Annotated in this window: 61 protein-coding genes and 1 tRNA gene (2 of these 62 cut by a window edge); 33 read left to right on the forward strand and 29 right to left on the reverse strand. The window is 67.1% G+C overall.

Features of this window, described 5'->3' with window-relative positions; all coding sequences use genetic code 11:
* The 6 genes in view from AC0CH3_RS13415 to AC0CH3_RS13440 are tightly spaced (at most 54 nt apart) and all read right to left on the reverse strand, a layout consistent with a single transcriptional unit that may run on beyond the window.
* Positions 1-546 carry the 5' portion of a ParB/RepB/Spo0J family partition protein gene (locus AC0CH3_RS13415; protein ID WP_056018278.1) on the reverse strand. It extends 366 nt beyond the left edge of the window, so only the first 546 of its 912 coding nucleotides appear in the window; the start codon lies at positions 544-546; the stop codon falls past the left edge of the window.
* A gap of 10 nt (positions 547-556) precedes the next feature.
* A complete protein-coding gene (locus tag AC0CH3_RS13420; RefSeq protein ID WP_056018280.1) occupies positions 557-1,339 on the reverse strand; it encodes a ParA family protein in 783 nt (260 codons plus the stop codon).
* Complete coding sequence (locus tag AC0CH3_RS13425; protein ID WP_354300628.1) at positions 1,336-1,956, reverse strand: 16S rRNA (guanine(527)-N(7))-methyltransferase RsmG; 621 nt, start codon at positions 1,954-1,956, stop codon at positions 1,336-1,338. Before AC0CH3_RS13425 ends, AC0CH3_RS13420 begins: the two co-directional genes overlap by 4 nt.
* Entirely contained in the window at positions 1,953-3,788 is a 1,836-nt protein-coding gene (gene mnmG / locus AC0CH3_RS13430; RefSeq protein WP_354300626.1) for a tRNA uridine-5-carboxymethylaminomethyl(34) synthesis enzyme MnmG, read from the reverse strand. Before mnmG ends, AC0CH3_RS13425 begins: the two co-directional genes overlap by 4 nt.
* Positions 3,789-3,842: 54 nt before the next feature.
* Positions 3,843-5,120 (reverse strand): tRNA uridine-5-carboxymethylaminomethyl(34) synthesis GTPase MnmE, encoded by a 1,278-nt coding sequence (gene mnmE / locus AC0CH3_RS13435; protein WP_354300625.1) that lies wholly within the window; start codon positions 5,118-5,120, stop codon positions 3,843-3,845.
* An 8-nt stretch (positions 5,121-5,128) separates the two neighbouring features.
* On the reverse strand, positions 5,129-5,374 hold the full coding sequence (locus tag AC0CH3_RS13440; protein WP_354300624.1) for a DUF6489 family protein: 246 nt from the start codon (positions 5,372-5,374) through the stop codon (positions 5,129-5,131).
* On the opposite strand from AC0CH3_RS13440, the gene AC0CH3_RS13445 reads away from it, so the two are divergent.
* Both AC0CH3_RS13445 and AC0CH3_RS13450 read left to right on the forward strand, forming a co-directional pair.
* Complete coding sequence (locus AC0CH3_RS13445; RefSeq protein WP_354300622.1) at positions 5,375-5,908, forward strand: methylated-DNA--[protein]-cysteine S-methyltransferase; 534 nt, start codon at positions 5,375-5,377, stop codon at positions 5,906-5,908.
* Positions 5,905-6,606, forward strand: coding sequence for a dienelactone hydrolase family protein (locus tag AC0CH3_RS13450; RefSeq protein ID WP_354300621.1), 702 nt, complete (start codon positions 5,905-5,907; stop codon positions 6,604-6,606). Before AC0CH3_RS13445 ends, AC0CH3_RS13450 begins: the two co-directional genes overlap by 4 nt.
* A gap of 237 nt (positions 6,607-6,843) precedes the next feature.
* On the opposite strand, the gene AC0CH3_RS13455 is transcribed toward AC0CH3_RS13450, so the two are convergent.
* The 4 genes from AC0CH3_RS13455 to hemE form a co-directional block, all read right to left on the reverse strand.
* The gene (locus AC0CH3_RS13455) at positions 6,844-7,563 is read right to left on the reverse strand and encodes a TerC family protein (RefSeq protein ID WP_354301280.1); all 720 of its coding nucleotides are present in this window, start codon (positions 7,561-7,563) and stop codon (positions 6,844-6,846) included.
* A 230-nt stretch (positions 7,564-7,793) separates the two neighbouring features.
* A complete protein-coding gene (gene rho, locus AC0CH3_RS13460) occupies positions 7,794-9,050 on the reverse strand; it encodes a transcription termination factor Rho (protein WP_354300620.1) in 1,257 nt (418 codons plus the stop codon).
* 274 nt (positions 9,051-9,324) lie between these two features.
* Positions 9,325-9,786, reverse strand: coding sequence for a CopD family protein (locus AC0CH3_RS13465; protein ID WP_354300618.1), 462 nt, complete (start codon positions 9,784-9,786; stop codon positions 9,325-9,327).
* Complete coding sequence (gene hemE, locus AC0CH3_RS13470; RefSeq protein WP_354301278.1) at positions 9,783-10,811, reverse strand: uroporphyrinogen decarboxylase; 1,029 nt, start codon at positions 10,809-10,811, stop codon at positions 9,783-9,785. The genes AC0CH3_RS13465 and hemE overlap by 4 nt, the downstream gene beginning before the upstream one ends.
* A gap of 349 nt (positions 10,812-11,160) precedes the next feature.
* On the opposite strand from hemE, the gene AC0CH3_RS13475 reads away from it, so the two are divergent.
* The 13 genes from AC0CH3_RS13475 to AC0CH3_RS13535 all read left to right on the forward strand — a co-directional run bounded on the left by AC0CH3_RS13475 (position 11,161) and on the right by AC0CH3_RS13535 (position 19,992).
* Positions 11,161-11,979 carry a pyruvate, water dikinase regulatory protein gene (locus AC0CH3_RS13475; protein ID WP_056018294.1) on the forward strand — a complete coding sequence of 273 codons (819 nt, stop codon included), beginning with the start codon at positions 11,161-11,163 and terminating at the stop codon, positions 11,977-11,979.
* Positions 11,976-12,566: a Maf family protein gene (locus AC0CH3_RS13480; protein ID WP_465237993.1), complete on the forward strand. Its 591-nt coding sequence runs from the start codon at positions 11,976-11,978 to the stop codon at positions 12,564-12,566. Before AC0CH3_RS13475 ends, AC0CH3_RS13480 begins: the two co-directional genes overlap by 4 nt.
* Before the next feature lie 363 nt (positions 12,567-12,929).
* A complete protein-coding gene (locus AC0CH3_RS13485) occupies positions 12,930-13,742 on the forward strand; it encodes a shikimate dehydrogenase family protein (protein ID WP_354300614.1) in 813 nt (270 codons plus the stop codon).
* Positions 13,739-14,317, forward strand: coding sequence for a dephospho-CoA kinase (gene coaE / locus AC0CH3_RS13490; RefSeq protein ID WP_354300612.1), 579 nt, complete (start codon positions 13,739-13,741; stop codon positions 14,315-14,317). The genes AC0CH3_RS13485 and coaE overlap by 4 nt, the downstream gene beginning before the upstream one ends.
* A gap of 16 nt (positions 14,318-14,333) precedes the next feature.
* On the forward strand, positions 14,334-15,026 hold the full coding sequence (gene dnaQ / locus AC0CH3_RS13495) for a DNA polymerase III subunit epsilon (RefSeq protein ID WP_056019186.1): 693 nt from the start codon (positions 14,334-14,336) through the stop codon (positions 15,024-15,026).
* A gap of 49 nt (positions 15,027-15,075) precedes the next feature.
* Positions 15,076-15,678 (forward strand): ribosome hibernation-promoting factor, HPF/YfiA family, encoded by a 603-nt coding sequence (gene hpf, locus AC0CH3_RS13500; RefSeq protein WP_056018299.1) that lies wholly within the window; start codon positions 15,076-15,078, stop codon positions 15,676-15,678.
* A 68-nt stretch (positions 15,679-15,746) separates the two neighbouring features.
* Positions 15,747-16,229, forward strand: a complete 483-nt coding sequence (locus AC0CH3_RS13505; RefSeq protein ID WP_056018300.1) for a PTS sugar transporter subunit IIA — start codon at positions 15,747-15,749, stop codon at positions 16,227-16,229.
* Entirely contained in the window at positions 16,219-16,707 is a 489-nt protein-coding gene (locus AC0CH3_RS13510) for a PaaI family thioesterase (protein WP_354300609.1), read from the forward strand. Before AC0CH3_RS13505 ends, AC0CH3_RS13510 begins: the two co-directional genes overlap by 11 nt.
* Positions 16,704-17,030 (forward strand): DUF1491 family protein, encoded by a 327-nt coding sequence (locus AC0CH3_RS13515; RefSeq protein ID WP_354300607.1) that lies wholly within the window; start codon positions 16,704-16,706, stop codon positions 17,028-17,030. Before AC0CH3_RS13510 ends, AC0CH3_RS13515 begins: the two co-directional genes overlap by 4 nt.
* Positions 17,031-17,183: 153 nt before the next feature.
* On the forward strand, positions 17,184-17,816 hold the full coding sequence (locus tag AC0CH3_RS13520) for a cell wall hydrolase (protein WP_354300605.1): 633 nt from the start codon (positions 17,184-17,186) through the stop codon (positions 17,814-17,816).
* Between the two features lie 130 nt (positions 17,817-17,946).
* Positions 17,947-18,453 (forward strand): MmcB family DNA repair protein, encoded by a 507-nt coding sequence (locus AC0CH3_RS13525; protein ID WP_056019190.1) that lies wholly within the window; start codon positions 17,947-17,949, stop codon positions 18,451-18,453.
* A 102-nt stretch (positions 18,454-18,555) separates the two neighbouring features.
* A complete protein-coding gene (locus AC0CH3_RS13530) occupies positions 18,556-19,539 on the forward strand; it encodes a cation diffusion facilitator family transporter (protein WP_465237994.1) in 984 nt (327 codons plus the stop codon).
* A 51-nt stretch (positions 19,540-19,590) separates the two neighbouring features.
* Positions 19,591-19,992: a glycine zipper 2TM domain-containing protein gene (locus AC0CH3_RS13535; RefSeq protein ID WP_354300601.1), complete on the forward strand. Its 402-nt coding sequence runs from the start codon at positions 19,591-19,593 to the stop codon at positions 19,990-19,992.
* Positions 19,993-20,085: 93 nt separating this feature from the next.
* Here the strand turns inward: AC0CH3_RS13535 and AC0CH3_RS13540 are convergent, their stop codons facing one another.
* Entirely contained in the window at positions 20,086-21,114 is a 1,029-nt protein-coding gene (locus AC0CH3_RS13540) for a polyprenyl synthetase family protein (RefSeq protein ID WP_354300599.1), read from the reverse strand.
* 102 nt (positions 21,115-21,216) lie between these two features.
* Here AC0CH3_RS13540 and AC0CH3_RS13545 point away from each other — a divergent pair, with 102 nt between their 5' ends.
* The 5 genes from AC0CH3_RS13545 (at position 21,217) to AC0CH3_RS13565 (ending at position 28,316) form a co-directional block, all read left to right on the forward strand.
* A complete protein-coding gene (locus tag AC0CH3_RS13545; protein ID WP_056018312.1) occupies positions 21,217-21,495 on the forward strand; it encodes a chorismate mutase in 279 nt (92 codons plus the stop codon).
* Positions 21,496-21,659: 164 nt separating this feature from the next.
* Positions 21,660-22,313, forward strand: a complete 654-nt coding sequence (gene tmk / locus AC0CH3_RS13550) for a dTMP kinase (protein ID WP_354300597.1) — start codon at positions 21,660-21,662, stop codon at positions 22,311-22,313.
* A 146-nt stretch (positions 22,314-22,459) separates the two neighbouring features.
* Entirely contained in the window at positions 22,460-24,286 is a 1,827-nt protein-coding gene (locus AC0CH3_RS13555) for a methyl-accepting chemotaxis protein (RefSeq protein WP_465237995.1), read from the forward strand.
* Positions 24,287-24,479: 193 nt separating this feature from the next.
* Positions 24,480-25,784, forward strand: coding sequence for a nicotinate phosphoribosyltransferase (pncB, locus tag AC0CH3_RS13560; protein ID WP_354300593.1), 1,305 nt, complete (start codon positions 24,480-24,482; stop codon positions 25,782-25,784).
* Between the two features lie 99 nt (positions 25,785-25,883).
* The gene (locus AC0CH3_RS13565; protein WP_354300591.1) at positions 25,884-28,316 is read left to right on the forward strand and encodes a hypothetical protein; all 2,433 of its coding nucleotides are present in this window, start codon (positions 25,884-25,886) and stop codon (positions 28,314-28,316) included.
* Between the two features lie 18 nt (positions 28,317-28,334).
* Here AC0CH3_RS13565 and AC0CH3_RS13570 read toward each other — a convergent pair whose 3' ends face one another.
* Both AC0CH3_RS13570 and AC0CH3_RS13575 read right to left on the reverse strand, forming a co-directional pair.
* Positions 28,335-29,648, reverse strand: a complete 1,314-nt coding sequence (locus AC0CH3_RS13570; protein WP_354301276.1) for a M20/M25/M40 family metallo-hydrolase — start codon at positions 29,646-29,648, stop codon at positions 28,335-28,337.
* 80 nt (positions 29,649-29,728) lie between these two features.
* Positions 29,729-30,355 (reverse strand): ankyrin repeat domain-containing protein, encoded by a 627-nt coding sequence (locus AC0CH3_RS13575; protein ID WP_235532268.1) that lies wholly within the window; start codon positions 30,353-30,355, stop codon positions 29,729-29,731.
* Between the two features lie 75 nt (positions 30,356-30,430).
* On the opposite strand from AC0CH3_RS13575, the gene AC0CH3_RS13580 reads away from it, so the two are divergent.
* From AC0CH3_RS13580 to AC0CH3_RS13590, 3 genes are read left to right on the forward strand one after another with little or no spacing between them, the layout of a single operon-like run.
* Positions 30,431-31,027, forward strand: a complete 597-nt coding sequence (locus AC0CH3_RS13580; protein ID WP_354300589.1) for an SCO family protein — start codon at positions 30,431-30,433, stop codon at positions 31,025-31,027.
* A gap of 7 nt (positions 31,028-31,034) precedes the next feature.
* Positions 31,035-31,469, forward strand: coding sequence for a YcgN family cysteine cluster protein (locus tag AC0CH3_RS13585; RefSeq protein ID WP_056018322.1), 435 nt, complete (start codon positions 31,035-31,037; stop codon positions 31,467-31,469).
* Between the two features lie 4 nt (positions 31,470-31,473).
* The gene (locus AC0CH3_RS13590; protein WP_354300585.1) at positions 31,474-32,148 is read left to right on the forward strand and encodes a M48 family metallopeptidase; all 675 of its coding nucleotides are present in this window, start codon (positions 31,474-31,476) and stop codon (positions 32,146-32,148) included.
* On the opposite strand, the gene AC0CH3_RS13595 is transcribed toward AC0CH3_RS13590, so the two are convergent.
* The 5 genes from AC0CH3_RS13595 to AC0CH3_RS13615 form a co-directional block, all read right to left on the reverse strand.
* Positions 32,124-34,355, reverse strand: coding sequence for a transglycosylase domain-containing protein (locus tag AC0CH3_RS13595; protein WP_354300584.1), 2,232 nt, complete (start codon positions 34,353-34,355; stop codon positions 32,124-32,126). The two genes, AC0CH3_RS13590 and AC0CH3_RS13595, sit on opposite strands and share 25 nt — an antisense overlap.
* Before the next feature lie 73 nt (positions 34,356-34,428).
* Entirely contained in the window at positions 34,429-35,514 is a 1,086-nt protein-coding gene (locus tag AC0CH3_RS13600; protein WP_465237996.1) for an NAD(P)/FAD-dependent oxidoreductase, read from the reverse strand.
* The gene (locus tag AC0CH3_RS13605; protein WP_354300580.1) at positions 35,511-36,212 is read right to left on the reverse strand and encodes a methyltransferase domain-containing protein; all 702 of its coding nucleotides are present in this window, start codon (positions 36,210-36,212) and stop codon (positions 35,511-35,513) included. The genes AC0CH3_RS13600 and AC0CH3_RS13605 overlap by 4 nt, the downstream gene beginning before the upstream one ends.
* Positions 36,209-37,312, reverse strand: coding sequence for a type III polyketide synthase (locus tag AC0CH3_RS13610; protein WP_457324823.1), 1,104 nt, complete (start codon positions 37,310-37,312; stop codon positions 36,209-36,211). Before AC0CH3_RS13610 ends, AC0CH3_RS13605 begins: the two co-directional genes overlap by 4 nt.
* 182 nt (positions 37,313-37,494) lie before the next feature.
* Entirely contained in the window at positions 37,495-37,656 is a 162-nt protein-coding gene (locus tag AC0CH3_RS13615) for a hypothetical protein (protein ID WP_156350173.1), read from the reverse strand.
* Positions 37,657-38,105: 449 nt separating this feature from the next.
* On the opposite strand from AC0CH3_RS13615, the gene AC0CH3_RS13620 reads away from it, so the two are divergent.
* Complete coding sequence (locus AC0CH3_RS13620; RefSeq protein ID WP_354300579.1) at positions 38,106-38,573, forward strand: hypothetical protein; 468 nt, start codon at positions 38,106-38,108, stop codon at positions 38,571-38,573.
* A gap of 62 nt (positions 38,574-38,635) precedes the next feature.
* On the opposite strand, the gene AC0CH3_RS13625 is transcribed toward AC0CH3_RS13620, so the two are convergent.
* The 3 genes from AC0CH3_RS13625 to AC0CH3_RS13635 all read right to left on the reverse strand — a co-directional run bounded on the left by AC0CH3_RS13625 (position 38,636) and on the right by AC0CH3_RS13635 (position 40,078).
* Entirely contained in the window at positions 38,636-38,791 is a 156-nt protein-coding gene (locus tag AC0CH3_RS13625) for a hypothetical protein (protein WP_333995779.1), read from the reverse strand.
* A gap of 68 nt (positions 38,792-38,859) precedes the next feature.
* Positions 38,860-38,946 (reverse strand) — tRNA-Leu (locus tag AC0CH3_RS13630).
* Positions 38,947-39,112: 166 nt separating this feature from the next.
* Positions 39,113-40,078: an MJ0042-type zinc finger domain-containing protein gene (locus AC0CH3_RS13635; RefSeq protein ID WP_354300576.1), complete on the reverse strand. Its 966-nt coding sequence runs from the start codon at positions 40,076-40,078 to the stop codon at positions 39,113-39,115.
* A 217-nt stretch (positions 40,079-40,295) separates the two neighbouring features.
* Here AC0CH3_RS13635 and ftsE point away from each other — a divergent pair, with 217 nt between their 5' ends.
* The 4 genes from ftsE to AC0CH3_RS13655 are packed head-to-tail and all read left to right on the forward strand — an operon-like array spanning position 40,296 to position 43,106.
* Positions 40,296-41,018, forward strand: coding sequence for a cell division ATP-binding protein FtsE (ftsE, locus tag AC0CH3_RS13640; protein ID WP_056018334.1), 723 nt, complete (start codon positions 40,296-40,298; stop codon positions 41,016-41,018).
* Complete coding sequence (locus tag AC0CH3_RS13645) at positions 41,015-41,890, forward strand: cell division protein FtsX (RefSeq protein ID WP_354300574.1); 876 nt, start codon at positions 41,015-41,017, stop codon at positions 41,888-41,890. Before ftsE ends, AC0CH3_RS13645 begins: the two co-directional genes overlap by 4 nt.
* Positions 41,887-42,423: a YdcF family protein gene (locus AC0CH3_RS13650; protein WP_056018338.1), complete on the forward strand. Its 537-nt coding sequence runs from the start codon at positions 41,887-41,889 to the stop codon at positions 42,421-42,423. The genes AC0CH3_RS13645 and AC0CH3_RS13650 overlap by 4 nt, the downstream gene beginning before the upstream one ends.
* Positions 42,420-43,106, forward strand: coding sequence for a lysophospholipid acyltransferase family protein (locus AC0CH3_RS13655; protein WP_354300572.1), 687 nt, complete (start codon positions 42,420-42,422; stop codon positions 43,104-43,106). The genes AC0CH3_RS13650 and AC0CH3_RS13655 overlap by 4 nt, the downstream gene beginning before the upstream one ends.
* Positions 43,107-43,122: 16 nt before the next feature.
* Here AC0CH3_RS13655 and AC0CH3_RS13660 read toward each other — a convergent pair whose 3' ends face one another.
* Together AC0CH3_RS13660 and hisC are read right to left on the reverse strand one after the other, a co-directional pair.
* Complete coding sequence (locus AC0CH3_RS13660) at positions 43,123-44,031, reverse strand: prephenate/arogenate dehydrogenase family protein (protein ID WP_354300570.1); 909 nt, start codon at positions 44,029-44,031, stop codon at positions 43,123-43,125.
* Positions 44,031-45,140, reverse strand: coding sequence for a histidinol-phosphate transaminase (hisC, locus tag AC0CH3_RS13665; protein ID WP_056019211.1), 1,110 nt, complete (start codon positions 45,138-45,140; stop codon positions 44,031-44,033). The genes AC0CH3_RS13660 and hisC overlap by 1 nt, the downstream gene beginning before the upstream one ends.
* 259 nt (positions 45,141-45,399) lie before the next feature.
* Between hisC and metX the strand changes: the two genes are divergently transcribed.
* The 4 genes from metX (at position 45,400) to AC0CH3_RS13685 (ending at position 48,082) form a co-directional block, all read left to right on the forward strand.
* Positions 45,400-46,554, forward strand: coding sequence for a homoserine O-acetyltransferase MetX (gene metX, locus AC0CH3_RS13670; RefSeq protein ID WP_465237997.1), 1,155 nt, complete (start codon positions 45,400-45,402; stop codon positions 46,552-46,554).
* Positions 46,551-46,985, forward strand: coding sequence for a GNAT family N-acetyltransferase (locus AC0CH3_RS13675; RefSeq protein ID WP_354300566.1), 435 nt, complete (start codon positions 46,551-46,553; stop codon positions 46,983-46,985). The genes metX and AC0CH3_RS13675 overlap by 4 nt, the downstream gene beginning before the upstream one ends.
* Positions 46,982-47,572, forward strand: a complete 591-nt coding sequence (metW, locus tag AC0CH3_RS13680; protein WP_056018347.1) for a methionine biosynthesis protein MetW — start codon at positions 46,982-46,984, stop codon at positions 47,570-47,572. The genes AC0CH3_RS13675 and metW overlap by 4 nt, the downstream gene beginning before the upstream one ends.
* Positions 47,573-47,689: 117 nt before the next feature.
* Positions 47,690-48,082: a response regulator gene (locus AC0CH3_RS13685; protein WP_354300564.1), complete on the forward strand. Its 393-nt coding sequence runs from the start codon at positions 47,690-47,692 to the stop codon at positions 48,080-48,082.
* Between the two features lie 29 nt (positions 48,083-48,111).
* Here AC0CH3_RS13685 and AC0CH3_RS13690 read toward each other — a convergent pair whose 3' ends face one another.
* The 6 genes from AC0CH3_RS13690 to AC0CH3_RS13715 form a co-directional block, all read right to left on the reverse strand.
* Positions 48,112-49,644: a sensor histidine kinase gene (locus AC0CH3_RS13690; protein WP_354300562.1), complete on the reverse strand. Its 1,533-nt coding sequence runs from the start codon at positions 49,642-49,644 to the stop codon at positions 48,112-48,114.
* A 5-nt stretch (positions 49,645-49,649) separates the two neighbouring features.
* Positions 49,650-50,246, reverse strand: a complete 597-nt coding sequence (gene ssb / locus AC0CH3_RS13695) for a single-stranded DNA-binding protein (RefSeq protein WP_354300558.1) — start codon at positions 50,244-50,246, stop codon at positions 49,650-49,652.
* Between the two features lie 8 nt (positions 50,247-50,254).
* Entirely contained in the window at positions 50,255-52,117 is a 1,863-nt protein-coding gene (gene feoB / locus AC0CH3_RS13700; protein WP_354300557.1) for a ferrous iron transporter B, read from the reverse strand.
* A gap of 27 nt (positions 52,118-52,144) precedes the next feature.
* On the reverse strand, positions 52,145-52,420 hold the full coding sequence (locus AC0CH3_RS13705; protein ID WP_056018357.1) for a FeoA family protein: 276 nt from the start codon (positions 52,418-52,420) through the stop codon (positions 52,145-52,147).
* Between the two features lie 103 nt (positions 52,421-52,523).
* The gene (locus AC0CH3_RS13710) at positions 52,524-53,177 is read right to left on the reverse strand and encodes a COQ9 family protein (RefSeq protein ID WP_333995787.1); all 654 of its coding nucleotides are present in this window, start codon (positions 53,175-53,177) and stop codon (positions 52,524-52,526) included.
* Entirely contained in the window at positions 53,174-54,151 is a 978-nt protein-coding gene (locus AC0CH3_RS13715; protein ID WP_354300555.1) for a DMT family transporter, read from the reverse strand. Before AC0CH3_RS13715 ends, AC0CH3_RS13710 begins: the two co-directional genes overlap by 4 nt.
* 50 nt (positions 54,152-54,201) lie before the next feature.
* Between AC0CH3_RS13715 and AC0CH3_RS13720 the strand changes: the two genes are divergently transcribed.
* On the forward strand, positions 54,202-55,046 hold the 5' portion of the coding sequence (locus tag AC0CH3_RS13720; RefSeq protein WP_354300553.1) for an alkene reductase. 244 nt of this gene lie beyond the right edge of the window; 845 of the gene's 1,089 nt are visible here — the first part of the coding sequence; it begins with the start codon at positions 54,202-54,204; its stop codon lies beyond the right edge, outside the window.

Consider the following 55,046-nt stretch of genomic DNA (forward strand, 5'->3'; position numbering starts at 1 on the left):
CTGCGCCGGCAGTTCGAGCAGTCGGAGGAGGTTCGCGACGTGACTGCGCGACTTGTGGACGATCCGCGCGAGCACTTCCTGCGTATGGCCATATTCGCCGGCGAGCCGCTGATAGGCCTGCGCTTCTTCGATCGCGTTCAGATCCTCGCGCTGGATGTTCTCGATCAGCGCGATCTCGAGCGTTTCCGCATCATCGAAGTCGCGGACGACGACCGGCACCTCATGGAGGCGCGCGCGTTGCGCCGCCCGCCAGCGGCGCTCGCCCGCGACGATCTGGTAATCATGCCCGTGTGGGCGAACGACGATCGGCTGGATCAGACCGCGCGCGGCGATCGATGCGGCGAGTTCGTTGAGCATCGCCTCGTCGAAATGGCGGCGCGGCTGATCCGGATGCGGCGACAGCGAGCTCACCGGCAACATGCGCACGCCCGATTGCGTCGGCGTCTCGCCACCAGCATTGACCGGCGCCTCTCGCGCCATCTCGCCAAGCAGCGCGTTCAGACCGCGTCCCAGACCCGGCCGGCCGCGCTTCGTACCTTCACTCATACCAACACCCTCACGCGGCCGCCTGCGCCGCCACGGGAAGGCGACCGATCATTTCTCGGGCAAGCGCTATATAGGCCTGCGACCCGCTGCACCGGTGGTCGTAGATCAGCGCGGGCAGACCATGGCTGGGCGCTTCGGACAACCGGACGTTGCGCGGGATCACCGTTTCGAACACGACCTTGCCAAGGACCGCACGCACATCCGCCGACACCTGATCGGTCAGCCGGTTTCGACGATCATACATCGTCAGCGCGACCCCCAGGATCGACAGTCCCGGATTGAAGCGCTGGCGGATCCGCTCGACCGTGCTGAGCAGCTGCGACAGCCCCTCGAGCGCGAAGAACTCGCACTGCAGCGGCACGAGCAGCGAGTCCGCCGCAACCATCGCGTTGATCGTCAGCAAGCCCAGCGACGGCGGACAGTCGATCAGCGCGATATCCCAATGCCCCGTCGCAGCCTGCATCGCCCGGTCGAGCCGGTGCGTGCGTGCCTCGAATTCGACGAGCTCGATCTCAGCGCCGGAAAGATCGACGGTTGCCGGGATCACATCGAGGCGCGGCACGCGGCTCTGGACGACCGCCTGATCGATCGTCGCCTCGCCGACCAGCACGTCGTAACTCGACTTGATCCGCTGCGACTGGCCGATGCCGAGCCCCGTCGAGGCATTGCCCTGCGGATCGAGATCCACGAGCAGGACGCGCATACCCGTCGCCGCGAGCGCGGTGGCGAGATTGATCGCACTGGTGGTCTTGCCTACCCCGCCCTTTTGATTGGCTACGGCGATCGTGATCACCGCTTGTTCACCTGTGTCAGAACCACGATCGACGACTCCGCATTCGTGACACTGTGTTCCACGTGGAACATAAACCGCCACTGTTGCCGCAACGCGGTGATCTCGGCCTCATCAAGACGTCCCCGAGGCAAGAGCCACCGCGTCTCGGTTGTGGCGCAGTGTGCCGCGCCGCGCAAAAGGTTTTCCAGTGATGCTACGGCGCGGGCCGATATGATGGACGCCTTCACGCTGACCGATTCCACCTTGGCGGCATGGACGGCGACCTGCCCACCCAGCCCCAGCCGGGCGACGCAGAGGCCGAGGAAATCGGCCCGGCGCCGTCTCGGTTCGACCAGATCGACGGGGCCGTCACGCACCAGCGCGACGACCATGCCGGGGAAGCCGCCGCCCGTGCCGATATCGAGCCAGCGTCCGGCGTCGGGCGCCTCCCCTGCGAGCGCGACCAACTGTAGCGAATCGACCACATGCCGCTCCCAGATCGTCGGGATCGTCGAGGGCGCGATCAGGTTCTGATGCTCCGTTTCCGCCACGACCATCTCGACGAACGCAGACACCCGGTCCGTCGCGTCGGCACCAAAGCGGTCGCTCACCCATGTCTTCGCGTCGTCTTCGGTCATGCGGCTACTCGTTTCGTATGCAACAGCACGGCCGACAGCGCCGCGGGGGTGATCCCGCGGACACGCGCCGCGGCCGCCAGCGACGTCGGTCGCGCGACGCTCAACCGATCGATCATCTCGTTCGACAGTCCGGGTATGCGATCATAGGCAAGGTCTTCGGGCAACCGGATCGCTTCGTCCGCGCGCAGCCGGGCGACTTCCTGCGCCTGGCGTTCGATATACGGCGCGTACCGTGCATCCTCGAGGACCTCGCCGATCACCGCCGGCGGCATCCCGTCCGCGGCATCGGGCGCGACATGCGACAGCATCACGCCATCGAAACGCAGCCAGTCGAACGCGGTGCGACGCGCGCCATCGCGACCGATCGCAACGCCTTGATCCGCGACATAGGTCGCCGTCCGTTCGCAGTTGAGCGCGGAGCGAAAGGCCGAACGCTGTTCCGCCAGCCGGTGCTGATGTGCTCGACGCTCGTCCCCGAGACATCCCGCGGCAAGCGCGATCCCGCCAAGACGCGTTTCGGCATTGTCCGCACGCAACGACAGGCGGAACTCCGCGCGTGCGGTCAACATCCGGTACGGCTCGGTCACGCCCTGCAGCACAAGATCGTCGATCATCACGCCGAGATAGCTCGACGCCCGGTCGAGGATCACCGGCGCAAGGTCACAGGCATGTGCGGCGGCATTGAGACCCGCGACGAGCCCCTGCCCCGCTGCTTCCTCATACCCCGTCGTCCCGTTGATCTGCCCCGCACAAAACACGCCCTCGATCGCGCCGAGCGCGAGACATGTATCGAGCGCGCGCGGGTCGATATGGTCATATTCGACCGCATAGCCGGGCATCGTCATGACGACGCGCTCGAGCCCCGGGATCGTCGCGAGCATCGCCGCCTGTACCTCGGTCGGCAACGACGTCGACAGCCCATTGGGATAGACGGTCGAGTCATCGAGGCCCTCGGGCTCGAGGAAGATCTGATGCCCGTCACGATCGCCGAACCGGTGGACCTTGTCCTCGATCGACGGGCAGTAGCGCGGGCCTGCCGCTTCGATGGCCCCGGTGAACAGTGGCGATCGGTCGAAGGCGGCACGGATGATCGCGTGCGTCTCATCCGTCGTCCGCGTGATCGCGCACGCGATCTGCGGGAGCGGCCGCGTGGCGGTCATCGGCGACATCGTCCACGCTTCGACATCGGTCGGCTGTTCGTCGAGCGATGCCCAGTCGATCGTGCGGCCATCGAGGCGAGGCGGCGTCCCGGTCTTTAATCGCGCCATCGGCAGCGCGCGGTCGCGGAGCTGGTCCGCGAGTGGCTTTGCGGCGCGCTCGCCGATCCGCCCGCCCTCTGCGCGATCGTCGCCGCGAAAGATCCTGCCGCCGAGAAACGTCCCCGTTGCGAGCACGACCGCACGCGCGGCGACGATCGATCCGTCCGCCAGCACGATACCGGCGACACGATCGCCATCGAAACGCAGTGCGACGGCCTCCCCCTCGACCACCGTCAGTCCGGCGGTGGCGGCGAGCATCGTCTGGATTGCGCCGGCATAAAGACGCCGGTCGGCCTGGACACGCGGCCCCTGGACCGCGGCGCCCTTGCTGCGATTGAGCATCCTGTAATGGATCGCGGCGGCATCCGCCGCACGGCCGATCAGCCCGTCAAAGGCATCGACCTCGCGGACCATATGGCCCTTGCCCAAGCCACCGATCGCCGGATTACACGACATCGCACCGATATGACGCGCATCGAATGAGACCAAAGCCGTCCGCGCACCCCGGCGCGCCGCCGCGGCTGCGGCTTCGGTTCCGGCATGGCCTCCGCCAACCACCACTACATCGAACATGCCGCCGTCCTAGGAGCATGCGGCCGGCCGGTCAAAGCTGTTCCACGTGGAACATCATTTGCCGATGCAAAAGCGTCCGAACAGCGCGTCGAGCATTTCCCCGGTCGCATCGAGCCCGAGCACCGCGGCGAGGCTGCTCCGCGCGCGACGCAGATGTTCAGCGACGATCAGAGGGTCAGCAGACGTTTCTTTCAGCGTCGCGATCGCTGCGGCGCACTGGCGTCGTTGATGCGCCTTCAGTGCAACGCCGTCGCTGCGCGGAAGCAGGGCATCCGCGCGGCGGTGCAGCTGGTCCCACAACCGGTCGATCGACGCCGGGTCGGTTTGTGCAATCGCAATCGCGCGCCCCTCCGGCACGACATCACGGCCTGCGAGATCGGCGCGGGCATGCACCCAGATCGCATCGTCCCGCGGTGGCGCGGTGTCGGCAAGCCAGACGAGAATGTCGGCAGTCGTTATCGCCTGCTCCGCGCGCGTAACGCCGATCGCCTCGATCGGATCGAGCGTGTCGATCAGTCCGGCGGTATCGGTCAGCACATAGGCGATGCCACCGCGCATCACCGGGACGTCGATCCGATCGCGCGTGGTCCCCGATATGGACGAGACGATCGCGGCGTCGCGCTCACCCATCAGGTTGAGCAAGGTCGACTTGCCGCTGTTGGGCGGCCCGCCGATCACCACGCGGATGCCATCCTTGAGCCGCTCGACGGGCGGCGCATCGACCACGCCAGCGATCCTGTCCGCCAGCGCGTCGACCGCCAGCCGGATTGCGTCGAACGCCGCGGCGTCGCTCGCCACGTCATCCTCGTCGGAGAAGTCGAGCATGGCCTCGATCCGCGCCGAGAGCATCGCGACGTCGTCCATCCAGCCCCGCACGGCCTGGCTCACTCGCCCCTCGGCCGCGTTGATCGCGGCGATACGCTGGCCCTCGGTCTCTGCCTCGAGCAGATCGGCAAGGCCCTCCGCCTCGGTCAGATCGATCCGTCCGTTGGTCAGCGCACGCCGCGTGAACTCCCCCGGCTCGGCGGGTCGCAGCCCCGGGACCAGCGACAGCGCCCGCTCGACCGCGGCGATCACCGCGCGGCCGCCGTGACAGTGAAACTCGACCAGATCCTCGCCGGTCGCCGTTCGCGGTCCAGGAAAGACGATCACCAGCGCCCGGTCGAGCAGCGCGCCGTCGGCATCGCGCAGTCCCCGCAAGCTGGCATGACGCGGCGCAGGCAGCCGACCCGCGAGCGTTTCCGCAGCGGTGCACGCAGCAGGCCCCGATATGCGAACGACCGCAATCGCAGCGGGCGGCCGTCCGCTCGACACCGCATAGATCGTCGTCATCGGATCGCTCAGCTGCCCGACTTGTTCGCGCCATCGAAGAGACGTTTCCAGAACGTCATCCCCGCCTCGTTCATCGGTTGCCAGCTGCGCATCATCGTCTCGATCATCTCGGGTTTGATCTGCCCCTCGCCAAGGCCGGGCATCGCCTCGATCATCATGCTGACATAGCGGTCGTGGATCGGCGTCAGGTCGGGCAGCCCGACCGCACGGCGCGCTTCTTCGGGGGTGCATTCGATTTCGATGTTCATCTTCATATGCGGCCCCTCACGATGCTGCTTGAGCCGCTCGTTCGCGCGCGGCATAGCGTATCGATGTATGCGCGGGATACAGCCTCGATCGCAACGCCAATCGGGACGGTCACGGTGCTCGGCACCGCGGACTGGATCACGGCGGTCACGATCGGGCCCGTCGATGCCGCGCCGTCGGCCAGCGACAGCCCCGCCGTGGACGAGGCGCTTCGCCAACTCGCCGCCTATTTCAACGGCACGCTGACGCATTTCGACCTGCCGCTGGCCCCCTCCCCGACCGCGCGCGGCGGGACATTGCGCGAGGCGATCGTCGCGATCGGCTATGGCGCGACCGCGACCTATGGCACGCTTGCCCGCGCGATCGGGTCGAGCCCGCGCGCGATCGGCCAGGCCTGCGCACGCAACCCCTTCCCAATTCTCGTCCCCTGCCACCGTGTTCTCGGAGCCGGAGGCGTACTTGGCGCGTATTCCGCCGGCGAAGGCTCGCACACGAAATCCCGGCTGCTCGATCTCGAGCGGCACCAAGGAGTATTGCTATGACGAACACGACGACCATCCCGACGCTTGCCGGCGACGGCGATTTCCACGCCTATCGCGCGCTCCCCGCCGGCACGCCCAAGGCCGCCATCATCGTGATCCAGGAGATCTTCGGCGTGAACGCGGGCATCCGCCGCAAGTGCGATACGCTTGCCGAAGCAGGCTATCTCGCGATCGCGCCCGACCTGTTCTGGCGGCTCGAGCGTGGCATCGAACTCGATCCGGACATCAAGCCCGAATTCGAGCGGGCGCTCGAGCTGATGGGCAAGTTCGATCAGGACAAGGGCATCGCCGATATCGAAGCGACGATCCGCGCTGCGCGCAGCGAACTCGGTGACGGCGCGAAGGTCGGCGCGGTCGGCTATTGCCTCGGCGGACGCCTCGCGTTCATGACCGCGGCGCGTACCGACATCGATGCGAGCGTCGGCTATTACGGCGTCGGGATCGACGGCCTGCTCGGCGAGAAGCACGCGATCGCGCACCCGGTGCTGCTGCACGTTCCCGAGGAGGACCACTTCGTCGACAAGGATGCGCAGGCGGCGATGCACGCCGGGCTCGACGATCACCCCAAGGTCACGATCTACGATTATGCGGGCGAGGACCACGGCTTCGCGACCGAGTTCGGCGAGCGCCGGTCGGATGCGTCGGCAAAGCTGGCGGACGAGCGGACGGCCAAGTTCTTCGCCGAGCATCTGGGCTGAGCGGCACCCCCTTCCCCAACCGCCGTCATTCCCACGAAGGCGGGAATCCATACTAGCTGGCGTCGCTAAGAATCGCCGCCCTTTGAGGATATGGATCCCCGCCTGCGCGGGGATGACGATGGTGGGGTCTGTGTCGGGGCAAGAAACGCCCGGAATGACGAGCCCGCGACGGACATAAAAAAAGGCCTCGCCGGACGATCCCGGCGAGGCCTTTTCCGTATCCAGACGCTGTGGCGATCAGCCGAGCAGCGAGATGATCCCGAGCGTTTCGCCGGTGCCGACCCAGCCTTCGTAGATCATCTTCACCGCGACCACGAGGATCACCAGCAGGCCGATATAGGCGATCCAGCGATAGCGGTTGATGACGCGCGCGATGTAGTTCGCCGCCAGCCCCATCATCGCGACCGACAGCAACAGGCCGATGACGAGGATGCCCGGATGCTCGCGCGCCGCGCCCGCAACCGCGAGCACGTTGTCGAGGCTCATCGACACGTCGGCGACCGCAACCGCCCAGGCGGCGCTGGCAAAGCCCTTCGACGACTTGATCCCCGAGCGCTCGTCGCCCTGGATTTCCTCGGAGCCCGCGTTCTGCGCACCCTCGCGGATTTCACGCCAGAACTTCCAGCTGACCCACAACAGCAGCAGGCCGCCCGCGAAGATCAGCCCGACAATGCCCATCAGCCATGTCACGATCAGCGCGAAGAAAATGCGCAGGACGAGCGCGGCGCCGATACCGATCAGGATGACCTTCTTGCGCTGTTCGGCGGGAAGCCCCGCGGCAAGCGCGCCGACGACGATCGCATTGTCGCCCGCAAGGACGAGGTCGATCATCAGGACCGATCCGAACGCGGCCAGCGCCTTCGGATCGCCGAGGTTGGAGAAGTCGGCGACGATGTGCTGCCATATCTCCAGCGGCGAGCCGGGTCCGGCGACTCCCGATGCGGCGGTGGCCAGCATGGCGATGATACTCAAGATGTCAGCTCCCGGAGACGAGCCACCTTCGGTGCGCGGAGGTGGCGGATTTCATGGTGTTTCATAGCAAAGCGGCACACGAAAGCCATTGCTCTCGCGTGCCGCTTTGGAACTGTTGGTCGGCGCCGCGGCAAAGCCGCGTCGTCGGTCGGGGCGCTGCCCCGCCGGCCGAACCGGTGCGAGTCCTGCTGCAGCTCGCAGCAGGACGCACTCGGTTACTGATTCATCGAATCGAAGAAATTCTCGTTGGTCTTCGAATCCTTCATCTTGTCGAGCAGGAACTCCATAGCGTCGATCGTGCCCATCTGCATCAGGATGCGACGCAGGACCCACATCTTGGAGAGCTTGGCCTTGTCGACCAGCAGTTCTTCCTTGCGGGTGCCCGACTTGCCGACGTCGAGCGCCGGGAAGACGCGCTTGTCCGCGACCTTGCGATCGAGCACGATTTCCGAATTGCCGGTGCCCTTGAACTCCTCGAAGATCACCTCGTCCATGCGGCTGCCCGTGTCGATCAGCGCGGTCGCGATGATCGAGAGCGAACCGCCCTCCTCGATGTTGCGCGCGGCACCGAAGAAGCGCTTCGGACGCTGCAGCGCGTTCGCATCGACACCGCCGGTCAGGACCTTGCCCGACGACGGCACGACGGTGTTGTAGGCACGACCCAGACGCGTGATCGAGTCGAGCAGGATCACCACGTCCTTCTTGTGCTCGACCAGGCGCTTGGCCTTCTCGATCACCATCTCGGCGACCTGCACGTGGCGCTGCGCGGGTTCGTCGAACGTCGAGCTGACGACCTCGCCCTTCACGCTGCGCTGCATGTCGGTGACTTCCTCGGGGCGCTCGTCGATCAGCAGGACGATCAGGAACACCTCGGGGTGATTGTCGGTGATCGCCTTGGCCATGTTCTGCAACATGACCGTCTTGCCGACGCGCGGCGGGGCGACGATCAGCGTGCGCTGGCCCTTGCCCTGCGGCGACACGATGTCGATCACGCGCGCCGACTTGTCCTTGACGGTCGGGTCGGCGGGATCGAGCGTCAGCTTGCTCTCGGGGTAGAGCGGCGTGAGATTGTCGAAATTGACGCGGTGGCGAACGACGTCGGGATCGTCGAAATTGACCGCGGTGAGCTTCACCAGCGAGAAATAGCGCTCGCCATCCTTCGGCCCGCGGATCTCGCCCTCGACCGTGTCACCGGTGCGCAGGCCGAACTTCCGGACCTGGTTCGGCGAGATGTAGATGTCGTCGGGCCCGGCGAGATAGTTGCTCTCGGGCGAGCGCAGGAAGCCGAAACCGTCGGCCAGCACTTCGATCGTGCCGAGCCCCATGATCTGGTCGCCATTGTCCGCCTGCACCTTGAGGATCGCGAACAACAGGTCCTGCTTGCGCAGCGTCGAGGCGCTCTCGACCCCCAGTTCCTCGGCAAGCTGGACCAGCTCGGCAGGCTTCTTTTTCTTCAGGTCTTTGAGATGCATGGGGATTTCCGGATAGCGATCAACGGGAACAGGTTCGGTCTGCGCGTGCGCTGGAAAGCGGAACTGGGCGAGCCGAACAGGCAGGACCACACGACCGGGCAGGACGCCAGGAGGCCGTGCTGGGAATCGGGGTAGAATTGAGGGGGCGGTTAGTCAAGCGAGGACAAGGCGACCGCCATCACCGTCATCCTGGGCTCGACCCAGGATTCAGAGCCACACGCGGTGTCCTCCGCCGCGCTGGATCCTGGATCATGTCCAGGATGACGCAAGGGAGTCAGAACGGCTTCACGATCACCAGCACGACGATCAGCGTCACCGCGAGCGCGGGGATTTCGTTCAGCATCCGCAACTGCTTGCCCGTCAGCGTCGGCTTCCCCGCCGCGAGCTTCTTCGCATAGCCGATCGTCCAGCCGTGATAGCCGGTGAGCAGGAACACCAACAGCAGCTTGAGGTGCAGCCACCCCAGCCCCGGCACGCCATCCGCCAGCCCGAGGTTCAGCGCCAGCGCGAGTCCGAGCACCCAGACGACGATCATCGCGGGCGTCAGGATGATCTTCCGGATCTTGCCCTCGCGCTCGACCCAGCTCGCCGCCTCGGCTGCATTGCCTGCGGCCAGCGCTTCCTGATGATAGACGAGATAGCGCGGCAGCATGAACAGCCCCGCCATCCAAAAAGTCACGAAGATCAGGTGCGCCGCCTTCACCCAGTCATAGGACGCCCCGAGAAAACCGCTCATGTCGTGCTCCTGACGCGGGCGATCAGCTGCTCGACATGCGCGATCGGCGTGTCGGGCAGGATACCGTGGCCCAGATTGAAGACGTGCGGCCGCTCGACGAACGCCGCGAGGATCCGGTCGATCGCCGTATCGAGATCCGCGCCGCCCGCGATCAACGCGAGCGGATCGAGATTGCCCTGCACCGGCATGTCGGCGGGCAGCGACGCATGCGCCCAGACCGGATCGACGGTCTCGTCGAGTCCGATCGCATCGACGCCCGTCTCGCGCGCATAAGCGGGAAGCTTGCCCCCTGCCCCCTTCGGAAAGCCGATCACCGGTACGCCCGGGCAGCGCGCATGGAGGCGCTCGACGATCGACGCGGTCGGCGCGATCACCCAGCGTTCGAACTGTGCAGGCGAGAGCGAGCCCGACCAGCTGTCGAACAGCTGGACCGCATCGACGCCCGCCTCGATCTGCCGGACGAGATATTCGACCGTGTTGTCCGCGATCGCATCGATGATCGCGCCGAACGCCTGCGGGTCGCCATAGGCGAAGCGCCGCGTCTCGCCCTGATCCTTGCTGCCCTTGCCCGCGACCATATAGGTCGCGACCGTCCAGGGAGAGCCCGCAAAGCCGAGGAACGTCGTCGCGGGCGGCAATGCCCCGGCAACCTTCGCGACGGTGCCGTAGACCGGCTCCAGGCGATCGGGAACGGGCTGCAACCGATCGAGCGCATGATCGACCAGCGCAGGTTCGAGCCGTGGCCCTTCGCCGACCCCGAAGCTCAGATCCTGCCCGAGCGCCCAGGGGATCATCAGGATGTCCGAGAACAGGATCGATCCGTCGAACCCGAACCGGCGGATCGGCTGGAGCGTGACCTCGGCTGCGACGTCGGGATCGGTGGCGAGCGCGAGGAAGCCGCCCTTCTCCGCGCGAAGTTCGCGATATTCGGGGAGATACCGCCCCGCCTGCCGCATGAGCCACAAGGGCGGCGTCGCCTGACGCTCGCCACGTAGCGTCGCCAGCAACGGCTTGACGGTCTGCAGATTGGGAATCGGATCGGTCAGCGGAGCACCCTTCTTCTACTATAAGAAGATTCAAGAAATAGGTTGTTGCAGTGGTTGGGCGGTTGATCGTGGGACTTATGCGGTGTCCCCCGAAATGCCAACAGCTTGACCCCCGGACATCGCCACAAACGCGCTGATTCGATTCAGGTGCCCCCGTTACCCACAGCCTGTGGATGAAAGTTGCTCCTGTGCGCAGGGCTGTGGATAGATGGGTGGTTTTCCACAGCCTTCCGGTCGCTTGGCGGCATCACCGAGTTACGCTAGCCCTTCTCCCCATGTTATCCACAGATTCACCCCGCCCCGCGCCGACGACCGGGATCAACGGCCGATGACCAGGCTCCATCTTCACCTCCTTTCGGACTCGACCGGCGAGACGCTCGAGAACATCGCGAAGGCGGCGCTTGCCCAATATGACGACGTCGAAACCGTTCGTCATTTCTGGCCGATGGTCCGCACGGAGGCGCATCTCGAACGCATCCTGCAGGAGATTGCGCAGAACCCCGGGCTGGTGATTTTCACGCTCGTGAACCCCGCGACGCGCCGCATTCTCGAACAGCGCTGTCTTGCGCTCGCGCTTCCCGCGGTGGCCCCGCTCGACCCGGTCAACGATGCGCTGTCGGGGCTGCTCGGGCAGCAGGCCAAGGCGCGTCCGGGGCGACAGCATGTCCTCGACGCCGCCTATTTCGCGCGCGTCGATGCGATCCAGTGGACGATCGCGCATGACGACGGGATCGCATGGGAGGAATGGGAGGAGGCCGATATCGTCCTCGCCGGGGTATCGCGGTCGTCCAAGACGCCGACCTCGATCTATCTCGCCAACCGGGGCTACAAGACTGCGAACATCCCGGTCGTCGTCGAGAGCCCCCCGCCCTCGATCCTCTACACGTTGCGCAATCCGCTGATCGTCGGCCTCACGACGAGCGCCGACCGGCTGATCCAGGTCCGCCGCAACCGGTTGCTGTCGCTGCATCAGGCGCCCGACACCTCCTATGTCGAGGAGGAGGCGGTGATGCGCGAGCTCGCCTTTGCGCGCCGGATGTTCGCCGACAATGGCTGGCCGGTCATCGACGTGACCCGGCGGTCGATCGAGGAGACCGCCGCGGCGATCATCGCCCTGTGCAACCAGCGTCGCGTGGACGCCGCATGAGCCTGGTTCTCGCGTCGCAAAGCGCGTCACGCCGGGCGATGCTGTCCGCGGCCGGCGTCGCGTTCGACGCGACCTTTGCCGGCGTCGACGAGGACGCGGCCAAGGTCGCACTCCGCCATCTGGCGCCACGCGATCTTGCCGATGCGCTGGCGGAGCTGAAGGCGGTCAAGGTCTCGGCCCGGATGCCCGGTCACCTCGTCCTCGGCAGCGATTCGATGGTCGTGCTCGACGATGGGACGATCCTCGACAAGCCCGTCGACCGCGCGGATGCGGCGGCGCATCTGCGGGCGATGTCGGGCAAACGCCACGATCTCTGGAGCGCTGCGGTGATCGCCGAGAACGCGCAACCGATCTGGCGCCATGTCGAACGCGCGAAGATGCACGTGCGGCCGCTGTCCGACGCCTTCATCGAGACGTATCTCGATGCGGAATGGCCGGCGATCGCGGGGTGTGTCGGGTGTTACCGGATCGAAGGGCCCGGGGCGCAATTGTTCACGAGGATCGAGGGGAGCCAGTTCACGGTGCTGGGCATGCCGCTGTTGAACGTTCTCGACTTTCTCCGCGTGCGCGGCGAATTGCCGGCGTAGCCTTTCCCCTCTCCCTCTCCCTCTCCCTCTCCCTCTCCCTCTCCCTCTCCCTCTCCCTCTCCCGCCGCGCCCGCACCCGCACCCGCACCCGCACCTCCCGCCACGTCCACCCGTCACCCCAGCGAAAGCTGGGGTATTTCACGAGGCAGACGACGTTCGCCAACCGGGGAGATCCCAGCTTCCGCTGGGATGACGATTTAGAGCGGTGACGGCGTGGAGGGATGACGGCGTAGAGGGGCGACGGCCTGGACAGCGCAGAGGCAGCCCGTGGCAATTCCAACGCGGTAGACTAAATCGGATCCACCCGCGAAGGCGGGTGCCCAGACTGGATCCCCGCCGTCGTGGGGACACACGGAGCGCAGAATGACCCGACCCTATGCCGAAGTGATCGGCGATCCGATCGCACAGTCGAAATCGCCGCTGATTCACGGCTTCTGGCTGGACGCGCTCGGGATCGACGCAGAATACCGCCACAAGCATGTCACCGCTGAGGCGCTCCCTGCCTATTTTGCCGAGCGCAAGGCAGACCCCGCCTGGCGCGGGTGCAACGTCACGATGCCGCACAAGCTTGCCGCGCTCGATCACGTCGCCGATCCCGGCAATGTCCGCGGCACGATCGGCGCGATCAACACTGTATTCCGCAATCCGGCGGGCGATTGCATCGGCACCAACACCGATGCCGCGGGCTTCTGGGCACCGATCGACGACCTCGATATCGCGGGTCAGCCCGCGACCGTGATCGGCGCAGGCGGTGCGGCACGCGCGGTCCTGTTCGCGCTGTCCCGCATGGGAGTCGGTCCGGTGACGATCCTCAATCGCAGTCCGCTCAAGGGCGCCGCGTTGCTCTCGAGCTTCGGGCTCAAGGGGCAGGCCCTGCCGATCCCCGCGGCCGCACCGCCATCGCGGCTTCTCGTCAACGCGAGCGTTCTCGGCATGGCCGGCCACCCCTCGCTCGACATCGACCTCGGTGCGCTGGAACCGGACTCACTCGTCTACGACATCGTCTATTCGCCGCTCGAGACCACGCTGCTCAAGACGGCGCGCGCGCGCGATCTCGAGACGGTCGACGGGCTCGAGATGCTAATCGGTCAGGCGGCGGTCGCGTTCGAAATATTGTTCCACGTGGAACCTCCACGGGACCGCGACGACGAACTTCGGGCCCGTCTCGCCCAATGATCATCGGGCTGACCGGATCGATCGGCATGGGGAAGTCGACCGTCGCGTCGATGTTCGCGGCCGAGGGCGTACCGGTGTTCGACGCCGACGCAACGGTGCACAGGCTCCAGGCGGCTGGCGGTAGGCTGGTCCCGGCGATCGCGGCCGCCTTTCCCGACGTAGTCGTCGATGGTGCGATCGACCGGGCAAAACTCGGCGCCGCGGTGTTCGGCGACGACGCGGCGATCAAGCGGCTCGAGTCGATCGTCCACCCCGCCGTCGCGGAGGAACGCGCGGCGTTCCTCGCTAATAACACCGATGGGCTTGTCGTCTTCGACGTGCCGTTGCTGTTCGAGACGGGGGGCGATCGGCGCGTCGATTGCATCGTCGTCGTCACGGCCGCACCCGAAGTTCAGCGCGCGCGCGTCCTTGCGCGCCCGGGCATGACGCCGGAGAAGTTCGCGACCATCCTCGCACGACAGACGCCCGATACCGAAAAGCGCGCGCGTGCCGATCACGTCATCTTCACCGATACCGATCTTTCGGAAACGCGCGCGCAGGCCCGTGCGGTCATCGCTTGCGCACGCGCCGCGTAAGGTCGATACCATCGTGATGCGCGAGATCGTCTTCGACACCGAAACCACCGGCCTCAGTTTTGCAGGCGGCGACCGGATGGTCGAAATCGGCTGCGTCGAGATGGTCAACCGGGTCGAGACCGGGCGGACCTTCCACGCTTATTATCATCCGGAACGCGACATGCCGGTCGAGGCGTTCAACGTCCACGGGCTGAGCCAGGCATTCCTTTCGGACAAGCCGCGCTTTGGTGACGCGGTCGAGGCGCTGCTCGACTTCGTTGGCGACGCACCGATGATCGCGCACAACGCCGCGTTCGATTTTTCGTTTCTGAACGGCGAACTGACCAAATGCGGTCGCCAGATCATCCATCTCAAGCGGATGGTCGATACGCTCCAGATCGCGCGTAGCCGCCACCCCGGCGCCAAGCATTCGCTCGATGCGCTGTGCTCACGCTTCGGTATCGACCGCAGTCACCGCGTGCTGCACGGCGCGCTGCTCGATGCGCAGCTGCTGGCGCAGGTCTACGTCGAGCTGATGGGCGGGCGCCAGATCGGCCTCGGCCTTATCAGCGATGCCGTATCGTCCGCCTCGACTCCGATCGTCGCACAGACGCCTCGTGTCGTTCGTCCGCCGCGTGTTTTCGTGGCGAGCGACGGAGACCTTGCGGCGCATGCGGCGTTTATGAAGGGGATCAAGGATCCGATTTGGGGGGCCGTGGCGTCCGGATGACGTCGACCGAGCGGAGCCAACAGGACCGTTCGACTGCATGGAGAAGACAATGGATATCCGGATTTCTGGTCATCAGGTCGCCACGGGCGAAGCACTCAACACCCATGTGCAAGACCGACTCCAGGGTATCGCCGACAAGTATTTCTCGCGCGCCATTTCCGCCGAAGTCACCTTTGGCAAGGGGCCGCACGACGCCGGCTTCAAGTGCGATATCGTCGCGCATGTCATGAAGGGGCTGGTCCTGAAGGGCCATGCCGAGGCCTATGACGCGCACCCCGCATTCGACGGCGCCGCCGCCAAGATCGAGACCCAGTTGCGCCGCTACATGCGACGACTGAAGGATCGCCATGCCGGCGAGGCGGTCGCGATCGCGGAGAGTACCGGATATGACAATGCCGGCTACACGCTGTTCCAGGAAAACATCCAGGAAGAGGACGTAGCCGACGCGCCGCTGATCATCGCCGAAACACGCGTCGATATTCCCGAAGCCAGCGTGTCCGATGCGGTGATGATGCTCGATCTGCGCAACACCGCGGCACTCCTGTTCACGAACGCGGGAACGGGCGCACACAACATGGTCTATCGCCGCGGTGACGGAACGATCGGCTGGGTCGAGCCCCAGCGTGCGGCCTCCAGCACGCCTCCCCAGTAAGGCGCGCTCTTTACGCCCCCGCACGACCCGCTAAGGCGGGAGTGCGGGGGCGCTCAGAGACAAACAGCATGAATGATTTCAGCGATATGCTGCGTCCTGACGCAGTCCTCACCAATATGGTCGCAGCCAATAAAAAGGCGGTCTTCCAGCAACTTTCGACAATTGCCGCGGATAATCTGGCGGATGCTACAGGCCGAATCGACGCGAAGTCGATCGCCGACCTGCTGACCGCACGTGAAAAGCTTGGCTCGACGGGATTCGGCGGCGGTGTTGCCATCCCGCATGCGAAACTGCCGGGTCTTTCGCAGGTCACGGGCGTCTTTGCGCGGCTTGCCCAGCCGATCGACTTTCAGGCGGTCGACGATCTTCCGGTCGACCTCGTCTTCATGCTGCTGTCGCCGACCGATGCGGGCGCGGTGCACCTGAAGGCGCTCGCGCGCGTCTCGCGGCGCCTGCGCGACAAGACGTTTCTCGAAAAGCTGCGCGGTGGCGGCTCCCCCGACGCGTTGTACGCGCTGTTCTCCGCGGACGAGGTTCGCGATGCAGCGTGATGGCGTCGATACGGACGCCGCGGGCGAAGACGCGCATTTCCGCGCGCTCGAGTCGCTCTATGCACGCGCGCCGATCAACCGGTTCTTCGACTCGACGCTCGAGATTCCCGAACGCGGATTTGCGCGTATTCATTTCACGATCGACGAACGCCATTATCATGCCGGCGGCGCGGCGCATGGCACCAGCTATTTCAAGATGCTCGACGATGCGGCCTTCTACGCCGCCAATAGCCTCGTCACCGACCGGTTTCTGCTCACCACCGCGTTCAACCTATTGCTGACCCGCCCGCTGAAGGTCGGCCCGGTCGTGGCCGAAGGCCGCTGGATTAGCGGAAAGCGTCGCGTGTTCGTCGCGGATGCGCGGTTGATCGACGCCGAGGGTGAGGAGGCCGCGCGCGGTACGGGCACCTTCATGCGCTCGCGGATTCCGCTTGCCGGACTGCCGGGATATCGCAGCTCCGACCGACCCGGCGCGTGAGCGCTCGCCTCCCCAGCGGTCTCCTCGTCAGTGCGCTGCTGCGCCGCGTCAACGATGCGGGCGGCTTCGGTATCGTGCTCGCCAAGGGGGATCCGCAGGGTGGCGCGATCCTCGTCATTGCGCTCGATCCGGGGGCACCGCCACGCGTGCTCGAACGCGGGATCGGACCCGGCGGGCGCGTCGCGCTGATCGACTCGACTCCGACCGACGACATCGACGGCTACTGGCGGCGCCGACGCGCGCGCGATCCGGATTTGTGGGTGATCGAGGTGGACATCGCAGCGGCAGAACGGTTCGCCGCTGAAACGATCGTCGCCGATTGACTCCAATGCCCCCCCCGATAGAGGGGGATTACATCATTGATTGGCGTTGTGTCGGTGCGGGTGCGATCCGGGTCGATTACGCAGTCGGGGGGATGCACGGACGGTCGTCTTTGACGAGCGAACCGCGATTCAACCGCACCTGAATAAGTTTGAATGACGATAATGCAGCGGGCCGCGACCATCGCAGCCATGTCTCTCTCGCTTGCCGGACTCCTCGGCAACAGCGCACCAGGCAGGGCCAGCGGTATCGACCGCTCGACGGCCAGCCTTACCGCACTTGCCAATCTAAACGCCCTGTCTCCGCAGAATGTTCCGTTGGTCGCTCCTGCCGCAGTTCCTGCCGCCGTCGAGCCCACCACCACTGCCGAAGACGAAGAATTCGACACCCTCGCAGAAGCCGTCGCCGCGCAGGACAATGCCGCCGCCGATGAAGCGCTCGAGTGCCTTGCCGGCGCGATCTACTTCGAATCCAAGGGTGAGCCGCTGACCGGCCAGCTCGCCGTCGCCGAAGTCATCATCAACCGCGCCAAGTCGGGTCGTTTCCCGACCGACGTTTGCGCCGTCGTCAAGCAGCGCGGCCAGTTCAGCTTCGTGCGCGGTGGTCAGATCCCGGCCATCAACATCGGCAAGGCCTATCGCACCGCGATCGCCGTCGCCAAGGTCGCGCTCGCCGACGCGTGGAACAGCCCCGCGCAGAAGGCGCTGTACTTCAACACCGCCGACCGCCGCCCTGCAGGCCGCGTCATCAAGGTTGCCTCGATCGGCAACCACGTCTTCTACCGCTGAGTCGGATCGTCCCGACCACCGTCGGGACAGGTTGAACACGCGGCGTCCCGCTTCGATTTCGAGACCGATGATCCGCGAATGAGCAGGCGAATGCGCTTGCCTCGTTCGTGGATTGTTCTATTTTCGGTCGATGCTCGACACCCCCCCGGCCTCCTGTATCGACGAACCCGGATCCCCGTTGTGCGCAGCGGATGTGGCGCGCGGCGTGGTCCGGATGTTGCTGCGTCATGACCTGACCGCGATGGCGGAAGTGCCGCTCGACGGCGGCCGCCGCGCCGATCTGATGGCCATCGACGCACGCGGCCATATCGTCATCGTCGAGATCAAGGTCTCGCGCGCCGATCTGCTCGGGGACGGAAAATGGCCCGACTATCTGGGGCATTGCGACCGCTATTTCTGGGCGGTGCCCGCGGGGTTCGATGCCAGCCCGCTGCACGGCGCGGCGTTTCTCCCCGAACGCACCGGGATCATCGTCGCGGACCGTTACGACGCGGCGATCGTTCGCGAGGCGCACACCACCCCCCTCCCCGCGCATGTCCGCAAGCGCGGGACGCTGGCCTTTGCACGCCGTGCGGCACGCCGCCTGATCGCGCAGACCGACCCCGATGCCGATGGACTCGCGTTCGGCGCCGGCTGAATGCCGCTTTGTCGTGGGCGCCCGATCGCCGGTACCGCACGCGTCCTAGTATCTCACGCCACCGCAATGCTACGCGCCGGCCGAATCACCGGAGCGCAGACGTTGGGCGGACATCATCACGGACATGATCACGGGCACGATCAGGGGCAGGGGCACGGGCACGGCCATGCGCACGGCCACGGGCACGGGGGACATGGCCACAGCCATGCGCCGGAGTCGTTCGACCGCGCCTTCGCGATCGGCATCGGCCTCAACATCGCCTTCGTCGCGATCGAGGCGCTGGTCGGGCTGCGGATCGATTCGGTCGCGCTGCTCGCCGATGCGGGACACAATCTCTCCGACGTGCTGGGTCTGGTCGTCGCATGGGGTGGGACGATGCTCGCGCGGACCGCACCGACCAAGCGCTTTACCTATGGGCTGAAGGGATCGACGATCCTCGCCGCGCTGACCAACGCGCTGCTGCTTCTGGTGGCGCTGGGGGCGATCGTTCTCGAGGCATCGCAGCGTTTTGCCAGTCCGGCGGCGACCGCCGGGCTGACGGTGTCGATGGTCGCGGGCGTCGGTATCGCGGTCAATGCCGTGACCGCCTGGATGTTCGCGCGGGGCCGCAAGGGCGACGTCAATATCCGTGGCGCGTATCTCCACATGGCGGCGGATGCGCTCGTGTCGGCCGGCGTCGTGATCGCGGGTCTCGTCATCTGGCGGACGGGGCTGACCTGGATCGATCCCGCGGTCAGCATCGCCATCGCAATCCTGATCTTCTGGCAGACCTGGGGGCTGCTTCGCGAAACGATTGAGATGGCGCTGTCGGCGGTGCCACGCGGGATCGATTTCGATCATGTCGATCAGGCGCTGTGCGGTCTCCCGGGCGTTACCGCGATCCACGATCTTCATATCTGGCCGATGAGCACCACCGAGCCCGTCCTGACCGCGCATCTGGTCATGCCCGGGGGCCATCCCGGCGACCGTTTCCTGACCGACGCGCGCGAGCTGCTGCACGAACGGTTCGGGATCGGCCATGCCACGCTTCAGGTCGAGACGGGGGATGGGGACGATTGCGCGATGGCAGATACCGCGACCGTCTGAACCTTTTGCGTCGCGCGGGGGTTACCTTGTCATAGATCAGGAGAAGACCCCGTGAAGAACCATCTGATTGCCGCACTGATGTCGGTCGCTGCCGTCGCACCCGTGATTGCTCCGGTCGAGGCAACCGCCCAGCGGCGCGACGACCGCCGCGACAACCGGCGCGTGGACCGCAACTGGCATGGCGACGACCGCAACTGGGATCCCTCGCGCAGTTATCAGAACGGCAACTACCGTGAGCGCCGCCTCGGCCGCAACGACCGCGTCTATCGCGGGCAGGACGGCCGTGCCTATTGCAAGCGCAACGACGGCACGACGGGCCTGGTGATCGGTGCGCTCGGCGGCGGCGCGCTCGCCAACCTCATCGGTGGCGGTACGCTGGGGACGCTGGCCGGCGCCGGCGGTGGCGCGCTGCTCGGTCGCTCGGTCGATCGCGGCAATGTGAAGTGCCGCTAAACGTCTGATATCACTGCAAACAAGAACGGCGGCCGAGCAATCGGCCGCCGTTTTTCATGTCGGTGCATAACGCGATGCCCGGGCGATCCCGGATCAGTAGGCGCGCGCGACCGCGAATTCGACCGCCTCGATCATCGCGTCCTTCGCCACCGAGTCAGGGAAGCCGCCGATCGAGTCGATCGCGCGCTGACCATAATGGCGTGCACGCGCGAAGGTATCGTCGATCGCGCGCGTCGCCCGGATCAGCCGTACCGCATGCTGCAGGTCCGTATCGCTGTCGCGACGGCCCTCGACCGCGTCCTTCCAGAACTGGCGATCCTCGGCGGATCCCCGCGCATAGGCGAGGATGACGGGCAGCGTCATCTTGCCCTCGCGGAAGTCGTCGCCGGCATCCTTGCCCATCGTATCGGCGTCCGAAACATAGTCGATCGCGTCGTCGACGAGCTGGAACGCGATCCCCAGGTTCCGGCCATAGGCGTCGAGCGCGGCCTCCTCGGCTTCGGATCGCTCGGCGACGACCGCCGCGATCCGGCACGCCGCTGCGAACAGCGCCGCGGTCTTCGCGCCGATGATATCGAGATAGCGTTCCTCGCCCAGATCGACGCGGCGGGCGGCGGTCAGCTGGTTGACCTCACCCTCGGCGATGATCGCGCTGGTCGACGACAGGATCTTGAGCGCCCTCAGGCTTTCCGCCTCGACCATCAGTTCGAAGCTGCGGCTGAACAGGAAATCGCCGACCAGAACGCTTGCCGGATTTCCCCAGATGATGTTCGCGGTCCGCTTGCCGCGACGTAGGTCCGATCCGTCGACCACGTCGTCATGCAGCAGCGTCGCCGTGTGGATGAACTCGACCGCGGCAGCGAGCAGATGATGCTGCGTCCCGGTGTAGCCGATCAGCTGAGCGCTCGCGAGCGTCAGCATCGGGCGCATCCGCTTGCCACCACCCGCGATCAGATGGCCAGCCAGTTCGGGGATCAACGGGATCTCCGAATCCATCCGCGCGACGATCACGGCATTGACCTGATCCATATCGTGCGTGACGAGCCGGAGCATCGGATCCAGCGAAGGCTGTGACCCGGCATTGGAAGTGGAGGAGTCGAGGCGGTGGACGGTAGCGCTCATCTGCCCGAGCCTCTGGCCGGTAAGCCTCCGCAAAGCAACCCTTGCCGGCGTGCGAAACGCTCCGCAAAAGGCGGGCGCGCATAATGAATCGGAGGTTCCACGATGCCCGACGACCTGCTGAGCGGCTATCGCCAGAGCATCGACAATATCGATGCGGCCCTTATCCACATGCTGGCCGAGCGGTTCAAGGTCACGCAGGCGGTGGGTCGCCACAAGGCGACGTACGGCCTGCCCGCCGCCGATCCGGGCCGCGAGGAGCGACAGATCGCACGGCTCCGGCGTCTTGCCGAAGAAGCACAGCTCGACCCCGAATTTTCCGAGAAATTCCTGCGTTTCATCATCGACGAGGTGATCCGGCATCATGAACAGCTTCGCGAATGAACGGGCGCATCGACGATTGCCGCGGCCCTCGCGACTGAGGCGTTCGACCTGCACGTGCTGGTCGGTTAGGGGGGCGCGATGAGCTTCCTCCCTGTGATCGAACGCGCGGGCCGCCCGCTGCCCGGCTTCACCCCCGCTGCACGCTGTGCGATGCGCGGCCGGGCATGAGCTGGAACGGTTTCTTCGCGGTCGAGGGGATCGACGGCAGCGGCAAGAGCGGCATGGTCGGCTATCTCGTCGAGCAGCTCCGCGCGCGTGGCGGCGAGGGGGCGGCGACCCGTGAGCCGGGTGGCACGCCGCAGGGCGAGGCGATCCGGTCGCTGATCCTGTCGGGGGCGGACGATGCCTGGGATCCGCATGCCGAGCTGCTGCTGATGACCGCGGCGCGCGTCGAGCATGTCCGTCGTGTCATCAAACCCGCGCTGGCGCTCGGGCGGTTCGTGATCTCCGACCGCTATGTCGGCTCGACCATCGCCTATCAGGGTGCGGGGCGCGGCATGTCCGAGGCGTTCATCCGGCAGCTCCACGCCGCCGCCGTCGGCGATGTCTGGCCCGATCTGACGATCATCCTCGACCTGGACGTCGAGACCGGCCTCTCGCGAAGCCGCAAGCGACTGGCGACCTCGGCGGTCGACGAGGGGCGGTTCGAAACGCTCGAACTCGCCTTCCACCTGCGCATCCGCGAATCGTTCCTCGACCAGGCGCGGCGCGATCCGGCGCGTCATGTCGTCGTCGATGCCTCCGGCACGCCGGACGAGGTGCGCGCGCGCACGATCGCCGCGTTCGACGCCTGGACCGGCCTGCAAATCGACCGATAGGTTTTCCGCCCGCCCGATGCGGGCGGGTGCGCGGTGTGAATTAGATGCTCCGCGCACCGCCGGGGACGCTCGGCGCGCTATAATGGACCGATACCGGCAGAGCGCGGCGCCGTCCGTTCTGCGCGTTTGTCCATCTGGAGCGTTGGATGACTATCAGGACCTTCGTACGTGCCGGCGGCGCGCTACTGCTGCTCATGATCATTCTGGCGGCCGGGCTGGCGACATGGCGGATCGACGTGATCCGCATGGGCGGGCCGCTGCAGGTCCAGTCGCAGCGGACCTCGGACCTCGTGGCGGATGTCCTGCCCCCGCCTGCCTATATCATCCAGGCGTATCTCGAGGCGACGCTGCTTCTGCGCGATCCCGCCGATGCGCCCGCCGCGGGCAAGCGGCTGGCGAAGCTGCATGACGAGTACCGGGCACGTCACGACTTCTGGTCGCACACCGACATCGATCCGGCGGTCTATGCCGCGTTGCGCGCGAGCAAGCCCGCCGCCGACGCGTTCTGGACCGAGGTGGAGACGCGGTATCTTGCCGCGGCCCGCGCCCGCGATCGTCGTGCGCTCGACCGCAGCTATGCGCGGATCACGCGCGATTACGCGGCGCATCGCGCTGCGATCGACACGCTCGTCACGCGTGCGCTCGCCTATCAGACGAGCCTGAACGATCGTGCCGCGACCACGCTGCACCGCGCGCTCGTCCTGCTGTCGGTGATCGGGCTTCTGATCGTCGGTGGCGTCGCCGGTTTCTGCGTGCTGTTGCTGCGGCGGGTCGTCTCGCCCACCGTCGACCTGTCCGACGTCACCGCGACGCTGGCGCGCGGAGAACCGGCATCGGTCCCCTATCTTGATCGCAAGGACGAGCTCGGCAGCATCGCCGTGGCGGTCGATAGCTTCCGGGTCGCGGCCGAAGCGCGCGCCGAGGCCGATGCAGCGGCGTCCCGCGAACAGACGATGGTCACCGACGCGCTTGCGGGCGTGCTGCAGACGATGGCGACGGGCGATCTGAGAGGGGGTCCCGCGATCGAGTTTCCGCCGTCGTTCCGCGAGATCGGGCAGAACCTCAACAGCGCCGTGTCGACGCTGCGCGCGATGATCCAGACCGTCGTCGAGACCGCGACGGAAATTCAGAGCGGCGCAGGCGAGATCTCGACCGCATCGGAGGATCTCGCACGGCGCACCGAAAGCACCGCGGCCAGCCTCGAACAGACCAGTGCCGCGCTCGTCCAGATCGACCAGCGTCTGCGATCGTCGGCGGAAACCTCGTCGAGCACGGTGGCTCGGGCCGACAGCGCGCTCGCCACGGTCGCCGCGGGGCGCTCGACCGCCGAGGACGCGGTTCAGGCGATGTCGCGGGTGGTCACCAGCGTGACCGGAACCGACGACATCATCGAGGGGCTCGACAAGATCGCCTTCCAGACCCGCGTGCTCGCGATGAACGCCGCGGTCGAGGCGGGTCGGGCGGGCGATGCGGGTCGCGGATTTGCGGTCGTTGCCGATCTCGTCTCGGTGCTCGCACAAAGAGCCGAGGCGGAAGCCAAGAGCGCGCGCGATCAGCTGACCACGACGCGGACCGAGATCGTGACCGCGGTCACTGCGGTCGAGCAGGTCGACGGGGCGCTGGCGGAGATCGCGCGCGACGTCGGCGACGTCCATGCGCTCGTCGGCGGGATGGTCGTCGACAACCAGGCGCAGTCGCTTGCCATTTCCGAGATTTCCGCAGCGGTCTGCAACATGGATCTGGCGACGCAGCAGAATGCGGCGATGGTCGAGGAGACGTCGGCTGCCGCCAACGGGCTGTCGGCCAAGGTCCAGCGGATGGTGCAACAGGCGTCGGTCTTCCGGTGGGAGCGCCGCGAGCGCAGCCTGCCCGTCGCCGGCGATCGTCGCCGCACCGACCGGCGCGGTCCGGATAGCGCGCCGCGCGATACAGGCGGCGGCGAACGCCGCGCGCGCCGGCTTGCCGACGCCTGATCGTGTGATCCGGTCGGGACAGGCGGTGCGGGCGTTTGCCCGCTTCACCCGCAATGCTCCGCGTGATCGGGTGACCGCCGGCCAGGCGAAGGCTTTGCAAAACGGGTTTCGGCGCTATCGCTCCCCGGATGGTTCCGCCTGCTCCTGACCCCTTGCCGCGCGGCCGGGCCGAACCGCGAGGAAGGAGTCCGGCATGGCCGTTACCGACATAGCGACGCGCACCTATAATCACGGGTTCCGGCTCGATCCGATCGTCCGCAGCCTGCTCGATACCGATTTCTACAAGCTGCTGATGCTGCAGATGATCCGTCAGCAATATCCCGACGTGCAGGCCACGTTCGCGCTGATCAACCGGACGAGGACGGTCCGGCTGTCGACGATCATCGACGAGGGCGAGTTGCGCGCGCAGCTCGACCATGCGCGCACGGTGCGGTTCGGCAAGAAGGAACTGATCTGGCTCGCGGGTAACAGCTTCTATGGGCAGGACCGGATGTTCGCGCCCGATTTCCTGCGCTGGCTCGCCGATTTCCAGTTGCCCGATTATGAGCTGCGCACCGTCGATGGTCAGTTCGAGCTGCGTTTCGAGGGACCGTGGACGCACACGACGATGTGGGAGATCCCCGCACTCGCGATCGTCAACGAACTGCGCGCGCGCGCCGTGCTGCGCGATCGCGGCCGCTTCACGCTCGACGTGATCTACGCGCGCGCCAAGGCCAAGCTGTGGGACAAGGTCGAACGGCTGCGCGCGCTGCCCGATCTCGTCCTCTCCGACTTCGGTACGCGCCGCCGGCACGGTTTCCTCTGGCAACGCTGGTGCGTCGAGGCGTTGAAGGAGGGGTTGGGAACCCGCTTCATCGGCACCTCGAACGTGCTGCTCGCGATGGACAATGATCTCGAGGCGATCGGCACCAACGCGCACGAGTTGCCGATGGTGCGCGCAGCGCTCGCGACCGACGATGCCGGGGTGGCCGCGGCGCCCTATCAAGTGCTCGACGACTGGCGGCGACATTATGGCGGCAACCTGCTGATCGCGTTGCCCGATGCGTTCGGTACCAGCGCGTTTCTCGCCAACGCCCCCGACTGGGTTGCGGACTGGACCGGCTTTCGCCCCGACAGCGCGCCGCCGATCGAGGGGGGCGAGGAGATCATCCGCTGGTGGCAGGCGCACGGCCGCGATCCGAAGACCAAGCTGCTGATCTTTTCCGACGGCATGGACGTCGACACGATCGAGGCGACCTATCGCCATTTCCACGGTCGCGTGCGGATGAGCTTCGGCTGGGGCACCAATCTCACCAATGATTTCCGCGATTGCGACCCCGATGGGATGGCGGGGCTCGAGCCGATCTCGCTGGTCGCGAAGGTCACGCGTGCCGATGGCCGGCCGGCGGTGAAGCTGTCGGACAATCCGTCGAAGGCGACTGGCGACCCGGCCGAGATCGAACGCTATCTGCGCATTTTCGGCGGCGAAGGGCGCGCCGCGTCGAAGGTCAGCGTCTAGCGCGGTCGGCGGATCGCCACCGGATCGCGTCGGTCTTCACGGCATCCGTACAACCGGCCGCCCTAAAAAGGCCATGCCGTACCGCCACGACGCACGCCTATGGCTGTTTCGCGACCCTCGATCCGTGCGTCGTTCCTCCGTTTGCGGCATGCGCTGCTGCTGGCTGCGCTGTTCCCGCTGACCCAGGCGCACGCGGATCCCGCCGCGTTCGACCTTACCGGCCCGGCGCTGAGCGTCACCGTGACCCATGGCAGGACGACGCTGCCGATCGGGCAGGTTCCCAATCTGAGCGAGGGGGACCGGATCGCGGTCGGCGCCGAACTGCCGCGCGATCAGGGCGTGCACTATGTGCTCGTCGCCGCGTTTCTGCGCGGGGCGACCAATCCGCCCCCGAAATCCTGGTTCGCGCAGGCCAAGACGTGGGAGCGCAAGAAGAACACGCTCGACCTCACCGTGCCCGCCGGCGCGCGCCAGCTGATCCTGTTCCTCGCGCCCGAGACGGGTGGCGGGTATGACGCGATCGTCGATGCGGTCCGCAAACAGCCCGGTGCGTTCGTGCGTGCCTCGCAGGAACTGAACCAGGCCTCGCTCGATCGTGCCCGGCTCGACACGTTTCTCGATTCGATCCACCGGCTCGAGCGGACCCGTCCCGAACGGATCGAGACCGTGTCACCCGTGCTCACGCGCAGCCTGTCGATCACGCTGAAGGCCGAGTGCCTCGAACAGGCGGTCGACCTGCAGGCGGCGTGCCTGACGCAGAGCCGCAGCTCGTTGTTGCTAGCGGACAGCCACAGCGCGTCGCTGACGGAAACGCTCGTCGGCGCGCCCACCGATCTCGCGCTCCAGCTCGCGGCGACGCCCGAGGGCGGCTATGGCTATTACAGCCCCTATATCGGCGTGGTGCGCGATCTCGCGCGGATCTTCGGCGCGTTCCAGTCGACGCAGTTCCAGTATATTCCCGCGCTCGCGCGTGCCAGCGACGCCCGCCTGTCGCTGCTGCTCAATGCCGCGCCGTCCTTTGCCAAACCGAAATCGGTGATGGTCGCGGCACTCCCCGCGATCGAAACCCCCGAGCCGCCGCCGCTGCGGACGGTGGGGCCTGCGCGTGCCTTGTGTCGCGCAGAGGACGGGGTGCTCCTGCCGGTCGAAGGTGCGCCGCTGATCTACGCCACCCGGTACGCGCATGCGATGGCGGTGCGCGTCACGCGGCCCGATGGCAGCAGCGTCGACCTTCCCGTGGCGGCCGATGCCGAGCGGGGCGGGTTCGTGCTGGGGGGCGCCGGCAGCGACGCAGGGGCGTTCGGGACGGGGTTCGACGCGACGCTGCACGGGACCTGGGGTTTCACGCCGTTCGACGGCCCGCGTTTCCGCCTGCAGAGCCCCCGCGCCAACAGCTGGCGTGCAACCGAAGCGGCCACGCTTGTCGCAGGGCGCGACAACAGCCTGACGATCGAGGGCGGCGCGGCGGCCTGTGTCGAGGACGTCGCGCTCGCGCGCCCCTCGGGGGCGACCGAGCCGCTCAAGTGGACCACACTCGCGGATGGCCGGATCACCGCCACGATCCCCAAGGCCCAGCTCGCGCCGGGGAAGGTTTCGGTGATCGTTCGCCAGACCGGGATCGCGGCGCCCGACACGATCGCGTTGACCGCGCTGACCGAGGTCGGGCGGATCGATGGCTTCACGCTGCATGCAGGCGATGTGCAGGGGCTGCTGACGGGAACCCGGCTCGATACCGTCGCGTCGCTGACGGTCGATGGCGCGGTCTTCACCCCGGGCGAGGTGGTCCGGACCGCCAAGACCGACGAACGCGCGATGACGGTCGCGACACCCAACGCGGTCCAGGGCTGGACGGCGGGCCAGGACAAGACGGGCCGCGTCACGCTCAGGGACGGTCGCGTGCTCCCGGTCGCGGTGCGGATCGCCCCGCCGCGCCCCGTCGTCACGCTGATCGACAAGACCGTCACGCCGACCGCTACCCCGGCGGCGCTGCCGATCACGCTCGCGCAAGGGACTGCGATACCGATCGACGCGCGGCTGACCTTTTCGCTCCGCGGCGAGGGGCCGACGCGCTTTTCCGGTCGCGAGCAGGTCGAGATCGCGACGCTCGATGGACGCGCGTCGACGATCATCACGGCGGCGAACGGCTATGCCGTACAGGGGCCACAGGTTGCGATCGTCACGCTCGACCCGGGCAAGGCGCTTGGCGCGTCGGCCTTTGGCCCGGTGCGCTACCGTGTCCTTCAGGACGGCGTGGCGAGCGACTGGGCGCCGCTCGTCTCGCTCGTGCGGCTCCCGACGCTGACGGGCGTGACATGTGACAAGGGCGCGCCACGGTGCGTGCTGTCGGGCGAGTCGCTGTATTTGCTGGCGGCGGTCGCGGGGGACGCGCAATTTACCGGCGCCACGATCCTGCCCGACGGCTTCACTGCCGGATCGGTGACGATCCCGCGACCCGGCGACACGCTGTTCCTCAAGCTGCGCGACGACGACGCCCTGACGGCCACCGCGAAGCCGGTCGTGGTCGACCGCTAGGCGGCGTTGCGGGCGCGATCAGCGCGCGGCAGGCTCGCGGGACAGGCGAGCCATCAGGATCGCCGCGCGCTTGGCCTGGCGGCGGATGCTGCCGAGGTCGACCGTCTCTCCGGGGGCATGGTCGCCGCTGCTCGCGGTCCCGAGCCCGATCAGCCCGTCGACATCGCCTGCGACGAACGCGATGTCGCCCGCGCCGCGTTTCAGCGGATCGAGCGCCGCCATTTCCGGTAGGCGCATGTCGCGATTGACCCGGTTCAGCCGGTCGAGCAGCACGCGGTTGCCCGCGGTCGGCGGCATCGCCGGATAGCCGCTTTCGAAGCTGATCGTCGCCGATGTGCCCGGAGCATGGCGGGCGACGATCGCGGTCATCTTCGCGCGGACCCGCTGCGTCTGATCCTCGCTCAGCGTCCGGAAGTCACCGCGTGCGACCGCGGTCGCCGCGATGATGTTGCCCTTGCCCGTCGCGGTCGCGCGGACGCCATCGGCATCGAGCGCCGCGGTTGCGCCGCCCGCGACCACACCCGTGTTGAACGTCAGGTTCGGCTCGGGCAGATCCTTGCGGAATGCCGCGAGGATGCGCGCCATCTCGTTGATCGCACCGTCGCCATAGCTGTCCGAGAAGATCAGCGACGAATGGCCGGTCTTGCCCGTGGTGGTCAGCGTCCAGCTGTTCGACGAGCGTCGCGCGATCGATCCCATGTCGCGCCCGTCGACGACCGACAGACCTTCGAAATCCAGCGCGACATCGGCGCGCTTGCCGGCCGCGATCAGGTCGGCGCGCGCGATCTCGACCGGATCGCCCGCATCCTCTTCGTCTCCCGTCAGTATGATCTCGATATTCGCGCCGTCGAGCAGCCCCGCCGCCTTCATCGCCCGCAGCGCGGACAGCATCACGACCATCCCGCCCTTGTCGTCGCCCGCCCCAGGCCCCTGCGCGCTCTCGCCCTTGCGGACGAAGCGCTGAAACGGCGAATCGTGCTCGAACACCGTGTCGAGATGCCCGATCAGCAACAGGCGCTTGGTCCCCGGCTTGCCCGGATGCACCGCGATCAGGTGCCCTGCCCGCTTGGTCTGCGGCATCGGTTTCCACCGGACCTGGAAACCGAGCGGTTCGAGTTCGCCGCGGACCATCGCGCCCACCTTCGCGACGCCCGCAAGGTTCATCGTTCCGCTGTTCTGATCGACCAGCGTCTGCAGCAACGCGATCGACCGCTCATGCTCGGCATCGACCACCGCGACCGCGCGCGTCTCGGCGGGCGACAATTGTGCCTGCGCCGTGGTCGAGCCGAGGGCCGAGCCCAACAGCGCCAGCGCCAGTCCTGAATATCGCATCACCGTCATCCGCCACTCCCTTTGCGCCATGAAAGCCGGGTTCTGCGCGCGGGTCCAGTGTCGGATGGTCGATCAGCGTCTCAGAATTTCGGTCCCGACACCGCCTGCCGCGTTTTCTTCGGCGCATCCTCGAGCAGCTTGGTCACGACCGGGTTGCGCCCGTCCTGCTTGGCATAGGCGCGGGCGGACATGCCGGCGATGATGTCGGCCTGGTCCGCATCCGCACCCTCGGCCAGCAACGTCCGGATCATGCCGATGTCGCGGCGCTGCACCGCGCGGATCAGCGGCGTCTCGCCTGCCGAATTGCCCAGATTGGGGTTCGCCTTGGCCGCGGTCAGGATCGGGATCATCCCCGCCTGTCCGGTCGTCACCGCGAGCAGCAGCGGCGTGTTGCCCTTGCCGTCGCGCAGATTGGCGTCCGCGCCCTTTTGCAGCAGGAACCGCAGATAGGTCTCGTCGCCGCGCTTGATGACGATATGCAGCGCGCCCTCGCCGGTCGTCACGTCGCGCGAGTTGACGATGCTGCTGCCCGGCCGCCCGAGCATCTCGAGCACGTCGTTGTTCTTCGACTCCCGCACCGCGTTAAGGAATTTATACCCCTCGGACTGGTTCTGCGCATTCACCGCGCTCGGCGTCAGCAGCACGGCGACGGGTAGGGCGACCGTGGCGACCATCATGAGGGAGATGGAGTTGCGGATGTACGGCATCGATAGATCCTCGGGAACTCGGGTGGTGTGCGACGCTTGCGCCGCACGGGCTAACAGATCAAGGCTGGCTGTATCATGACCAGCTTCCGCCCCGCTTTCCTGGCCGCGCTCGCGCTCGCGGCATGCAGCCCATCGAGCCCCGATACGGATACCGTCAAAAGCCCCCCGCTGGCCGGCGCTCGTATCGGTGGGCCATTCACGCTCGTCGATCAGGATGGCCGACAGGTCACCGACCGCCAGTTCGCGGGGAAGTACCGCATCATGTATTTCGGCTACACCTTCTGCCCCGACGTGTGCCCGACCGACATGCAGACGATCGGCGCGGCCATGAAGATGCTGGAGGGCAGCGATCCGGCGCTCGCCGCCCGGATCGTGCCCGTGTTCGTCACGGTCGATCCGACGCGCGACACCTCCGCGATCGTCAAGCAGTTCATCTCGGCCTTCCATCCCCGGATGGTCGGGCTGACGGGTACGCCCGAGGCGATCGAGGCGGTGAAGAAGGAATTCGCGATCTTTTCGGCGAAGGGCGACGCGTCGCCCGGCGGCGGTTACCTCGTAAACCACTCGCGTCAGGCCTATCTTATGGATCCGGACGGCAAGCCTCTCGCGCTGCTGCCACAGGACAAGGGACCACAGGCCGTGGCCGACGACATCAAGATCTGGGCGCGGTGATCGCCGTATGAGCAACCGGTTCTGGGAAGACACGCCGATCGACAAGCTCGACCGCGGTCAATGGGAAGCGCTATGCGACGGCTGCGGCAAATGCTGCATCCACAAGCTCGAGGACGAGGATACCGGCGAACTCGTCGCGACCAACGTCTCGTGCCGCCTGCTCGACCGGCGCAGCGGACAATGTTCCGATTATCGCCACCGCCACGCCTATGTCGCCGAATGCGTCCGGCTGACGACCGCGAACGTCCGCGACATCGACTGGCTGCCCTCGACCTGCGCCTATCGTCTCCGTGCAGCGGGCGAACAATTGCCCGAGTGGCATTATCTCGTCTGCGGCGACCGCGAGGCGGTGCACCGCGCGAAACAGTCGGTCCGCGGCTGGACGATCAGCGAGGACGAGGCCGGCGATCTCGAATATCACGTGATCGATCGCGAACTGTAAGCCGGTGATCGAGGGTCTGGAGATCGTCCGCCACCCCCGCGCACGCCGCGCGCGGCTGTCGATCGATCCTGCAAGCGGTCGCGCCCGTCTTGTCGTCCCAAAGCGCGCCGCGCTTAAACAAGCGCTCGCCTGGGCTCAGGGCAAGGCGGACTGGATCGCCGAACAACGTGCGCTGCTGCCAAGCCCCCTGCCCTTCGTTCCCGGCGCGGTGATCACCGTCGCCGACGAACCGCTGACGATCGCGTGGACCCCCGGCGATCGCCGGACCGTCGTGCGCGAGGGCTCGATCGTGTCGCTGTCGGGTCCCCCCGAAACGATCGCGCGTCGCGTCGAGGCGTGGCTGAAACGCACCGCGCTTGCGCTGCTCGAGACCGAGACGGCCGAATATGCCGCCAAGGCCGGGGTCAGCGTCGCCAAGGTGGCGGTCGGCGATGCGAAGGGCCGTTGGGGCAGCTGTGCGTCGAGCGGCGTGATCCGCTACAGCTGGCGGCTTATCCTCGCGCCCAGCTATGTTCGGCGCGCGACGGTCGCGCACGAGGTCGCGCACCGCGTCCACATGAACCATGCACCCATCTTCCACGCGCTCGTCGCCGATCTCTACGGCGCGGACCCGACCCCGGCGCGGATCTGGCTACGCACGCATGGTGCGGCACTTCACTGGGTCGGCCGCCCGTCCTGATACCGCCCATCCTGCCGATCGCCCTGATACCGGTCGCCCTGATACCGGTCGCTGGAATAGCGATCGGTCGGAACGCGGTCGCGCGCCGGATCGCGCTGTAGCGGCTGGCGCCCCGGCGGGACCTGGTCCCGCGTCCGCGGGTCTCGCGCCGGGTCGCGGCCCGTCACCCGGTCGATCCAGTCCTGATTGAGCTGCTGTGCCGGTGCGGCAGACGGCGCGCCCGACGGATCGGCCTCGGGCCTCGGTAGCGCATCACCCGTCTGCGCGTCGGTCGGCACGTCCTGCGGCATGCCGCTCTCGATCGGGTTGCCATTCTCGTCGACCATCATCTGGCCGTTGTCGGGTTGCCCGAAATAGCTCTCCTCGTCGGGCTCCAGCTGCCATTCGGGCAGCGTCACCTGTGTCTCGAACTGCTCGATCGGCCGGTCCGCGGTCGCGGGCTTCATGAACGCCGCCCAGGCGCGCGCGGGCGCGGTGCCGCCGTGCAGCCCCGCGATCGGTCGTGCATCGTCGCGTCCCATCCAGACGCCGGTGGTGATCCCGCTCGAGAAGCCGAGGAACCAGCCGTCCTTGGAGGCGGTCGTGGTACCCGTCTTGCCCGCCACCGGACGACCGATCTGCGCGGCGCGCCCGGTTCCGGTGTTGACCGCGGTCTGCAACAGGTCGGTCATCTCGGCGGCGACATAGGGCGCGACGAGCACATGGCTGCGATCGACTTCGTGCGTGTAGATCGTCTGGCCGTTCGAGGTGACGCGCGTGATCCCGTACGGGGTCACCGCGATCCCCTTGCTCGCGACGCTGGCAAAGGCACGCGTCATGTCGATCACGCGCGTCTCCGACGTACCCAGCACCATCGAGGGATGCGTATTGACCGGCGTCGTGATCCCAAACCGCCGCGCCATGTCGGCGACCGTCGTGAACCCGACCTCCTGGCCGAGCTTCGCCGCCACCGTGTTCAGCGAATAGGCAAACGCGGTGCGCAACGACACAGGTCCCGAATTGCGCCGTGAGTCGTTGCGCGGCGTCCATCCGTTGATCGTGACGGGTTCGTCGACGATCGAATCCTCGGGCTTGTGCCCCGCCTCCAGCGCCGCGAGATACACGAACAGCTTGAACGACGATCCCGGCTGGCGGACCGCCTGCGTGGCGCGGTTGTAGATCGACGAGACATAATCCTTGCCCCCGACCATCGCCTTGACCGCGCCGTCGCGGTCGAGCGCGACGAGCGCACCCTGCGCGCCGGCGGGCGTGTTCGCCCGGATCGCGGCATCGGCGTGGCGCTGCATCGACAGGTCGAGCGTCGTCCACACCTCGAGCGGTGCCTCGGTCTCGTCGATCAGCGTGTCGAGCTGCGGAAGCGCCCAGTCGGTGAAGTAGCGCACGCTGTTCTGCCTGGGCTCGGGCGCGAGCTTGAGCCCCTGGACGTCCGCGTCGGCGGCCTCGCTGGCGGAAATCACCCCCGTCTCGGCCATCGTCTGCAACACGACGCCCGCACGACCGACCGCAGCCTCGGCATCGGCGGTCGGCGAGTAGTTGGACGGCGCCTTGACCAGCCCCGCGATCACCGCAGCCTCGGCCAGCGACAGATGATCCGCGCCATGGCCGAAGAACTTGCGCGATGCGGCGTCGATCCCGTACGCGCCGCCGCCATAATAGACCTTGTTCAGGTACAGCTCGAGGATCTCGTCCTTGCTGAACTTGCGCTCCAGCGCGAACGCAAGGATGCCCTCCCGGAATTTGCGTCCGAACTTCTTCTGGTTGTTGAGGAAGACGTTGCGCGCCAATTGCTGGGTGATCGTCGATCCGCCCTGCGTCCAGTGCCCGCGATCGAAGCGGACCTTGACCGACCGCGCGATGCCGACCGGATCGACGCCGATATGCGACCTGAACCGGCGATCCTCGACCGCGATCGTCGCGTCGCGCATCACCGCGGGGATCTGGCCATAGGGCAGCCATTCGCCGAAGCTCGGCCCCATCGACACGATCACGCTGCCATCGGCGGCATGGACGCGGATCATCTGTCCATTGGGAGAGGATTTGAGGCTTTCGAAGCTCGGCAGCTGCGACCGCGCGATATACACGGCGATCACGAGCGCACCAAAGGCAAGCACAGCGAGGCCGATCAGCACCTTCAGGAGGAGGACAAGTCGGCGGCGCCATGGGGAGCGAGGCCGAGGGGAGCGGGAAGCGGGACGCGCGCGAGCCATGAAGGGTTGACGAATTACGCCTTATCCGGCTCGCCGACAAGCGTTTCGACCGCGCGGCCTGCCGCGGTGCGTTTCACCCGCCGATCCGCGTCGCCCGCGCGAGCATCCGGATCAGCATGGGATGCGCGAACGGGATCAATCGCGCGGCGGCGGTGCTTTCGGCCACCCGCCGGACCGCGCCTGCGACGCCGATCGGGCGTGCCAGCGACGCCGACAGCCGCTGCTGCCACGCGGCGGCGTTTCCCGCGCCGTCGGCCCGGTACGCCCGCGCCGCCGCCAGACCGCTTGCAAGCGCGATCCCCATGCCCTCGCCCGCGAGCGACGGGATGACGCCCGCCTGATCGCCCAGCCGGTATCGCCCCGCCTGCCCCGTCCGCTGCCGCCAGCCATAGGGGACGTTCGCGATTGCATCGATCGCAGCCCCGGGCGCGAGCCTCGCGACCCATTCCCCCAGCGCCGGCATCTCGCGCCCGAGCGTCGCCAGCAGGTCCGCGGGCGAACCTGCGTCCTGCAGCCGTGACCGGTGGACCGCCATGCACAAATTGGCGCTGCCATCCTCCTGCAAGGCGAGCCCCGCATAGCCACGATCGAACAGATACAGGTCGATCCGTCCCGCCAGCGCCTTCGCCAGCGTCGGGGACGGTATCACGCGGACGCGGATGCCCAGTGTCGGATCGGCGCCGCGTGCCGATTCGGGCCGCGCCGTGCCTCGCACATCGGCCTTCCCGTTTGCAAGGAACAGCGCCGGCGTCGCGAGCAGCGCGCCGTCCGCGGTCCGCAGCCGGTCCGCCTCGATCTCGCGCACGGTCACGCCGCGCTCGATCGCCGCGCCCTGCCCGGCCGCCGCCGCCAGCAGCACCGTATCGAGGCGGCGGCGCGATACCGAGACCGCTGGGTAAGGCAGATCGGCGCGCGCGATGCGGTCGCCGGCGAAGATCCGGACCGCGGTCGTCCGCACCGGGTTGAGCGTGTCGGGATCGATCCCCAGCCGGGCGAGCGTCTCGAGCGTTCGCCAGCTCAGGAACCCGCCGCACAGCGCATCGCCCGTGACGCGACTGCGCTCGAGCAGCAGATGCGGCACGCGCGCCCGCGCCAGGTCGATCGCGACCGCCGCCCCCGCCGGCCCGCCGCCGACGATCAGCGCGCGCGTATCGGTCACCGCAGGCGTTCGACGCAGAGGCGGAACGGAAAGGCCCGGAACACGCGCGCGTCGGCGATCCCCGCCTCGGCCAGGATCGCCGGCCATTCATCCGGCCGGTACGAGCGCGCGATCGACAGCGTCCCGTCGTGACGGACAATCGGATGCCAGCGCGCCAGTCTCGCCAGGATCGGATAGCCCCAATGGGCAAAGCCGTGGCGATGCAGGTCGTTGACCAGCCAGCACCGCGCATTGGCGTCCATGAAGCGGAGGAACGCGATCAGCTGCGCATGGCTCATATGATGCGCGACCAGGCTGCTGACGACGGCGTCCCACCGCGGTTCCGCATCCGGTTCGCCCGCAAGCTCTGCATAGTCCCCGGTGACATAGCGGATCGTCGATCCGGGCGCGGTGTGCGCCCGCGCTGCCTGCTCGCTGCGCGGATTGAGATCGACGCCGACCAGTTCGGTCTGCAGCCCCCTCGCCGTCGCCCAGCGTTCGATCGTCCGCAGCATGTCGCCGTCGCCGAACCCGACATCGAGCAACCGCAACCGCTTCCGGTTCGCGGTGACGCGGTTGAGAAACGCCAGGGTGGGCCGCGCGGCCATGGTGACGACGTTGACCCTGGCCAGGTCGGCAACCACCGCCGCGTAGGTTTCGGGCGCGAGATCGTCCGCGTCCATCAGTTCCTCGTCGAGCGCGCGGACCGCGAGGCTCATGGTGCGCTCCGGAAGCCCAGACCTTCCGCCGCGAGCCCCGGCCCGAACGCGAGTGCCACCCCGCGCTCGATCCGCGGGCCCGTCAGCAGCCGCTTGAGGACGAACATCAGCGTGGCCGACGACATGTTGCCGTTGTCGGCCAGCACCGCGCGCGAGGCATCGAGTGCGTCGGGTTGCAACGCCATCGCGTGCGTGACCGCATCGAGGATCGATCGCCCGCCGGCATGGACCGCCCAGCCATCGATCGTCTCGGCGGGCTGTCCGCCGCTGGCCGCGGCCCGGAACGCGGGATCGGTCAGCGCCTGCGCGATCCGTCCGGGGACTTCGCCCGACAGATGCATCGCGAACCCCGCATCGGTGATGTCCCAGCGGATCAGGGCCTCGCTGTCGGGCAACGTCGTCGCGAACGGCGCCTGCAATTCGAACCCGCTCGGCTCGGCGGTGACCAGCGCCGCCGCCGCCCCGTCGCCGAACTGGAGCATCGCGAGCAATGGCTCGATCTCGGATACCGCCTGCAGGTGCAACGTCGACAATTCGACGGTGACGACGAGCACGCGTGCGTCAGGATCGGACCGCACGATATGACGCGCGCTGCGCAACGCGACGATCGCGGCGTAACACCCCATGAAGCCGATCAGCAGCCGTTCGACCGAGGACGAAAGCCCGATCTTCCGCGCGATGATCTGGTCGATTCCCGGCGCGACGAACCCGGTACAGCTCGCCACGACGAGATGCGTGATCGATCCGAGCGCCGTTTCATCCTGCAGCGCGCCGATCGCGTCGATCGCGAGACGTGGCGCCGCCTCGGCATAGATCGCCATCCGGTCCGCGGTTCCAGGATGCGGCACGGTCGCATAGAAGCCGCCTGCGTCGACGGGCGATCCGGGCGTCGTGTCGGGCAGGTCGCGCAAGGTCGGCGGAAGCACCGACCAGCGATGCGCGATACCCGATCGCGCCGCCATCCTGTCGAACAGCTTGGCAGACGCGGGATCGACCCGCGACCGCGCCCAGCCGATAAAAGCATGATGGATGTCATGATCGGGCACGGCGGTCCCGATCGCGTTCAGATACACCGGCACGGCAGACAGACGGGGAGTCACGATAACCTTTCGTACGTTCCCCTGCCCAACGCTTGATGCAGGACGATCGGACCGGATCGCCGCTACATCAATTGCTCGGGGACCGCAAAAACGGTTTCGTCAGGCGTTTGCGTAGGGTTCAGCCGTACGAACCAGCGGACCCGGCCGCAATCCCGGTCTCGGGATACGTCCCGGCGTCAGCGTCAGCCCTGGTCGAGCGGCTCGAGATGATCGCGACCGACTTTATATTTGGCCTGCACCATTGCCATGCTCACGCCGACATAGGCCGAAATCGCATGGTCCCCGGCCTCTTCGAGCGCCTGGCAGGCTTCCTGGAGCAGCTCATAGGTTCGTGCGGCATTCATCGCGCGTCTCCTCGGGCAACCAGTATCATCGGGGGTTTGTGCGCTCATTGTAATTCAGATCAAGAAGAAAAATAGGTATTAGATTGGTCGGCGGTCTAACCACTTGTTCTTCAATGTGTTCCCTACCGCAGCCAGATTAATCCATAATGAACCTATCCGTACCCGATGCGGCGGGAAACAATCGCGGATGATCTGGCTTCGTGTTCGAATTTGACGCAAGAATAGCGTGACAAATCATGGTACATGAATGATGGTTGACCATCCCATGGGGCTGCTCGATATTTCATCAGATCGGCAGAGTTGCCCACCGACAGTGTCTAAGGAAGCGGAACGCTGTCTATCACCACGGATTTAGTAGCTGGCGTTACCTGCCGGGACACAACTGGCGATGGCGACCGGATGGCACGGGATTCCTATCTGACCGCCCTGGGGGCAAGCGGGAGCATATGGTGAAGGACGAAATCGTTGCGGGTCTGATCAAGGATCTCGGGTCGCGGCTTTCGGCGATGAGTGAGGAGTTCAATGCCAATGCGGAGCGGTTGCTGGACGCGCACGCGGAGGACGACGATGGCGTGATCAGCACGCCAATGCTGCTCGCGCGGGCGCGGGAAATCCTCGCGCATCGCAAGCTTCGGCGCCAGTTCCTTCCCGCCGAACTGTTCCATGAGCCGGCCTGGGACATGCTCATCGCGCTGTTCGTCGCGCATGACGATCCTCGCCCCACCAACGTCAAGACGCTCGTCGGCATGGCCGATGCCCCCGTCACGACGTCGCAACGCTGGATCGAGCATCTTCACAAGCTCAAGCTGATCGACCGGGTCAGCGATCCGGCCGACCGCCGCCGCATCGAGATCTCGCTGAGCAGCACCGGATACGACGCGGTGACAGGGTTCCTGACCGCGATCATCCGGCGCTGATCAAGGGGGGGGGGGGGGGGCGGACGACCGGGATTCGGCCGATATACGCCCTGCCTCGACCGTCAGACTTCGTCGGTCGTCAGCTTCACCTTGTTGGGCAGCTTCTTGCCCTTGGTCCGTCGTGACGGAAGCTGGACCGGATTTTTCTTTTTCCACTGGGCGAAGGTCATCGGACCGTCTGGCGTCTCGATGATCTGGTCGTCGATCAAATCGGCCATCACGGACTCCGCTCGGCGATGCGCTGGTCCCCGCAGGGAAGGCTCTGCCCTGGTTCAATCTGGAAAAGTGGTGCGGCCGAGAAGACTCGAACTTCCACGGGCTTTCGCCCACAACGACCTCAACGTTGCGCGTCTACCAGTTCCGCCACGGCCGCACGTGAAACACTTACCGGACAAGCCGGCTAGCTGGTAGGCCGGTGCCACTAGCAAGGCTTTTACGATCCCGCAACGCCCTTTCCGCACCTTTGACACCTGGCAGCACGATTTATCCGCATGTCCCCGCATTCGCGCGACCTATGGCCGCGCGGCGCGGCACATCGATCAGCGTGCCGCGCCGCTTTCGCCCGCAAAGCTCAGCTCGAGCCGCTTCGAATCGGCGGGTACATCCAGCTTGGCCGAGTTGAAATCGATCGCCGCGCCTGGGGTGAGCGTGCGTTTCTGCGGCGTGATCGTCCAGCTGTAGACGATCCGGCCCTGCGCATCGCGCAATTCGGCGCGGATATCGGGAACGCGCTGCGTCGAATCGGACGGGTTGGTGACCTGCCCGCTGACCGCGAACAGCTCGGAGCCGTTCTCCAGCTCGCGCCGTTCGATCGGATTGTCGCGCAGCCGCAACGGCGTCTCGGCGGATCCTGCGACCAGCCCGAGCTGGCTGGCGAGCCCGGGCGCGCCGACATAGAGGATCGCGGCGACGCCGAGCAGCATCAGCAACCCGGCCGCAACCGCGCCGATCGTCCAGAGCCGCGCGGTGTTGCGGCGCGCGCGGAACGGTGCCGGTTGCGTGAACGAATCGTAATTCGCGATGCCGCTCTGGCGGTCGCTCGCATCGCCGCCCCTGGAATTGGCATAGGTCTGTTGCGCCACGGCGGCCGGACCCGCATCCGCATCGGAGGCATACGCCGTCTCGATAGACGATGCCGAGGACAAGGAGGACGACGATGCCGGCGACGACGATGACGACGCTGGCGGGATGATCGGCACCGTGGCGGGCGCCGGCGCAAACGGCTTGATGATCGGCGGGGGCAGATCGTCCGCGGTCTGGGCCGCCGACATCGGGAAGGACGAAAACGGCGTCGCGCCGGACAGGGGGGCGAAATCCGCTTTTGCCGTGGCGGAGGCATCGTCGGGTGCGCCGTCGCGCCACGCGTCGGCAGGTGGTTCGACGAGCGCGGCGGCCTGGAACCAGCTGTGCCGGCAATTGGCGCAGCGGACGGTCCGGCCCTCGGCGCCGATCGCGCTGTCGGGCACCAGGTAACGGGTGCTGCACTCGGGGCATTGGAGGATCATCGGGCACGCTTCACTGCCGGCCGCGGGACGGGGCCGTTCATGCCGAAACTAAGCACGCCGCCGCGGCTCGTGGCAAGTATCGGCGGCAAGTATCGGGCATGCGGACGCATCATCGACGGGTCGCGATCCCGCTGCGGTCGCCGCATGCTTGAAGCTGCGCAAGCTTTCATGCGAAAGCGCAGCGCACAGGCGAACAACAGCGGACGCAACCGGGTTCATGGCGAATATCGTGCAGTTCGAGAATGTGGGTCTGCGTTACGGTACCGGTCAGGATGCCGGGCAGGAGACGCTGTCGGACATCTCGTTCACGCTGCGCAGTGGCGCCTTCTATTTCCTCACCGGGGCAAGCGGCGCGGGCAAGACGTCGTTGCTCAAGCTCCTCTACCTCGCCCAGCGGCCCAGTCGCGGCATCATCCGCCTGTTCGGGGAGGACGCCGTACTGCTCCCGCGCGACCGGATGCCGGGGTTCCGGCGGCGGATCGGCGTCGTGTTCCAGGATTTTCGCCTCGTCCCGCATCTGTCGACCTGGGACAATATCGCGCTGCCGCTGCGCGTCGCGGGGATGGCCGAAGCAAGCATTCGCCAGCCGGTCGAGGAAATGCTCGCTTGGGTCGGGCTCGCCGCGCGCGCCGATGCCCGCCCCGCGACGCTGTCGGGTGGCGAGCAACAGCGCGTGGCGATTGCGCGCGCGGTGATCGCACGCCCCGAGATGCTCGTCGCCGACGAGCCCACCGGCAACGTCGATCCCGACATGGCCGAGCGCCTGCTGCATCTGTTCGATTCGCTTAACAAGCTTGGCACGACGGTGGTGGTCGCGACGCACGACCTCCATTTGCTCAACCGCATTCCCAATGCGCAGATGATGCGGCTCGACAAGGGCAGGCTGCTCGATCCGACGGGGTCGCTGCGCTATCCGCCGCCGCCGCGGATGGACGCGTGAACGCCCCCGAACACCGCGTCCTCGACGAGGCGGGGGGCGTCCGCGCGATGACGTGGGTGATGGGAATCATGCTGTTCCTCACCATGCTCGCGCTCGCGCTGGGGCTGGGGACCGCAAGCGCCGCGCGCCTGCTCGAGCGCCAGCTTGCGGGGCGGCTGACCGTCCAGATCGTCGACGGCAACGCGGTCCGCCGCGATCGCGATGCCGGGCGTATCCTGACGGTCCTTCGCCGCCGTCCCGAGGTCGCGCGCGCGCAGCCGGTCGATCGCGCCGCGCTCACGCGACTGCTCCGGCCATGGCTCGGCAGCGACGGCGCAGACCCCGACCTGCCCGTTCCGGCGATGATCGACGTCGATCTTGTGGGGCAGGACGATCGCGGCATCGCCCGCGTCGTGCAGGCGGTCCGGGCGGTCACGCCCGCCGCACGCGTCGACCGGCACGAGAACTGGATGTCCCCGGTCAGCAGCTTCATGCAGGCGCTGACCTGGCTCGCCTTCGCACTCGTCCTGCTGATGGCCAGCGCGACCGCCGCGGTCGTCGTGCTCGCGGCGCGTGCGGGGCTCGAGATGCACCGCGCGACGATCGAGGTCATGCACATGCTCGGCTCGACCGATCGTCAGGTCGCGCGCCTGTTCCAGCGGCGGGTCGCGCTCGACGCGGCGATCGGCGGCAGTGGAGGGGCGCTTGCCGCAGCGGGGGTGATCCTGTTCATCGCCACGCGGCTCGAGGGGCTCGGGTCCGAACTGCTCAACGGGATCGGGCTGTCGTCGAGCGACTGGATCATCCTTGCCGCGCTCCCGCTCGTCTTCCTCCTCCTTGCGACCGCGGCGGCGCGGCTGACGATCGTCCGGGCGTTGAGGACGTCGCTGTGATCGTCCGGCTGTTCGGTATCGCCGTGCTCGCCTGGGCGCTGGGGTTCGCGGCATTCATGCTGTTGCTACCGCAGCCGCTCGACGGCACCACGACCGACGCGATCGTCGTCCCGACCGGCGGGCCGGGGCGAATTGACCGGGGACTTGCGCTGCTCCGCGATCACCAGGCCAAACGGATGCTGGTCACCGGGGTCGCGCCGGGGGTCAGGCCGATCGACCTCGCGCTCGAATACCGCACCTCGCCGCGGCTGTTCGACTGTTGCATCGACCTTGGCGCTGATGCGGTCGACACCCGCTCGAACGCGGAGGAGACCGCGCAATGGGTCGAGACGCACGACTATCGCACGGTCAGGCTGGTCACGTCGGACTGGCATCTGCCGCGCGCGCGGATGGAATTGTCGGCCGTGCTCGGCCCCAAGGTCATCGTGCTGGGCGACGGCGTGCCCGGCAGCCCGCGGCTGGGCACGCTGGTCAACGAATATAACAAGCTGATCCTGCGTCGGATCGCATTGTGGATAGGATTTGGCGCATGATCGCCTGGATACGCACGATCGTCTTCATGATCGTCTTTTACGGAATATCGGCCCCGATCGTCATGACCGTGCCGATCAGCGCGCTGTTCGGGTCACGCGCGGTGATCGTGCACTCGACCGTCTGGACTCGCTTTCACCGCTGGGCGGCGCGGTGGATCCTCGGCATCCGGATCCGTGTCGAGGGGACGCGACCGGCCGGCCAGGCCTTCTATGCCTGCAAGCATCAGGCGATGTTCGAAACGCTCGAGCTCCAGGCGATGCTCGACGGGCCTGCGATGGTCCTCAAGCGCGAGCTGGCGCAGATCCCCTTCTGGGGCTGGGCCGCGCGGCGCTACGGCGCGATCGTCGTCGACCGCGAAGCCTCGGCCAAGGCGATGCGCGGCATCATCCGCGAGGCGACCGCCGCCAAGGCGACCGGCCGCTCGATCCTGATCTTTCCCGAGGGCACGCGGGTCCTGCCCGGCGACCATCCGCCGCTGAAGCCCGGTTTTGCCGGCCTGTACCGTGCGCTCGGCCTGCCGACTGTGCCGATCGCATGCGACAGCGGAATCGTCTGGCCGCGCAAGGGGCCCAAGCGGCCCGGCGTCATCACCTTCCGCTTCGGCGAGGTCATTCCACCGGGTCTCAAGCGCGAGGAGGCCGAGACGCGCGTTCATGCGGCGATGAACGCGCTCGACGGCTGACGCGCCGACCGCCGCGTCAGTCGTGCGCGCGTCCGAAATCGGCGGCGTCGTCGTCCTGGCCCTGTTCGACGATCGACCGCCGTACCGCGCGGGTCCGCGTGAACAGGTCGAACAGCTCGTCGCCCTTGCCCCAGCGGATCGCCCGCTGCAGCGCGCTGAGATCCTCGGAGAACCGCTGGAGCATCTCCAGGACGGCCTCGCGGTTGGTCAGGAACACGTCGCGCCACATCGTCGGGTCGGACGCGGCGATGCGCGTGAAGTCGCGGAAGCCGCCTGCCGAATATTTGATTACCTCCGACTGCGTGACCTCCTCGAGATCGCTCGCGGTACCGACGATCGTATAGGCGATCAGGTGCGGCAGGTGGCTGGTGATCGCCAGCACGCGGTCGTGATGGTCGGGTGCCATGAACTCGACCTGCGCGCCGAGCCGACGCCAGAATTCGGCGACGCGCTCGACCGCGACCGCGTCCGCGCCCTCCGGGGGCGTGACGATGCACCAGCGATTGTTGAACAGCGTGGCGAAGCCGGCTTCGGGGCCGCTCCGCTCGGTACCGGCGACCGGGTGCGCGGGGATGATCGTCGCACCGGGCAGCGCCTCGGCAAGCACGCGCGCGACCTCGGTCTTGCTGCTGCCGACGTCGCTGACGATGGCCTCCGCGGGCAGGTCCGCGGCGAAGTCCGCGGCGGCGGCGCCCATCGCGCCGACCGGGACGCACAGGATCACCAGGTCGGCATCGATCACCGCCGCGCCCGCGCTGTCGGCGACGTCATCGCACAGCTCGAGCCGATCGGCGGTCGCGCGAACCTCGGCATCGGCGTCATAGCCGGTCAGTCGCACGGTCGGCATCGCCTGCCCGACGGCGCGCGCGATCGACGATCCGATCAGTCCGAGCCCGAGGATCGTGACGCGCGCGAACGGCAGCATCAGCCCCGCTCGACCAGCGTGCGCAACGCCGCGATCACGCCGCGGGTCTCGTCCTCGGTGCCGATCGTGATGCGCAGCGCGTTGGGCAGGCCCTGTCCGGGCAGCCAGCGGACGATATAACCCGCCTCCATCAGCCCGTGATACGCGGTGTCGGCGGTCAGCCCGCCCTCGAACAGCACCAGCACGAAATTCGCCTTCGACGGCACGCAGCGCAGACCCGCATTGCCCATCTGCGCGACCTGCTCGACGAACCAGCTGCGCCACTGGTCGTTGTGCGCGCGGGTCGCGTCGACGAAGCCGGTATCGGCCAGCGCCGCGACCGCAGCGGCCTGGCCCGCGGTGGTGACATTGAACGGCGCGCGGATGCGGTGCATCGCATCGATGATCGGCGCGCAGGCATAGCCCCAGCCGATCCGCTCGGCGGCGAGCCCGTGGATCTTCGAAAAGGTCCGCGTGACGAGCACGTTCGCCTCGGTCATCGCGAGCGCGAGACCCGCGTCGTCCTCTTCGGGGCTCAGATATTCGGCATAGGCCTGATCGAGCACCAGCAGCACCGAGCGCGGCAGGCCGGCGTGCAACCGGGCGATCTCGGCCCGCGGCGTGAACGTGCCGGTGGGGTTGTTCGGGTTGGCGACGAACACGACGCGCGTCCGCTCGGTCACCGCGGCCAGGATCGCATCGACGTCGGTCGCGTAATCGCGATCGTCGACCACGATGGGCTCGGCACCGACGCGGCGGGTGGCGATCTCGTACACCGCAAATCCGTAGCGGACATGAATGATCTCGTCGCCCGGCCCCGCATAGGCGCCCGCGACGAGGTGGAGGATCTCGTCGGATCCGGTGCCATAGATCACGCGCGCCGGATCGAGGTCGTAATGCGCGGCCAGCGCCTCGCGCAGTTCGGCCGCGCTCGCATCGGGATAGCGTTCGAGCGTCCGGTCGGCGGCATCGAACGCCGCCTTCGCTGCGGGGCTGGTACCCAGCGGATTCTCGTTCGACGACAATTTGATCACCGTGCGACCATCGTCGGTCGTCGAACGACCGGGCGTATAGGGGGCGATCCCCATGATCCAGGGCTTCGGGGCGGGGGCTGGCGCTATAGTTGTCATGGCCGCGGGGCATAGCGGCCCGCGTGCCACGGTGGCAAACATTTGTAGTGGATGAGGAGGGCCGTCCATTTGCGAAGTGCGGCGATCCACCCTTCTCCCGTCATCCTGACGAAAGTCAGGATCCAGAGCCGCGAATGTCGCCGCCTGATACTCTGGATCCTGACTTTCGTTAGGATGACGGGGGGGGGGGTGCCTGGTCCTCCCCGTCGGGGGGAGGATCGTGGATGTGGACGTCGCGCTGGCATGACCGCCGCCGCCTATGGTAGCGCGCGGCATGCTCGATCCTGCGATCATCGACCCCGTGACCGATAGCCGCTTCGGCCTCGCGCGCCGCGTCACGCTGCCCGGACCGCTCAGGCTCGACGGCGGCGTGCTGCTGTCGCCGGTCGATATCGCGTACGAGACCTATGGCACGCTGAATGCCGATGCCTCGAACGCGATCCTGATCTGCCACGCGCTGACCGGCGACCAGCACGTCGCGTCGAACCACCCGCGCACCGGCAAGCCCGGCTGGTGGACCCGCATGGTGGGCGAGGGCAGGCCGATCGACCCCGCGCGCCACTTCGTCGTGTGCGCGAACGTGCTCGGCAGCTGCATGGGCTCGTCCGGCCCCGCGACGATCAACCCGGCGACCGGGCGGCCGTGGGCGATGGCGTTTCCGGTCATCACGATCCGCGACATGGTCCGCGCGCAGGCGATGCTGCTCGATCATCTCGGCGTCGGCGTGCTCCACGCGGTCGTCGGCGGATCGATGGGGGGGATGCAGGCGCTGAGCTGGCCCGCGACGTTCCCCGAGCGCGTCAAGGCGTGCGTCGTGATCGCCTCGACCGCGCGCCACACCGCACAGAACATCGCGTTTCACGAGGTCGGGCGCCAGGCGGTGATGGCCGATCCCAACTGGTGTGGCGGTGACTATCACGACGATTCGGCGCCGACCGCCGGGCTCGCGGTCGCGCGGATGGCGGCGCATATCACCTATCTGTCCGAAGCGGGGCTAACCGAGAAGTTCGGCCGCCGCCTCCAGGCGCGCGACGCCAAGTCGTTCGGGTTCGACGCCGACTTTCAGGTCGAGAGCTATCTGCGCCACCAGGGGCTCGCCTTCACCGACCGGTTCGACGCGAACTCCTATCTCTACATCACGCGCGCGATGGACTATTTCGATCTCGCCGAGGAGCATGGCGGGCTGCTCGCCAACGCGTTCCGCGCGACCCGGTCGCGCTTCTGCCTCGTCAGCTTCGACACCGACTGGCTGTATCCGACCGCCGAATCGCGCGCGATCGTCCAGGCGTTGAACGCCGCCGGCGCGCCGGTCAGCTTCGTCGAGCTGTCGAGTCCGTACGGCCACGACGCCTTCCTGCTCGAGGCGCCCGATCTCAACCGGGTCGTCGACGGCTTCCTGAGGGCGGGGCGATGACGATCATCCTGTCGGACGACGCGAGCCGGTTGCAGGTCGACCGCATCCATGGCTGGCTGGCAAGCAGCTACTGGTCGCCGGGGATCGAGCGTGCGCTCGTCGAACGCGCGATCGCGGGGTCGCACTGCCTCGGTGCGTACCGCGACGACGCGCAGGTCGCCTTCGCGCGGATGATCACCGATCACGCGACGTTTGCGTGGCTGGCGGACGTCTGGGTCGACGAGTCGGTACGCGGGCAGGGGCTCGGGCGGCGGATGGTCGGCTGGTTCCTCGATCATCCGTCGTTCGCCGGGCTGCGGCGGATCGGGCTCGTCACCGCCGATGCGCACGGCGTCTATGCGGGGCTCGGCTTCCACCCGCTAGTCCGCGCGGATCGCTACATGGAGCGGCTCGCCCCCGGGCTTGCCGATCAGTTACGGACCGCACCATGACGTTACGCACCGACCTCGCCGTCATCGCCGGGCATGTCGCGCAAGGCAGCCGCGTGCTCGATATCGGCTGTGGCGACGGCGCGCTGATGGCCGCGCTGCGCGACACCCGCGGCGTCGATGCGCGCGGGCTGGAGATCGACGCGCGCAACGTCGCGTCGGCGGTGGCGCGCGGGCTGTCGGTGATCCAGGGCGATGCGGACATCGACCTGGCGGGCTACCCCGATGCGAGCTTCGACTATGCGATTCTCAGCCAGACACTGCAGACCGCGCGCGCACCCGATCTCGTGCTCGACCAGCTGCTCCGGATCGGGCACCGTGCCTTTGTGAGCTTCCCCAATTTCGCGCATTGGCGCGTGCGGCTGTCGCTGCTCTGGGGTGGTCGGATGCCCGTTACGCGGCAATTGCCCGAACGCTGGTACGACACGCCCAACATCCATCATGTCACGATCGACGACTTTCGCGAGTTCCTGCGACAGCGCGGCGTCGTCATCGAGCGCAGCTGGTTTCTCTCAGGCGACAAGCAGACGACGTCGGCGGCAGCGAACCTGCTCGCCGAGCATGCGATCTTCCTCCTGCGCGCGGCGTGATTCGACACCCGCACGCATGACCAGACCGTCGCAACATAATTGTCACGCCGTGTCGCGAATGCACGGGATGGTTAAGACCCGCGGGAACCCCTGTCGGTATCATGTGTTGCCTAGCCGATGACGAAGACAGCCATGATCGTTGAAGACGAGATTTTCGTCGCACTGGATCTCGAACGGATCCTGATTGACGCCGGCTATACCGTCGCCGCGATCGCGGCTGATCGCGCGGGTGCGCTCACTGCCGCGGCGCAGTGCGACTTCGCCTTTGTCGACATCAACCTGCGCGATGGACCTACCGGGCCCGAGATCGCAGCGGCGATCGCGCGCGATCACGGTGTGAAGGTCGTGTTCGTGACCGCCAATCCAGGTCAGATCGGCGATGCCGAATGCCTGGGCTATATCCGCAAGCCGTTCAGTGATGCCGCGATCCTTGCGGCCGCGCAGCTCGCCACGACGGGCGCGGCACCCCCGGTTTCAGAACTCGTCCAGCTTCGGGCCGCGATAGGCTGACCAATTGCGCGCCGGATCGACCGGCGCGATTACCGACTGAATGACGATAGCGGTATCGTGATCGCGACGCACAGCCCGGTCGTGCGCCAGTCGCGAACCACCGTCCCGCCCAGTTGCCGCACCGCGCTCATCTCGATCAACTGGCTCCCGAACCCCGCGCGATCGTCGGGATCGACCACCGCGGGCCCGCCGGTCTCGCGCCAGGTCATCGCCACCAGCGTGTCGCCGCGCTCCAAGGTTATCGACACCGCGCCATCGGCGTTCGACAATGCACCATATTTGGTCGCGTTGGTCGCCAGTTCGTGAAACAGGAGTGCGATCGGCGTAGCCGACCGATCGTCGATCCGCACGTCGTCGCCGCGCACCGCAATCCGGTCCGCTCCGAGCTGCTGATAGGGTTCGAACAGGTCGCCGAGCAGTCCGATGAGGCTGTCCTGTTCCGCATGCGGGCGCGATTGCGCGCTGTGCGGTCGGACGAAATCATGTGCCCGGCCGAGCGCGTTGATCCGGTGCCGAAGGTCGGTCGCGATCCCGGCAAATTCGGGGCGGCCGCGCGCCGAGAAGGTGATAAGCCCTGCGATCACCGCGAAGATGTTCTTGATCCGGTGGCTCAGCTCCTGGCTGATGACTTCGCGCTCTTCATAGGCGAGCTTCTGCTCATGGATGTCGGTGCACGTCCCGAACCACCGCAGGATCGCCCCGTCCGCGCTGCGCACGGGCAAGGCGCGCCCCAGCACCCAGCGATAGGTGCCGTCGAAATGCCGCAGCCGGTATTCGATATTATAGGGCTCGCCGGTTTCGAGCGACTGGCGCCAGACGGCCCAGGCGCGATCCTGGTCCTCGGGATGGAACATGTCGTTCCAGCCCTCGCCATCGGTCGTACCCACGGGGGTTCCCGTGAACTCGTACCAGCGCGCGTTGAAATAGTCGTGGAACCCGTCGGGAAGCGTCGACCACACCATCTGCGGCATGGTGTCGGCCAGCGTGCGGAACTTCAGGTCGCTCGCTTCCAGCGTGCGCCGGGCCTCGGCTTCGGAAACGGCTTGTTCACGCGCGGTGCGGCGATCGTCGAGCCGCCCCATCGCTGCCTTCGCGAGCAGCGTCAGTCCATCGCGCTGGAACCGTGTGAGCCCTTCGCGTGCGTTGGGTGCAAGCACGCACAGCGCTCCCAGCGGAACGCCTTCGCTCGAAACGAGTGGCGCACCGGCATAGAAGCGGACATAGGGCGCGCCGGTCACCAGCGCGTTGTCGGTAAAGCGCGGATCGATGCGCGCGTCGGGCACCTCCATCACGTCATGATGGTGCATCGCGTGCGCACAGAACGACATGCTGCGCGGCGTCTGGTCGAGATCGGTGCCGCTGCGCGAGAGGAATCGTTGATATTCCTCCTCGACCAGGCTCAGCAACGCGATCGGCGCGCCGCACAACTCGGCCGCGAACGCAACGATGTCGTCGAGCTGGCCTTTCGCACGCGCACCCGCGACGTCGTAGGCCGAGATCACGCGCGCGCGCTCGGCCTCGTCGAAACCGACCGACGTCGGAACGGAATACAGCGTCGTCACGGAGCTTAGAACGGAACGTCGTCGTCGAGATCGTCCGAGAAGCCGCCGGTCTGGCCGAAGCTGCCGCCGCGTGCCCCGCCACCGCTGCCGCCACCCGATGGCGCGCTGCCACCACGACCGCCGCCGCCGCCGTAACCGCCGCCGCCACCCGACGAGCCACCGCCGAAGTCGTTGCCGCCGCCACCGCCGGCCCAGTCGTCGCCGCCGCCGCGGCTACCACCGCCGCCACCGCCGCCGCCCTGGCCGCCATTCGGGCCGTCGAGCATCGTCAGTACGCTGTTGAAGCCCTGCAGCACGATCTCGGTCGAATATTTGTCCTGGCCCTGCGCATCCTGCCATTTACGGGTCTGGAGCGCGCCCTCGATATAGACCTTCGAGCCCTTGCGCAGATACTTCTCCGCAACGTTGGCGAGACCTTCGTTGAAGATCGCGACCGAATGCCATTCGGTCTTTTCCTTGCGTTCGCCCGACATCTTGTCCTTCCAGGACTCGGACGTCGCGATGCGCAGGTTGACGACCTTGCCGCCGTTCTGGAACGCCTTGCTCTCGGGGTCGCGCCCCAGATTGCCGACGATGATGACCTTGTTGACGCTGCCTGCCATGATGCCCCTCAGAGGCCGGCGAACACCGCCAGCCAGTATGTAATGCCAGCCATGATGTAGGCGGCGGCGAACAAATAGCCAACCATGAAGGCCGGCCATTTCCACCCGTTTGTCTCGCGGCGGGTGACGGCGATCGTCGAAATGCACTGCGGCGCGAAGACGAACCACATCAGGAAGGCGAGCGCGGTCGGCAGGCTCCAGCGGCCGCGCAGATTCTCGACCATCGCCTTGCCGCCCTGGTTGCTGTCGGGATCGTCGATCGCATAGACCGTACCGATCGCCGCGACCGCAACCTCGCGCGCCGCCATTGCGGGGATCAGCGCGAGCACGATGTCGCGGTTGAAGCCGATCGGCGCGAACACGGGCGCGATGCCGTTGGCGATCCGGCCGGCGGCGGAATAGTCGACCGCCGAGACGCGACTGTTCTCGGGTGGCTTGGGGAAGCTCAGCATCACCCACAGGATCACGGTCGATACCAGGATGATGCCGCCCGCACGCTTGAGGAAGATCCGCGCGCGGCTCCACAGCCCGATGCCGACGTCGCGCCACTGCGGCCACTGGTATTTGGGCATCTCCATCATGAAGCCCGACGACACGCCCTTGGTGACCGTCCGGCGCAGAACCAGCGCGGCGACGAACGCGCCGACGATGCCCATCACGTACAGCCCGAGCATCACCAGCCCCTGCAACCCGACGAACGGCAGCACCTGCGTATTGGGAATGAACGCGCCGATGATCAGCGTGTAGACCGGCAGCCGCGCGGAGCACGTCATCAGCGGCGCGATCAGGATCGTCGTCAGCCGGTCCTTCTCGTCGTCGATCGTGCGAGTCGCCATGATGCCGGGAATCGCGCAGGCGAAGCTCGACAGCAGCGGGATGAACGCGCGGCCCGACAGCCCGACGCTCGCCATCACGCGGTCCATCAGGAACGCCGCGCGGACCATGTAGCCGCTCGCCTCGAGCACGAGGATGAAGAGGAACAGGATCAGGATCTGCGGCAGGAACACGATCACCGCGCCAACGCCGGCGATCACGCCGTCGACCAGCAGCGACCGGAGCAGCGAATCGGCCATCTCGGTCCGGATCAGGCCCTGCACCGCGGTGAAGCCACCATCGATTGCGTCCATGAACGGTTGTGCCCAGCTGAACACCGCCTGGAACATCAGGAACATGATCGACAGCAGCAGCAGCGGCCCGCCGACCGGATGGAGCGCGACCGCGTCGAGCATGTGCGTCCAGCGCCGCACCGGCGTCTCCGACAGCGTCGCCGCGGTTGCGATGTCGCGCGCGCGGCGCTGCAGCGTGACGATGTCGTCCTGCACGCTGCCATCCGACTTGCGCAGCCGGATCGGGCCGTTGACGACGGTCTGCGTCAATACTTCACGCAGCGCGTCGAGACCGCGCTTGCGGACCGCGACGGTCGGGATCACCGGCACGCCGAGTTCGCGTGCGAGCACCGCGGCGTCGAGCTTCAGCCCGTCGCGCTCGGCCAGATCGACCATGTTGAGCGCCACGACGACGGGCAGGCCAAGCGCGATCAGCTGAAGCGTGAAGCGCAGGTGGTTGTCGAGATTGGCGGCGTCGACGACGACGACGAGGGCGTCGGGCAGGCGTTCGCCGTCCTGCGTTCCGGTGACGACGTCGCGCGTGACGCGCTCGTCGGGGGAGGAGGGTTCGAGGCTGTACGCGCCGGGCAGGTCGACCAGCTCGACCGGACGCCCGTCATCGAGCACCAGCCGCCCGGCCTTGCGCTCGACCGTCACGCCCGGATAATTGCCGACCTTCTGCCGCGCACCCGTCAACGCGTTGAACAGCGCGCTCTTGCCGGCATTGGGATTGCCGACGAGCGCGACCAGCGGTGCTGCGTTCATAATGCTATGATGCTGATCGCGCGCTGCTTATTCGGCAGCCGCTGGCGTCAGCGATACGTGGATGGCCCCCGCGACGGCGCGACGCAGCGCAACGGTCATGCGACCGATCCGGCACGCGATCGGGCCCTGGCCCAGCGTCGCGCGGTGCAGGACCTCGACATCGACACCCTCGTCAAACCCCAGTTCGCGCAGGCGGCGTGCCTCCGGACCCGCCAGACGCGTCCAGTCGATCATCTTGACGATCGCATGCTGCTTGCGGGGCAGCGTTTCAAGGCTGACGGAACGGTCGCGGCGAGTGTCCATGATGCGAGTGATTATCAGTAACCCTCCGCAAAGGAAAGCCCCAACCATGCCCTACCATGACAGCGGACGCAGATTGGCCCCGCTCCATCGCCAGCCCGCGCGTTCACGCCGCGGGATAGCGCAGCCGGCCGACAAATCGCGACAGACTGAACCCGTGCTCGGTCCGTTTGAGAAACCCGGCCTTGGCCTTTTCGAACGCCATGATGCCTGCGATCCGCCGCGCGAGGAACGCGCGGGTGTCCACGAATCCTTCGCTGTCGTCGTCGAGGAACACCGTCACCGTCGAGGCATAGACGCCGAGCAGGATCGTCCGCTTGGTATAATGATTATAATCGGTCGCGACATCGCCCGCCGCGCGCCAGATGGTATCGACCGTCCGCCACCCCAGGCGCGCCGCCCGCGCGAGATTCTGCGGCAATGCGAGGATCGCCACCGCCCGCCGCAGCGATTCGCGATCGGCGGCGGTCGCCTGCAGCCGCGCCTCGATCAGCGCGGTGATCCGTTCGCGGATCTTCATCGTCGCGATCCGTTCAGGCGGAACCGCGGCGAGCATCGCGCGATCGATCTCGGCAAACCAAGCGTCGATCATGTCGAGCGCACCGTCTTCGAACGCGAGCGCGGCGACGTCGGTGTCGATCCCCGCCGCATCCGCCGCCATGTCGCGCGCGGCGTCGCTCCAGCCATCGAACGCGGCGTTGGCGGCGATCCCGGGGCTGAGCTGAACGCGGATTTCGTCGAGCGTGAGGTCTTGGGTCATACCGTCTCCTGCCGTCCAAGATCAGGCGTGTCGAGCGCCTCTTCAATAGGGGGGTGATCCGCGGGCGTCCGGCGTACCAGCACCAGTGCGATCGCGACCATGACCACGCCGACGAGATCGGGCAGGCCGAGCCGCTCGCCATAGACGATCCAGCCGACCGTCCCCGCGACCACCGGCTGGATCAGCAGCGCGATCCCGATCACCAGCGGCGAAAACCGGCCCAGTGCATAGATCATCAGCCCCTGGCCCAGCACCTGGCTGCACAGCGCCAGACCGATCAACGGACCCCAGTGCACCGGCACGATCCGCTCGCCCATCGCCAGCGCGAACACCAGCAACGGCACGATCCCCGCCAGCGTCGACAGCACCAGCGCGGATAAGGGGGCAAGCGTCGTCCGCGCGCGCGCCATCAGGATGAAATAGACCGTGTAGAGCAGCCCCGCGAGGATGCAGAGCAGGTCACCCGCGAGATTCTTCGCATCGAGCTGATAGGACCGCCCGAGCAGCAGCGCCGCACCCGCCGCCGCGAGCATCAGCGCCCAGCCCTGTGTCCGCGTCGGCCAGGTCCGCGCCACGAGGAAGCCGTAGATCGGGAACATCAGCGTCGCCGCGTTGCCGAACAGCGTCGCGTTGGCGAGCGTGGTGCGCAGGATGCCGAGATGCCAGCTGCCGAGATCGGCGGCAAAGCACACGCCGCCCGCGATCAGCCCGATCCAGACGCCGCGCCCGAGCCGCATCGGCCGCGCGCCCTGCTGCGCCGCGAGCAGGACGAGAAACGGCACCGCCAGCGTGAGTCGCCAGAACCCCGCCGCGACCGGTCCGACCTCGGTCGCACGGACGAACCACGGCCCGAATGCGAGCGCGACGTTGGCGATCAGCAGCGCGCCGAATGCGAGCGTGCCGGGGGCGGCAAGCGCCGTTGTCGTTGGCGTTTCGGGCACGCTAGATATTCTTTGCGGGGCGGGGCGATGCATGCCGCGCTGTAGCGTCCTATCTTGCCCCCGTCAGGCATTAAGGAGCCCCCATGCCAAGCCTTTTCGATCCCATCACACTCGGCGCCGTCGACGCGCCCAACCGCATCCTCATGGCGCCGCTCACCCGCGGACGTTCGGACAAGGACGCCGTCCCGTCCGACCTCATGATCGACTATTATACGCAGCGCGCGAGCGCCGGGCTGATCATCTCGGAGGCCACCGGTATCAGCCGCGAAGGCCTGGGCTGGCCATTCGCGCCGGGTCTGTGGACGCAGGCGCAGGTCGACGCGTGGAAGCCCGTCACCGAATCGGTCCACGCAGCCGGCGGCCGGATCATCGCGCAGCTCTGGCACATGGGTCGCCAGGTCCATTCTTCGGTGATCGGCGGCCAGCCCGTCTCGTCGTCCGCGACGAAGACCGAAGGCCAGGCGCACACGTTCGAGGGCAAGAAGGATTTCGAGGTCGCGCGTCCGCTCGAACTCGACGAGATCCCGCGGCTGCTCGAGGACTATGAACTGGCGACGAAGAACGCGCTCGCCGCGGGTTTCGACGGCGTCCAGATCCACGCCGCGAACGGCTATCTGATCGACCAGTTTCTGCGTGACAACGCGAACAGCCGCACCGATGAGTATGGCGGCAGCATCGAGAACCGCATCCGCCTGCTTCGCGAAGTCGCCGAGCGCGTGATCTCGGTCGCGGGCGCCGATCGCACCAGCGTCCGCCTCTCGCCCAACGGCGATTCGCAGGGCGTCGATGACAGCAACCCCGAGCCGCTGTTCACCGCCGCCGCCAAGGCGCTGTCCGATCTCGGCATCGCGTTCCTCGAACTGCGCGAGCCCGGCCCCGACGGCACGTTCGGCAAGACCGATGTGCCAAAGCTGAGCCCGGCGATCCG

The sequence above is a fragment of the Sphingomonas sp. AC449 genome (genome assembly GCF_979253475.1).

Coding starts and splice junctions, on each gene's coding strand:
- AC0CH3_RS13540 (WP_354300599.1), bottom strand. CDS start 21,114: ATGAGCGCTACCGTCCACCGCCTCGACTCCTCCACTTCCAATGCCGGG.
- AC0CH3_RS13715 (WP_354300555.1), bottom strand. CDS start 54,151: ATGCATCGCCCCGCCCCGCAAAGAATATCTAGCGTGCCCGAAACGCCA.
- AC0CH3_RS13555 (WP_465237995.1), top strand. CDS start 22,460: ATGACTATCAGGACCTTCGTACGTGCCGGCGGCGCGCTACTGCTGCTC.
- pncB (WP_354300593.1), top strand. CDS start 24,480: ATGGCCGTTACCGACATAGCGACGCGCACCTATAATCACGGGTTCCGG.
- AC0CH3_RS13710 (WP_333995787.1), bottom strand. CDS start 53,177: ATGACCCAAGACCTCACGCTCGACGAAATCCGCGTTCAGCTCAGCCCC.
- AC0CH3_RS13445 (WP_354300622.1), top strand. CDS start 5,375: ATGCGGCCCCTCACGATGCTGCTTGAGCCGCTCGTTCGCGCGCGGCAT.
- AC0CH3_RS13505 (WP_056018300.1), top strand. CDS start 15,747: ATGAATGATTTCAGCGATATGCTGCGTCCTGACGCAGTCCTCACCAAT.
- metW (WP_056018347.1), top strand. CDS start 46,982: ATGACGTTACGCACCGACCTCGCCGTCATCGCCGGGCATGTCGCGCAA.
- AC0CH3_RS13685 (WP_354300564.1), top strand. CDS start 47,690: ATGACGAAGACAGCCATGATCGTTGAAGACGAGATTTTCGTCGCACTG.
- hisC (WP_056019211.1), bottom strand. CDS start 45,140: ATGACAACTATAGCGCCAGCCCCCGCCCCGAAGCCCTGGATCATGGGG.
- AC0CH3_RS13565 (WP_354300591.1), top strand. CDS start 25,884: ATGGCTGTTTCGCGACCCTCGATCCGTGCGTCGTTCCTCCGTTTGCGG.
- AC0CH3_RS13510 (WP_354300609.1), top strand. CDS start 16,219: ATGCAGCGTGATGGCGTCGATACGGACGCCGCGGGCGAAGACGCGCAT.
- hpf (WP_056018299.1), top strand. CDS start 15,076: ATGGATATCCGGATTTCTGGTCATCAGGTCGCCACGGGCGAAGCACTC.
- dnaQ (WP_056019186.1), top strand. CDS start 14,334: ATGCGCGAGATCGTCTTCGACACCGAAACCACCGGCCTCAGTTTTGCA.
- rho (WP_354300620.1), bottom strand. CDS start 9,050: ATGCATCTCAAAGACCTGAAGAAAAAGAAGCCTGCCGAGCTGGTCCAG.
- AC0CH3_RS13545 (WP_056018312.1), top strand. CDS start 21,217: ATGCCCGACGACCTGCTGAGCGGCTATCGCCAGAGCATCGACAATATC.
- AC0CH3_RS13595 (WP_354300584.1), bottom strand. CDS start 34,355: ATGGCTCGCGCGCGTCCCGCTTCCCGCTCCCCTCGGCCTCGCTCCCCA.
- coaE (WP_354300612.1), top strand. CDS start 13,739: ATGATCATCGGGCTGACCGGATCGATCGGCATGGGGAAGTCGACCGTC.
- tmk (WP_354300597.1), top strand. CDS start 21,660: ATGAGCTGGAACGGTTTCTTCGCGGTCGAGGGGATCGACGGCAGCGGC.
- AC0CH3_RS13605 (WP_354300580.1), bottom strand. CDS start 36,212: ATGAGCCTCGCGGTCCGCGCGCTCGACGAGGAACTGATGGACGCGGAC.
- AC0CH3_RS13440 (WP_354300624.1), bottom strand. CDS start 5,374: ATGAAGATGAACATCGAAATCGAATGCACCCCCGAAGAAGCGCGCCGT.
- AC0CH3_RS13615 (WP_156350173.1), bottom strand. CDS start 37,656: ATGAATGCCGCACGAACCTATGAGCTGCTCCAGGAAGCCTGCCAGGCG.
- mnmG (WP_354300626.1), bottom strand. CDS start 3,788: ATGTTCGATGTAGTGGTGGTTGGCGGAGGCCATGCCGGAACCGAAGCC.
- AC0CH3_RS13655 (WP_354300572.1), top strand. CDS start 42,420: ATGATCGCCTGGATACGCACGATCGTCTTCATGATCGTCTTTTACGGA.
- AC0CH3_RS13475 (WP_056018294.1), top strand. CDS start 11,161: ATGACCAGGCTCCATCTTCACCTCCTTTCGGACTCGACCGGCGAGACG.
- AC0CH3_RS13660 (WP_354300570.1), bottom strand. CDS start 44,031: ATGCTGCCGTTCGCGCGCGTCACGATCCTCGGGCTCGGACTGATCGGA.
- AC0CH3_RS13480 (WP_465237993.1), top strand. CDS start 11,976: ATGAGCCTGGTTCTCGCGTCGCAAAGCGCGTCACGCCGGGCGATGCTG.
- AC0CH3_RS13525 (WP_056019190.1), top strand. CDS start 17,947: ATGCTCGACACCCCCCCGGCCTCCTGTATCGACGAACCCGGATCCCCG.
- mnmE (WP_354300625.1), bottom strand. CDS start 5,120: ATGACGACGATCTATGCGGTGTCGAGCGGACGGCCGCCCGCTGCGATT.
- AC0CH3_RS13705 (WP_056018357.1), bottom strand. CDS start 52,420: ATGGACACTCGCCGCGACCGTTCCGTCAGCCTTGAAACGCTGCCCCGC.
- AC0CH3_RS13575 (WP_235532268.1), bottom strand. CDS start 30,355: ATGCCGTACATCCGCAACTCCATCTCCCTCATGATGGTCGCCACGGTC.
- AC0CH3_RS13625 (WP_333995779.1), bottom strand. CDS start 38,791: ATGGCCGATTTGATCGACGACCAGATCATCGAGACGCCAGACGGTCCG.
- AC0CH3_RS13450 (WP_354300621.1), top strand. CDS start 5,905: ATGACGAACACGACGACCATCCCGACGCTTGCCGGCGACGGCGATTTC.
- AC0CH3_RS13675 (WP_354300566.1), top strand. CDS start 46,551: ATGACGATCATCCTGTCGGACGACGCGAGCCGGTTGCAGGTCGACCGC.
- AC0CH3_RS13580 (WP_354300589.1), top strand. CDS start 30,431: ATGACCAGCTTCCGCCCCGCTTTCCTGGCCGCGCTCGCGCTCGCGGCA.
- AC0CH3_RS13465 (WP_354300618.1), bottom strand. CDS start 9,786: ATGAGCGGTTTTCTCGGGGCGTCCTATGACTGGGTGAAGGCGGCGCAC.
- AC0CH3_RS13520 (WP_354300605.1), top strand. CDS start 17,184: ATGACGATAATGCAGCGGGCCGCGACCATCGCAGCCATGTCTCTCTCG.
- AC0CH3_RS13635 (WP_354300576.1), bottom strand. CDS start 40,078: ATGATCCTCCAATGCCCCGAGTGCAGCACCCGTTACCTGGTGCCCGAC.
- ftsE (WP_056018334.1), top strand. CDS start 40,296: ATGGCGAATATCGTGCAGTTCGAGAATGTGGGTCTGCGTTACGGTACC.
- metX (WP_465237997.1), top strand. CDS start 45,400: ATGGTAGCGCGCGGCATGCTCGATCCTGCGATCATCGACCCCGTGACC.
- AC0CH3_RS13425 (WP_354300628.1), bottom strand. CDS start 1,956: ATGACCGAAGACGACGCGAAGACATGGGTGAGCGACCGCTTTGGTGCC.
- feoB (WP_354300557.1), bottom strand. CDS start 52,117: ATGAACGCAGCACCGCTGGTCGCGCTCGTCGGCAATCCCAATGCCGGC.
- AC0CH3_RS13570 (WP_354301276.1), bottom strand. CDS start 29,648: ATGCGATATTCAGGACTGGCGCTGGCGCTGTTGGGCTCGGCCCTCGGC.
- ssb (WP_354300558.1), bottom strand. CDS start 50,246: ATGGCAGGCAGCGTCAACAAGGTCATCATCGTCGGCAATCTGGGGCGC.
- AC0CH3_RS13585 (WP_056018322.1), top strand. CDS start 31,035: ATGAGCAACCGGTTCTGGGAAGACACGCCGATCGACAAGCTCGACCGC.
- AC0CH3_RS13485 (WP_354300614.1), top strand. CDS start 12,930: ATGACCCGACCCTATGCCGAAGTGATCGGCGATCCGATCGCACAGTCG.
- AC0CH3_RS13455 (WP_354301280.1), bottom strand. CDS start 7,563: ATGCTGGCCACCGCCGCATCGGGAGTCGCCGGACCCGGCTCGCCGCTG.